At 74.3% G+C, this 50,621-nt stretch carries 42 protein-coding genes; 26 read left to right on the top strand and 16 right to left on the bottom strand.

The window, feature by feature from the left end; translation table 11 throughout:
* Positions 1-3,031 (top strand): S8 family serine peptidase (locus BMW99_RS33750; protein WP_075018135.1); only part of this gene is annotated, 3,031 nt, incomplete at its 5' end.
* A gap of 94 nt (positions 3,032-3,125) precedes the next feature.
* Here the strand turns inward: BMW99_RS33750 and BMW99_RS33745 are convergent.
* Entirely contained in the window at positions 3,126-3,983 is an 858-nt protein-coding gene (locus tag BMW99_RS33745; protein WP_069467475.1) for an NmrA family NAD(P)-binding protein, read from the bottom strand.
* A gap of 103 nt (positions 3,984-4,086) precedes the next feature.
* Between BMW99_RS33745 and BMW99_RS33740 the strand changes: the two genes are divergently transcribed.
* Positions 4,087-4,494: a winged helix-turn-helix transcriptional regulator gene (locus BMW99_RS33740; protein WP_075018134.1), complete on the top strand. Its 408-nt coding sequence runs from the start codon at positions 4,087-4,089 to the stop codon at positions 4,492-4,494.
* Between the two features lie 2 nt (positions 4,495-4,496).
* On the opposite strand, the gene BMW99_RS33735 is transcribed toward BMW99_RS33740, so the two are convergent.
* Positions 4,497-5,303, bottom strand: a complete 807-nt coding sequence (locus tag BMW99_RS33735; RefSeq protein ID WP_079176276.1) for an N-acetylmuramoyl-L-alanine amidase — start codon at positions 5,301-5,303, stop codon at positions 4,497-4,499.
* 194 nt (positions 5,304-5,497) lie between these two features.
* Between BMW99_RS33735 and BMW99_RS33730 the strand changes: the two genes are divergently transcribed.
* The gene (locus tag BMW99_RS33730; protein ID WP_075018132.1) at positions 5,498-5,971 is read left to right on the top strand and encodes a carboxymuconolactone decarboxylase family protein; all 474 of its coding nucleotides are present in this window, start codon (positions 5,498-5,500) and stop codon (positions 5,969-5,971) included.
* Between the two features lie 93 nt (positions 5,972-6,064).
* Here the strand turns inward: BMW99_RS33730 and BMW99_RS33725 are convergent, their stop codons facing one another.
* Both BMW99_RS33725 and BMW99_RS33720 read right to left on the bottom strand, forming a co-directional pair.
* A complete protein-coding gene (locus BMW99_RS33725) occupies positions 6,065-6,730 on the bottom strand; it encodes a hypothetical protein (protein WP_069464695.1) in 666 nt (221 codons plus the stop codon).
* Positions 6,731-6,787: 57 nt separating this feature from the next.
* Positions 6,788-8,212 carry a lipase maturation factor family protein gene (locus BMW99_RS33720; RefSeq protein WP_069464694.1) on the bottom strand — a complete coding sequence of 475 codons (1,425 nt, stop codon included), beginning with the start codon at positions 8,210-8,212 and terminating at the stop codon, positions 6,788-6,790.
* A gap of 290 nt (positions 8,213-8,502) precedes the next feature.
* On the opposite strand from BMW99_RS33720, the gene BMW99_RS33715 reads away from it, so the two are divergent.
* Positions 8,503-9,024: a hypothetical protein gene (locus BMW99_RS33715; protein WP_107451621.1), complete on the top strand. Its 522-nt coding sequence runs from the start codon at positions 8,503-8,505 to the stop codon at positions 9,022-9,024.
* A gap of 104 nt (positions 9,025-9,128) precedes the next feature.
* On the opposite strand, the gene BMW99_RS33710 is transcribed toward BMW99_RS33715, so the two are convergent.
* On the bottom strand, positions 9,129-9,878 hold the full coding sequence (locus BMW99_RS33710; protein ID WP_069464704.1) for an SDR family oxidoreductase: 750 nt from the start codon (positions 9,876-9,878) through the stop codon (positions 9,129-9,131).
* Positions 9,879-10,003: 125 nt separating this feature from the next.
* On the opposite strand from BMW99_RS33710, the gene BMW99_RS33705 reads away from it, so the two are divergent.
* Complete coding sequence (locus BMW99_RS33705) at positions 10,004-10,645, top strand: TetR/AcrR family transcriptional regulator (protein ID WP_079138604.1); 642 nt, start codon at positions 10,004-10,006, stop codon at positions 10,643-10,645.
* A 52-nt stretch (positions 10,646-10,697) separates the two neighbouring features.
* Here the strand turns inward: BMW99_RS33705 and BMW99_RS33700 are convergent, their stop codons facing one another.
* The 3 genes from BMW99_RS33700 to BMW99_RS33690 form a co-directional block, all read right to left on the bottom strand.
* Entirely contained in the window at positions 10,698-11,576 is an 879-nt protein-coding gene (locus BMW99_RS33700; RefSeq protein ID WP_069464693.1) for a TIGR03619 family F420-dependent LLM class oxidoreductase, read from the bottom strand.
* The gene (locus BMW99_RS33695) at positions 11,573-11,977 is read right to left on the bottom strand and encodes a MerR family transcriptional regulator (protein WP_069464692.1); all 405 of its coding nucleotides are present in this window, start codon (positions 11,975-11,977) and stop codon (positions 11,573-11,575) included. The genes BMW99_RS33700 and BMW99_RS33695 overlap by 4 nt, the downstream gene beginning before the upstream one ends.
* Before the next feature lie 200 nt (positions 11,978-12,177).
* The gene (locus tag BMW99_RS33690) at positions 12,178-14,976 is read right to left on the bottom strand and encodes a glycoside hydrolase family 3 C-terminal domain-containing protein (RefSeq protein WP_218159325.1); all 2,799 of its coding nucleotides are present in this window, start codon (positions 14,974-14,976) and stop codon (positions 12,178-12,180) included.
* A 448-nt stretch (positions 14,977-15,424) separates the two neighbouring features.
* Between BMW99_RS33690 and BMW99_RS33685 the strand changes: the two genes are divergently transcribed.
* From BMW99_RS33685 to BMW99_RS33635, 11 genes are all read left to right on the top strand, one after another.
* Positions 15,425-17,056, top strand: a complete 1,632-nt coding sequence (locus tag BMW99_RS33685; RefSeq protein ID WP_079176275.1) for an SDR family oxidoreductase — start codon at positions 15,425-15,427, stop codon at positions 17,054-17,056.
* A gap of 148 nt (positions 17,057-17,204) precedes the next feature.
* The gene (locus tag BMW99_RS33680) at positions 17,205-18,578 is read left to right on the top strand and encodes a cryptochrome/photolyase family protein (RefSeq protein ID WP_069466041.1); all 1,374 of its coding nucleotides are present in this window, start codon (positions 17,205-17,207) and stop codon (positions 18,576-18,578) included.
* A 155-nt stretch (positions 18,579-18,733) separates the two neighbouring features.
* Positions 18,734-20,074, top strand: a complete 1,341-nt coding sequence (locus BMW99_RS33675) for an aminopeptidase P family protein (protein ID WP_245791734.1) — start codon at positions 18,734-18,736, stop codon at positions 20,072-20,074.
* A 23-nt stretch (positions 20,075-20,097) separates the two neighbouring features.
* On the top strand, positions 20,098-21,015 hold the full coding sequence (locus BMW99_RS33670) for a dihydrodipicolinate synthase family protein (RefSeq protein ID WP_075018130.1): 918 nt from the start codon (positions 20,098-20,100) through the stop codon (positions 21,013-21,015).
* Positions 21,012-22,013 (top strand): proline racemase family protein, encoded by a 1,002-nt coding sequence (locus tag BMW99_RS33665; RefSeq protein ID WP_069466047.1) that lies wholly within the window; start codon positions 21,012-21,014, stop codon positions 22,011-22,013. The genes BMW99_RS33670 and BMW99_RS33665 overlap by 4 nt, the downstream gene beginning before the upstream one ends.
* Entirely contained in the window at positions 22,010-22,690 is a 681-nt protein-coding gene (locus BMW99_RS33660) for a GntR family transcriptional regulator (RefSeq protein ID WP_245791733.1), read from the top strand. The genes BMW99_RS33665 and BMW99_RS33660 overlap by 4 nt, the downstream gene beginning before the upstream one ends.
* Positions 22,687-23,871, top strand: coding sequence for an NAD(P)/FAD-dependent oxidoreductase (locus BMW99_RS33655; RefSeq protein WP_069466048.1), 1,185 nt, complete (start codon positions 22,687-22,689; stop codon positions 23,869-23,871). The genes BMW99_RS33660 and BMW99_RS33655 overlap by 4 nt, the downstream gene beginning before the upstream one ends.
* Positions 23,868-24,353: a (2Fe-2S)-binding protein gene (locus tag BMW99_RS42980; protein ID WP_079176274.1), complete on the top strand. Its 486-nt coding sequence runs from the start codon at positions 23,868-23,870 to the stop codon at positions 24,351-24,353. The genes BMW99_RS33655 and BMW99_RS42980 overlap by 4 nt, the downstream gene beginning before the upstream one ends.
* A complete protein-coding gene (locus BMW99_RS33645) occupies positions 24,337-25,818 on the top strand; it encodes an FAD/NAD(P)-dependent oxidoreductase (RefSeq protein WP_075018129.1) in 1,482 nt (493 codons plus the stop codon). Before BMW99_RS42980 ends, BMW99_RS33645 begins: the two co-directional genes overlap by 17 nt.
* A 508-nt stretch (positions 25,819-26,326) precedes the next feature.
* Entirely contained in the window at positions 26,327-27,928 is a 1,602-nt protein-coding gene (locus BMW99_RS33640) for a S53 family peptidase (protein ID WP_069467249.1), read from the top strand.
* Positions 27,929-28,113: 185 nt separating this feature from the next.
* Positions 28,114-29,331, top strand: a complete 1,218-nt coding sequence (locus tag BMW99_RS33635; RefSeq protein ID WP_069467250.1) for a cytochrome P450 — start codon at positions 28,114-28,116, stop codon at positions 29,329-29,331.
* Positions 29,332-29,374: 43 nt separating this feature from the next.
* On the opposite strand, the gene BMW99_RS33630 is transcribed toward BMW99_RS33635, so the two are convergent.
* Positions 29,375-30,388 (bottom strand): sigma-70 family RNA polymerase sigma factor, encoded by a 1,014-nt coding sequence (locus tag BMW99_RS33630; RefSeq protein WP_075018136.1) that lies wholly within the window; start codon positions 30,386-30,388, stop codon positions 29,375-29,377.
* A 241-nt stretch (positions 30,389-30,629) separates the two neighbouring features.
* On the opposite strand from BMW99_RS33630, the gene BMW99_RS42785 reads away from it, so the two are divergent.
* The gene (locus BMW99_RS42785; RefSeq protein ID WP_265737214.1) at positions 30,630-30,758 is read left to right on the top strand and encodes a hypothetical protein; all 129 of its coding nucleotides are present in this window, start codon (positions 30,630-30,632) and stop codon (positions 30,756-30,758) included.
* Between the two features lie 99 nt (positions 30,759-30,857).
* Here BMW99_RS42785 and BMW99_RS33625 read toward each other — a convergent pair whose 3' ends face one another.
* Complete coding sequence (locus BMW99_RS33625) at positions 30,858-31,424, bottom strand: DinB family protein (RefSeq protein WP_075018128.1); 567 nt, start codon at positions 31,422-31,424, stop codon at positions 30,858-30,860.
* Positions 31,425-31,494: 70 nt separating this feature from the next.
* Here BMW99_RS33625 and BMW99_RS33620 point away from each other — a divergent pair, with 70 nt between their 5' ends.
* Complete coding sequence (locus BMW99_RS33620; RefSeq protein ID WP_069467380.1) at positions 31,495-32,475, top strand: helix-turn-helix transcriptional regulator; 981 nt, start codon at positions 31,495-31,497, stop codon at positions 32,473-32,475.
* Between the two features lie 659 nt (positions 32,476-33,134).
* On the opposite strand, the gene BMW99_RS33615 is transcribed toward BMW99_RS33620, so the two are convergent.
* Positions 33,135-33,671: a helix-turn-helix domain-containing protein gene (locus BMW99_RS33615; RefSeq protein WP_075018127.1), complete on the bottom strand. Its 537-nt coding sequence runs from the start codon at positions 33,669-33,671 to the stop codon at positions 33,135-33,137.
* Between the two features lie 65 nt (positions 33,672-33,736).
* Here BMW99_RS33615 and BMW99_RS33610 point away from each other — a divergent pair, with 65 nt between their 5' ends.
* The 3 genes from BMW99_RS33610 (at position 33,737) to BMW99_RS33600 (ending at position 38,243) form a co-directional block, all read left to right on the top strand.
* Positions 33,737-35,056, top strand: coding sequence for an alpha/beta hydrolase (locus tag BMW99_RS33610; protein ID WP_075018126.1), 1,320 nt, complete (start codon positions 33,737-33,739; stop codon positions 35,054-35,056).
* Positions 35,057-35,154: 98 nt separating this feature from the next.
* Positions 35,155-36,138: a class 1 isoprenoid biosynthesis enzyme gene (locus BMW99_RS33605; protein WP_069465855.1), complete on the top strand. Its 984-nt coding sequence runs from the start codon at positions 35,155-35,157 to the stop codon at positions 36,136-36,138.
* The gene (locus BMW99_RS33600) at positions 36,135-38,243 is read left to right on the top strand and encodes an NACHT domain-containing protein (RefSeq protein WP_075018125.1); all 2,109 of its coding nucleotides are present in this window, start codon (positions 36,135-36,137) and stop codon (positions 38,241-38,243) included. Before BMW99_RS33605 ends, BMW99_RS33600 begins: the two co-directional genes overlap by 4 nt.
* A 49-nt stretch (positions 38,244-38,292) precedes the next feature.
* On the opposite strand, the gene BMW99_RS33595 is transcribed toward BMW99_RS33600, so the two are convergent.
* Positions 38,293-38,769 carry a GreA/GreB family elongation factor gene (locus tag BMW99_RS33595; protein WP_075018124.1) on the bottom strand — a complete coding sequence of 159 codons (477 nt, stop codon included), beginning with the start codon at positions 38,767-38,769 and terminating at the stop codon, positions 38,293-38,295.
* A gap of 208 nt (positions 38,770-38,977) precedes the next feature.
* Between BMW99_RS33595 and BMW99_RS33590 the strand changes: the two genes are divergently transcribed.
* Positions 38,978-39,520: a DoxX family protein gene (locus BMW99_RS33590; protein ID WP_069465854.1), complete on the top strand. Its 543-nt coding sequence runs from the start codon at positions 38,978-38,980 to the stop codon at positions 39,518-39,520.
* A 62-nt stretch (positions 39,521-39,582) separates the two neighbouring features.
* On the opposite strand, the gene BMW99_RS33585 is transcribed toward BMW99_RS33590, so the two are convergent.
* On the bottom strand, positions 39,583-39,768 hold the full coding sequence (locus tag BMW99_RS33585; RefSeq protein WP_069465853.1) for a hypothetical protein: 186 nt from the start codon (positions 39,766-39,768) through the stop codon (positions 39,583-39,585).
* A gap of 676 nt (positions 39,769-40,444) precedes the next feature.
* Between BMW99_RS33585 and BMW99_RS33580 the strand changes: the two genes are divergently transcribed.
* A complete protein-coding gene (locus BMW99_RS33580; RefSeq protein ID WP_245791735.1) occupies positions 40,445-42,736 on the top strand; it encodes an FdhF/YdeP family oxidoreductase in 2,292 nt (763 codons plus the stop codon).
* A gap of 329 nt (positions 42,737-43,065) precedes the next feature.
* Here BMW99_RS33580 and BMW99_RS33575 read toward each other — a convergent pair whose 3' ends face one another.
* Both BMW99_RS33575 and BMW99_RS33570 read right to left on the bottom strand, forming a co-directional pair.
* The gene (locus BMW99_RS33575) at positions 43,066-43,767 is read right to left on the bottom strand and encodes a response regulator (RefSeq protein WP_075018123.1); all 702 of its coding nucleotides are present in this window, start codon (positions 43,765-43,767) and stop codon (positions 43,066-43,068) included.
* Positions 43,764-44,963: a sensor histidine kinase gene (locus tag BMW99_RS33570; protein ID WP_177226130.1), complete on the bottom strand. Its 1,200-nt coding sequence runs from the start codon at positions 44,961-44,963 to the stop codon at positions 43,764-43,766. Before BMW99_RS33570 ends, BMW99_RS33575 begins: the two co-directional genes overlap by 4 nt.
* Positions 44,964-45,105: 142 nt before the next feature.
* Between BMW99_RS33570 and BMW99_RS33565 the strand changes: the two genes are divergently transcribed.
* Entirely contained in the window at positions 45,106-45,852 is a 747-nt protein-coding gene (locus BMW99_RS33565) for an ABC transporter ATP-binding protein (RefSeq protein ID WP_069463193.1), read from the top strand.
* Positions 45,853-45,997: 145 nt separating this feature from the next.
* Positions 45,998-48,352, top strand: a complete 2,355-nt coding sequence (locus tag BMW99_RS33560; protein WP_245791732.1) for an ABC transporter permease — start codon at positions 45,998-46,000, stop codon at positions 48,350-48,352.
* Positions 48,353-48,498: 146 nt separating this feature from the next.
* Here BMW99_RS33560 and BMW99_RS33555 read toward each other — a convergent pair whose 3' ends face one another.
* Positions 48,499-49,107, bottom strand: a complete 609-nt coding sequence (locus tag BMW99_RS33555; RefSeq protein ID WP_069463194.1) for a dihydrofolate reductase family protein — start codon at positions 49,105-49,107, stop codon at positions 48,499-48,501.
* Positions 49,108-49,380: 273 nt separating this feature from the next.
* Between BMW99_RS33555 and BMW99_RS33550 the strand changes: the two genes are divergently transcribed.
* Positions 49,381-50,436 carry a LacI family DNA-binding transcriptional regulator gene (locus BMW99_RS33550; protein ID WP_069463191.1) on the top strand — a complete coding sequence of 352 codons (1,056 nt, stop codon included), beginning with the start codon at positions 49,381-49,383 and terminating at the stop codon, positions 50,434-50,436.
* Positions 50,437-50,621: the final 185 nt, after the last annotated feature.

Raw genomic sequence — 50,621 nt, 5'->3', positions numbered from 1 at the left:
CCGGCAGCGCCCCGACGCGACCGGCAGCGGCTACACCGACCTGCTGGGCATCGCGCCCGGCGCCGACTACCGCCTGGTGGTGCCCGAGCAGCCGACGACCGACCGGATCGCCGGCGCGCTGCTGGCCGCCGCCCACCAGTCGCCGCGCCCCGACGTGATCACCGCGAGCCTCGGCTTCGGCACCGACGCGCAGGGCTTCCCCGGCCGGTACCTGGAGGACGACCCGGTCATCCGGGCGACCGTCGCCGCGATCGTGCGCGAGGGGATCGTCGTGTCGATCTCCTCCAACGACGGCACGCGCCTCTACACCCCCGCCGCCGTCGGACCCGACGGCGGCAGCACCCCGACCGACCTCGCGCCGAACGCCCGTGCCGCCACGGTGATCGACGACGACGCCGAGTCGACCACGCCGTCCCAGGTGCCCGACAGCGGGGCGATAGCCGCCGGCGGCACCACGCTGGACGACACCCTCGCCTCGGGCACGCGCGGCCCGGCGACGACCGCGGAGACGCGGATCAGCGGCTTCGGCTCCTTCTCCTCCGGCTTCGGCAGCCGGGTCGACCTGTCGGCGCCGAGCGACAACATCCTCGCGTTCTCCCACGCCGCGGGCGGCAGCCCCAGCGACGTGAACGTCTCCCTCAACGGCGGCACGTCCGCCTCGGCGCCGGAGATCGCCGCGGCGGCCGCGGTCGTGCTGCAGGCAGGACGGCTCGGCGGTCACCACCTGACGCCCGGCCAGGTGCGGCAGGTGCTGGAGCAGACCGGCCGCGCGGTGCCCACGCCTCCGCAGATCGACCGGCACCTGCAGGTGGGTCCGCAGATCGACGTCACCGCCGCGGCCGAGAAGGCCCTCGGGGCGGGCGGCGCCCCGGCCCTGATCCGGCTGTCCGTCGCGCACCGCACCACCATCGGCGACCTGGGCGGCGCGTTCCTCGAGGGCACCGACCAGAACCGCATCGACCTCGGCGACCGCGCGTCCGGCGGCACCGGCGAGGGCCTGGTCGGCCCGGTCACGTTCGCCGGCGACGTCACCAACGCGCCCGCCGACGCCTCGTACAGCCTCACCGTCGGCTCGACGGTGTTCCGCTCCGCGAACCCCGCGATCCGTGTGACCCCGGCCCAGCTGCTCACCGCGGCGGGTCTGCCGGTCACCGCGACCGCCGACCGGTCCCTCACGGTCACCTACCGCGTCCTGGCCGGCGGCCGCACCGTCGCCGCCACCGCCAGGACCCTCGCCGTCGGCCCGAGCGACGGCACCTACGCCGAGGGGGCCGCGCCCACCGCTCCCGCCACGGTCGCCGCCGGCGCGTCCGTCACCGTCGGCTACGACCTGACGGGCGTCGCCGGGACGTCCGAGCCGGAGCTCGTGCTGTCCACCGTCGGGCACTGGAACCCGTCGCTGGCACCGCTGTTCACCGCCGCCTGGCACCAGCCGCTCACCGCGGAGAAGGGCACCGTCACCATCCCCGCCGGCGCGTTCCACGGCGGCGGCCTCTACGGCATCGGCATCGCCCAGTCCGGCTTCGGCGGCAACCCGCTGCGCGTCGCCTACGGCGAGTTCGCACCCGTCCGGGTCGCGGGCGGCACCGCCGGCGACCGCCCGGACGCACCGCAGCTGCGGGGCGCCGGCGGCGCCACCAGCCACACCGCCGAAGTCACCCGCGGCGCACCGGAGTTCACTCTCGACTACGACGTGCGGGCGGTCCAGGGGGCCCGCGGCGCCGAAGTGGAGTTCTCGGCGCCCGCGCCCACGCTGCACGGCTCGCTCAACACCTTCACCAACGCCAACGGCACCGCCCTCGACAACGACGGCGTGGACACCCCGTCGGTGCTGCACCGGGTCCTGCCCGGCACCTCCGGGCACGTCCGGCTGGACGCGGCGGCGCTGGGCCTGACCGGCTCCGACAGCTACGGCGTCCGGGTGCTGGCCCTCGACCGGAACGGCAAGGTCGCCGGTCAGGCGTCCCCGCTGTCCACGCTGGTCTTCGACGACGGCCTGCCGCCCGGTGGCGCCACGGTGGAGGGCTTCGCCGCGGCCGGCGACCACTCGGTGGCCGCACTCGCCCGCCCCGACGGCGGCAGCGAGGTCCGGCACTACGCGACCGCGACCGGTCGCTACGGCGCGGTCATCACCTCCGACGCGGCCGACGGCTCCGCGTACCAGGTCGTCGGCGCCACCGCGGACCGGGTGCTGCTCGCCCACCGCACCGCGTCCGGCGGCACGCGGGTCGAGACGTGGGACACCTCCAGCGACACGCTGGTCGGTGCTGGCGACCTCCCGTCCGGGGCGACCTACGTCACCGGCCGGGTGGACTCGGCCCACGCCCGCGGCGCGCTGCTGCTGCACGGCGACGGGAACGCCGACGAGGTGCTGCCCGTGGACCTGGCCGCGGGGAAGGCAGCCGATCCGATCCCGGCCGACCCCGGCGGAGTGCCCGCCGGCACGTACGGCCTGATGGCGCTCGACGGCTCCAGCGGCGCCGTGTTCCTGGGCAAGGCGGCGGGGCCGTTCAACTGCCTCGGTGGCGTCACCGTCGCCCGCGTCGACCTGGCGGCCCGCACCACCACCGCCGACGGCACCGCCTCCGGGTGCGGCCACGGCCTGGGCTCCGACGGCGCCGGCACCCTGTACGACCTGTCGGCGACCGTGATCAGCGTGAACATCGTCCCGTCCGGGGTGATCAGCCCGATCGACGAGGCGGCGGGCACGGCGGCCGGCGGCGCGACGGCGCTGCGGGTCGGCAAGCCCGCGGGTCTCGCGGTGGACGGCGTCCACAAGATCGCCGTCGTCTCCTACGCGGCGCCCGGCGGCACTCCGTACTTCGGTGCCGGGCTGTGGATCCCCGACAACAACGCCACCGGTCAGCTGTCGGTCGTCGACCTGACCACGGGCACCGTGCTCAAGACGCTGGCCGGCTTCGCCATCGGCGGCCATGGCGGCGCCGAGGACGCCGTCCAGCTCGACCCGGCCACCCGCACCGGATGGACCTACGGGCCGAACGACGCGCAGATCCAGCAGTTCTCCTACTGACGGCCCGCGAGGCCGCACGACGGAACGGGCCGGCCGGGCAGCTCTCACCGCTGCCCGGCCGGCCCGGTCGTGCTGCTGTGCCGGCCGCCCCGCGTCAGGCGGCCAGCGCGGCCGCGATGGCGTCGGCCAGCGAGGTGGTGGGCCGGCCGATGAGGCGGGACAGGTCGCCCGAGCCGCCCTCCAGGAGCCCGCGGCCGATGGCGGCGACGTCCACGTCGACCAGGATGTCGGCGAACGGGGCGGGGACGCCGGCACCGGTCAGGATGTCCCGCAGCACCTCGGCGGGGACGTCCTGGTGGGCGACCTCGCGGCCGGACTGCCGGGACAGCTCGGCCGCGTACTCGGCCAGCGTCCAGGCGTGGTCGCCGCTCAACTCGTAGGCGCGGTTCTCGTGACCGTCCGTGGTGAGGACGGCGACCGCCGCGGCCGCGTAGTCGGCACGCGAGGCGGCCCCGATGCGCCCGTCGCCGGCGCTGCCCACGACGCCGTGCTCCAACTGGACGGGGATCTGCGCGGTGTAGTTCTCGTGGTACCAGCCGTTGCGCAGGAAGGTGTGGGGGAGGCCGGAGTCGAGGATCATCTGCTCGGTCGCCTTGTGCTCGTCGGCGAGCACGAAGTCGGCGTCGGGCCCGCCGAGGACGCCGGTGTAGACCAGGCGCGCCGCACCGGCGGCCTTCGCCGCCTCGACGACCGCCGTGTGCTGGGGCAGGCGGCGGCCGACCTCCGGAGCGGAGATCAGCAGCACCACGTCCCCCTTGCCGAAAACGCCGTCCAGCGTCTCGGGCCGGTCGTAGTCGGCGAGCCGCAGCTCCACGCCGCGGGCGGCGAGGTCGGCGGCCTTCTCCTTGTCGCGGACGGCGGCCACGATCCGGTCGGCGGGCAGCACGGCCAGCAGACCGTCGATGACGAGGCGGCCCAGGTGGCCGGTGGCACCGGTGACGACGACGCTCATGGGTGTTCTCTCCAGAGAGGGGCTGGACATCGGGGGGTGTGGTACCTACCGTAAGTGGGGTACTAACTCAGGGGAAGTACCCACTTTGAAGTAAGGTACTGCTATGAGCGTGAGTGACGAGGTCGGCGACGTGCGGCGGGCGGCGGACGTGAACGCCGCGGACTGCCCCTCCCGCCTGGTGCTGGAGCACGTGACGAGCCGCTGGGGCGTGCTGGTCCTGGCCGAGCTGCTCGACGGCATGCGCCGGTTCAGCGAACTGCGCCGGGCCATCGGCGGCGTCAGCGAGAAGATGCTCGCGCAGACGCTCCAGACCCTGGAGCGCGACGGCTTCGTGCACCGCGAGGCGCATCCGGTGATCCCGCCGCGCGTCGAGTACACCCTCACCCCGCTCGGCGAGGAGGCGGCCCGCCAGGTGTGGGGCCTGGCGCGCTGGGCCGAGGACCGCGTCCCCTCGGTGCTCGCGGCCCGCGAGGACTACGACCGGGCGAAGGCCGGACGGGTGCACGCCTGACCTCAGCGCGGGGGAGCGGGGGCCGGGGGAGCGGGGTGCGGAGTGCGCACGGGCACCGGAGGCGGCCGGTTGCCGGCCCAGGTGGCTGACCGGCGCAGTTCCTCGGCGGTGCGGCGGATCCACGGCAGCGCGGCGTAGAGCGCGGCGCCCGGGCAGTCGGTCTGGAACACGTCCCGGTGCCCGGATATCGCGTTGACCTTCACGGCGGTGCCCCGCCTGAAGCGGCTCAGGTCGTTGCTCGACACCAGCCGCACCTTGCCGGCGGCGTCCACGTCGGGCGCCAGCTTCCACGCCGCGATCTCGGCGATGGACTGCAGCATCGGCTGCGGCAGCGGCTGGCCCGCGTCGAAGTGGCCGAGCGCCGCTATGCCGACGGTGCCGATGTTGAACCCCTCGGTGTGCGCGCCCTGCACGGCCCGGTCGACACCGCCCGCCCGGCCCTCGTAGATGCCGCCGCAGCGGTCGACGACGAAGTTGTAGCCGATGTCGTCCCAGCCCTGCGCGATGTGCTCCTGCTCCATCGCCCGCAGCATGGCGGGCACGTCCCGCTTGCAGTCGTAGTCGTTGGGGTTGTCGGTGTGGTGGATGAACACCGCCCGCACTCCGCTGTCGTAGACCGGCTTCTCCCGGACGGCGCCCTCGTCGGCGCGCCAGACGGCCCGGCTGACGATCACGGGTCGCAGCACCGCCGGATGGAGCACCGCGCGGTACTGGCGGGTGGCCCGCGGATGGCGCTCCGGCGCCGAGCAGGTCACGAGGAACGCCAGTGACAGCGCCCCCGCCGCCAGCCTGGCCCTGTGCGGCCTCATGCGCTCAAGGCTGCGGGCGGTCCGGCCGCCGCACACCCGTACGGCGGCCATCCGGGTGACACCGGCGCGGGCCGCCCGGGCCCCGGACGGGTCCTGCCCGGCCGGAGGAGACGCAGGTCACAGGCGCCGCCGTCACATCGCCTCCGGGCGGCCCGTCAGTGAGGTGAGGACACCATCACGGCAAGGAGAACACCATGGACGCGCGCTTCAACTACTACGGTTCGGCGGCCGGAGCCCTGTTCGGCAAGTACATCAACTCGGCCGCGAAGGTCGTCTCCGACTCCTCGCTGCCGGCCGCCACGCAGGAACTGGTGAAGATCCGGGCCAGCCAGATCAACGGCTGCGGCTTCTGCACCGACATGCACACCAAGGACGCGGTGGCCGCGGGGGAGAGCGCGCAGCGCCTCCACCTGGTCGCCGTGTGGCGCGAGGCGAGCGTCTTCACCGACGCCGAGCGCGCCGCCCTGGAGCTGACCGAGCAGGGCACGCGGATCGCCGACGCGTCCCGGGGCGTCACCGACGAGGCGTGGGCCGACGCGGCCAAGCACTACGACGACGAGCAGCTGACCGCCCTGGTGTCGCTGATCGCCGTCATCAACACCTACAACCGGATGAACGTCATCACCCGGCAGCCGGCCGGCGACTACCGCCCGGGCCAGTTCGCCTGAGGGCCCCACCGCCGCCTGACGGACCGCCGGACCGGACCCGCCGTGGGGCCGGTCCGGCGGTGCGGCGGTCCGGCCGCCGAGCGGCCGGGCGGGTCAGGCCAGGTCCAGCTCCCTGCGGCACTCCGCCGCCCAGCGCAGAACGCCGTGGGACTCGGTGCGCGCGGCCAGTTCCTCCGCCTCCGCGAGCAGCCCGGCCGCCTGCTCGCGGCGTTCCTGCTGTCCGGCGAGGTAGGCCAGGGCGATCAGGTTCGCCGCGACACCGGGCAGGAAGTCCAGCTCACGGCGCAGCCGTGTCGACTCCTCGAAGCGCTCCCGGGCCTCCTCGAGCCGCCCCTCCATGTGGTCGGCGAACGCGAGGTGCCGCAGCGCGTACGACAGGGTGAGACGGTCGCCGCTGCGCGCGGCCAGGTCGTGGGCCAGGCCGAACAGCGGCAGCGCCGCCTCCGAGTCGTCGCGGACGACCTGGTGGTAGGTGCCCGCCCAGAACACCGCCTCGCCCTCGCCGCGGATGTCGCCGAGGCGGCGGAACAGCCCGGCGGCGCGCTCGAAGAGCTCCAGTTCCAGATCGTCCTCGACGGGCCGGCCCCGGTCGCGGGACTCGAGGAAGCGGGCGTGCACCACCCGGCCGCGGGCCAGGCACAGATCCGCCTCCACCGCGTCCAGGAGGCCGTCGGCGCTGTCCAGCGCTTCAGCCTCACCGCCGAACACGCCCCGCTCGTAAAGGAGTTCCGCCCGCGCTATCCGCTCGTCCCCGTTCATGCGGTGAGCGTACCCGGCGCCGCCGCGCGCGGGCGGACCATCGGTGCCGTCCCGGCGTCAGCCGGCCCGCACCACGGGACGGACGTAGTCGCCGACGAGCGTGCGGTGCCACCACGCGCCGGTCGACCGCAGCTCGCGCCAGGTCGTGTACCGGTAGCGGTAGAGCCGGGCGCGGACCGCGGTCGGCGGCGCGTCGGGGAACGGGTTGCCCCGCAACAGGCGCAGGACCGCCGGGTCGTTGTCGAGCAGCCGCTCCATCAGCGCGGGAAGCCACCCCGCGGCGTAGGAGGGGGACAGCGCGGCGAACCACATCAGCCAGTCCAGGCGCAGGTGGTAGGGGGCGAACTGGCGCGGCATCCGGCGCACGTCCCCGGGCTTGCCCTTGAAGGCGTACTCCTCCCACCGTGACGACCCGGAGATGACGGCGTCCGTGGTGCCCTCCACGACCACCTCGTGCCGGATCCGGCCGACACTGCCGAAAGCGCCGTAGGTGTTCACCAGGTGCAGCGGCTCGAAGGAGGCGTTCATCAGCTGGCGGCGCGACAGCAGGTTCCGCGCGGGCCGGTAGCTGAGCGCCACGACCAGCGCCGTGGCGGCGAGCACCAGCGCCTCGAACCACGCGGGGGCGGGCGCCTGATGGGGTGCGGTCACGCCGAACAGGCGGGTGGCGGCCGGGCCCGCGGCCACGGGCAGCGCCAGCACGATCGTCACCCAGTTCAGCCAGGCGAAGTTGCCGGACGCCACCAGCCACAACTGGGTGACCACCATGAAGGCGGCGGCCGCGCCCGACACCGGCTGGGGCGTGAACAGCAGCACCGGTGCGACGAGCTGCGCCACGTAGTTCGCCGCCGCCTCCGCCCGGTGCAGCGGCCGCGGCAGGTGGTGGAAGAACCAGCTGAGCGGGCCGGGCATCGGCTGCGTCTCGTGGTGGTAGTACAGGCACGTCAGATCGCGCCAGCAGCGGTCGCCCCGCAGCTTGATCAGCCCGGCGCCGAACTCCACCCGGAACAGCAGCCAGCGCAGCAGCCACAGCACCAGGACGGGCGGCGCGGTCCGCGCGTTGCCGAGGAACACCGCCAGGAAGCCCGCCTCCAGCAGCAGGGTCTCCCAGCCGAACCCGTACCAGACCTGGCCCACGTTGACGATCGACAGGTAGAGCGCCCACACCACCGCCCACAGGGCCATTCCCGCGCCCAGCGGCACCCGGTCGCCGACGCCCGCCGCCAGGGAGGCCGACAGCAGCGCGCCGGCCCACGCGACCGCGGCGAAGAACCGGTCCGAGTAGTGGGCGTGGAACACGGTCGGCGCCTCGCGGAAGCGGGTACGGGCCAGCAGCCGCGGAATCGGCAGCAGACCGCGCTCGCCCAGCAGCGGGCGGAACTGTGCGACGGCGACCAGGAACGCCACCAGGTACAGCGCGGCGAGCCCCCGCTGGAACAGCAGCCGCCCCAGCCAGTAGCCGGAGTCCGAGAACCAGCCCACGAGGCTCTCCTCCACGAGGACGGCACGCCCCGGCGGACCTCGGCGCCCTGTCCGCGGGCGCGGACGGCTCCGCCGTGTGCGTGACACGCCTGCCCTCCGGCCGGGCCCGGCAAACCCCGCCGGGCCGCGGCCCCGGTGGGGGACACGGCCGCGCCGGGGCCGCCAAGGCGGGCCACCGACCCGCCCGCAGGGCACCCTTGATCACGAGCCCGAACGCGTCGTACCCCCGTCACGGTGTCCGTGCGGCCGCGGGCTCCCGGGTCCGCGCAGACAAGAAAGCAGGCGCCACCGTGCCGGACAGCCCCGCCGCCGCGTCATCGAGGACCGCCCTGCGCACCGCGCGTTTCCAGCGCCTGCTGTTCGGCGGCGTCTACGGCACCGTGCTCGCCAGCTCACTGGCGTCCGCGCTCGACCACGACCACGGCCAGCCCGACCCCGCGTACGACGCGCTGTGGATCCTGGTGGCAGCCATGACGGCGGCCGCCGCCCACGGTTACGCGCACGCGATCGCCCACTGGACCGCGACCAGCGGGACGGTCACCGGGATGACGGCGCGCTCCGTCGTGACCGAGTGGCCGCTGGTCGCCGCCGCCGTGCCGACGCTCTTCGCGCTGCTCGGCGCCTCAGCCGGGTGGTGGGGGGAGAACGGCGGGGTCGAGGTGGTGCTGATCGTCAACACCGTGGCCCTCTTCGCCTGGGGCCTGGCCGCCGCCCGGGTGGCCGGGCAGGGCTGGGGCGCGGCCACCCGGGTCGGTGGCGTGGACGTGCTCATCGGCCTGCTCATCATCGCGGTGAACGCGGCCAGCCACTGACGTGGGGGCGGCAGGCGGGTGCGGTGACGGGCGCCGGGAGCGACGGACCGCCGGGGCCACCGCCCCGCCGGGGCCGCCGGCGCCGCCGAGGACCGCGCCGCCGCTCAGGCGATGCCGCCGTTGGCGTACAGCACCTGGCCGTTGACCCAGCGACCGCCGGGACCGGCCAGGAAGGCGACGGACTCGGCGATGTCCTCGGGTGTGCCCAGCCGCTCCAGCGGCGCGGCGGAGGCGAGCCGTCCGATCAGCTCCTCGCTCTTGCCGTCGAGGAACAGCGGGGTCGCGGTGGGGCCGGGAGCGACGACGTTGACGGTGACGTCGCGCCCGCGCAGCTCGCGGGCCAGGATCAGGGTCATCGACTCGACGGCGCCCTTGGTCGCGGCGTACGCGGCGTAGCCGGGCGTCTGGAGCCGGGTGACGGAGGTGGAGAAGTTCACCAGCGCCCCGCCGGCCCGCAGGCGGCGCGCGGCGAGCTGGGACACCACGAAGGTCCCGCGGACGTTCACCCGGTGCATCCGGTCGAAGTCGTCCAGGCTCATCTCCGCCAGCGGGGACAGCAGCATGATCCCGGCGGTGTTCACCACCACGTCCACGCCGCCGAAGCGCTGCTCGACCGCGTCGAACAGGGCGGTCATCCGGTCCGGCTCGGCGACGTCGCCGGGCAGCGCCACGGCCGTGCCGCCGGCCGCGGTGATCCCGTCGACGACCTTCTCGGCCTGCTCGGCGCGGCCCGCGTAGTGGACCGCCACCGCCATCCCCTGCGCCGCCAGCCGCCTCGCGACGGCGCTGCCGATCCCGCCGGAACCGCCGATGACGACGGCGACCCGCGCGGAGCCGTCCTCGGTGCGCTGCATGGTGCTCATGGCCTGCTCCTTCGATGATGTGGACGACTCATACACTAACATCGTTGTGGACGAGTCGTCCATATGCTTGGGCCGAGGGCTACAGTGGACGCGTCGTACACATACGGAGCCGCCAGATGAAGCCGACCGATCTCTCCGACAGCACCGACCTCTCCGACAGCACCGACACCCCCGTCGCCCCCGCGCTCAAGCCGGGGCGCGGACGCCGCCGGGCCGAGGACGTGCGCCGGGCGACGCTGGCGGCCGCGGCGGAGCTGCTGTTCGCCGAGGGCATCAGGGCGGTGACCTTCGAAAAGGTCGCCGCCCGCGCGGGCGTCAGCAAGATGACCCTCTACAAGTGGTGGCCCTCGCCCGGCAGCCTGGCCTTCGAGGCGTACTTCGGCGAGCTGGAGGAGACCCTCGCCTTCCCGGACACGGGCGACGTCAGGGCCGACCTCACCGCTCAGCTGCACGCGTTCGTCGCGCTGCTGGAGCGGAGCGGCGCCACCGTCGCCGAGGTCATCGGCGCGGCGCAGAGCGACCCCGAACTGGCCGCCGCCCTCGCCGAGCAGTACGTGCGCCCGCGCCGGCGGCTCGCCGTCGAGCGGCTGGCCGTGGCCCGGCAGGCGGGGCAGATCCGGCGCGACGTCGACCTGGAGACGCTCGTCGACCAGCTGTGGGGGGCCTGCTACCACCGCCTGCTGATGCCGGCGGAACCACTGTCGGCGGAGTTCGCCGACCGGCTCGTCGCCAACCTGTTCGCCGGGATCACCCCGTAGCGCACCCTCGGCACGACGCACGAGGACCGCGTGTCACCGTGTCCCCGGCGGACTACCCCGCCAAGGTGCCGACGCCGTCGCGCAGCCCGAACCGCCGCGCGAACGACGCCAGTTCGGCACGCTGCTCCGCCGGCTCCGCCGTGGTGGCCGCCACCACGACGCGCGTGACGCCCTGCGCGGCGAACGCGGCGACCCGCTCCGCCGGCATGTCGATCGAACCCCAACGCGTGTACTCCAGCGCCTCGGGGTCGCGTCCGGCAGCGCGGGCCCCGGCCCTCACGGTGTCCCACTGGGCCGCACGCTCCTCCGGCGCCAGTGCGCCGCCCGGGAAGTAGCCGTCGCCGTGCCGGCCCGCGCGGCGGGCGGCCGCCCGGCTCGAACCGCCGACGTGCAGCGGCAGGCCGCCGGCCGCGAGCGGCTTGGGGAAGCTGCACACGTCCGAGAAGGAGAAGAACTCCCCGTCGTAGCCGACGCCTTCAGGGCCGCCGCCCCACAGTAGGCGCAGCACCTCGATGGCCTCGTCGGCACGGCGGCCGCGCGAGGCGAAGTCGACGCCCATCGCGCTCGCCTCGCCCGGCAGCGCGCCGACCCCCACCGTCAGCAGCCGCATCCGGCCTGCGGAGAGCACGTCCAGGGTCGCCAGGTGCTTGGCCAGGATGACGGGGTGATGGTACGGCAGCAGCAGGACGCCGGTACCGAGCAGGATCCGCTCCGTCCGCGCGGCGACGAACGCCAGACAGCCGAGGGGGTCGGCGAACGGCAGCGACGGATCGAGTTCCATCGCCCCCACCCTCGCGCCCGGGTGGAGCGCGACGTGCTCCGGCAGGTACAGGGCCTCGAAGCCGCACTCCTCGGCGTGCCGGGCGTAGCCGGTCAGCCGGTCCGGGTCGACGCCGTAGAAGGGCGTGCTGTAGCTGACGGCGAACTTCACCGGGTGATCCCTTCGTCGAACGGCCGGCGCCCGGCCGGGCCGGGGGCGCAGCCGCCGCAGGCTCGTGCGAGCTGGGCGCTGATCTCGGCGCGCCGGGTCAGCAGGGTGCGGATCTCGCCGTCGATCTCGGCGAGCCGGCGCCGGGCCACGGTCACCGAGTCCGGGCACACGGCGCCGCTGTCGTGCCCCGCGCGCAGGCAGGCCACGAACGGCCGGGTGTCCTCCAGCGTGAAACCCGCCGCCAGCAGGTCGCGGATCTCCGCGACCAGGCGCAGGTCCGACTCCTCGTACGCGCGGTAGCCGTTGGCCTCCCGCCGGGCGGCCAGCAGTCCCTGCTGCTCGTAGTAGCGCAGGGCGCGCGGGCTCACCCCCGCGCGCACCGCGAACTCCCCGATCCGCATCCGCCCCTCCAGGTCCGTGGAGTGGCCACGCTAAGCCCTGACACCGGCGTCAAGGTCAAGCCGCCCGGTCCGGCACGGGGCCGGAGCGCGGCCCGCCCCCGGACGGCGCCGACCCGTGCCCGCCGCCCCTGAACGCGTCGGGCCGTGCCCACCGTCCCCGGGGACGGTGCGCACGGCCCGAGCGCCGGCCTGACCGGATGTCAGGACGCCTGCGGGTTCCAGACCTGGTTGGCTCCGCCGGTGCAGTCCCAGATCTGCACCTGGGTGCCCGGCGTCGTCGACCAGCCCGTGTCGTCCAGGCAGCGGCCCGAGTTGGGGTTGCGCAGCGAGCCGTTCGCCTGCCGCTGCCAGACCTGCGCGCCGGTGCCGTTGCAGGTGTACAGCTGCACCGGGGTGCCGTTGGCCGTGCCCGCGGACTGCACGTCGAGGCACTTGCCGGCCGCCCGGACGGTGCCGTCGGACATCTCCGCCCACTCCTGTCCGTTGGTGCCGTTGCAGGTGTACACCTCGACCTTGGTGCTGTCGGTGTTGTTGTCCGCGGAGAGGTCCAGGCAGAGGCCCTGGTAGCCGACCAGCGGCAGCGCGGGCACCGCCGTGGCGGGCACCACCGTCCACAGGAACGTGGCGGTGTCCTGCGCCCCGGCCGCGTCGCGCGCGGTCACGTCCACCGTGTAGGTGCCCGGCTGCGTCGGGGTGCCGCTGATCAGGCCGCCCGCCGCGATCGACGTGCCCGGGGGCAGGCCGGCGGCCGTGAACGACGGGGACTGACCGGCGGTGGTGTCGTGGGCGGCGACCTGCACCGACACCGCGGTGCCCGCCAGGCCCTCCTGCGCGCCGGGGCCGGTGACCGTCACCGGATGCCCGAGCTGGGCCGCGGTCACGTTCAGCGTCCCGGTCAGCGGCAGGTTCGCGTCCGAGTCGCCCACCGAGACCGTGTACGCCCCGGTGCTCGTCGCCCAGGCACTCGTGGACGCGTCGTAGTACGACAGGCCGCGCTGGGTCAGCGGGAAGCTCACCGTGGTGCTGGCACCGGGCTGCAGGTCGACGCGCGCGAAGCCCTGGAGCTGGCGCGGCGGTTCGCCGGAGGCGGCGGGCTGCGTCACGTACAGCTGCGCCACGTCCGCGCCCGCCCGCGATCCGGTGTTGGTGACGGTCGCGGTCACGGTCGCCGCGCCGCCGGCCGGCAGCGCCGACACGCGCAGGTCGCTGAACCCGAACGTGGTGTACGACAGTCCGTGCCCGAACGGGAACAGCGGCGTGAGGTGGTTGGCGTCGTAGTAGCGGTAGCCCACGTCCACGCCCTCGCTGTACTGCACGGTCCCGCCGGAGCCGGGCCACTGCTGCGCCGTGTGCGCGGGGACCTGGGACAGCGACGCCGGGAACGTCACGGGCAGGTGGCCCGACGGGTCGGTGTCGCCGAACAGCAGCGAGGCGATCGCGGTGCCGTCGCCCTGCCCCGGGTACCAGGCCTCCAGCACGCCCTTGACCGAGCCGAGCCACGGCATGGTCACCGCGGAGCCGGTGTTGAGCACCACCACGGTGTTGGGGTTGGCCGCCGCGACCGCCGAGACCAGGTTGTTCTGCGCGCTCGACAGGTCGATGCCGCCCAGGTCGCCGCCCTCGGACTCGAAGTCGCTGACGAAGACCACCGCGACCTTCGCGGCGGCGGCCGCGCTCGCCGCGGAGCCGCTGTCGGAACCGTCGTTGTAGGTGACGCTCACACCGCTGCCGGCCCGCGCCTGGATGCCCTGGAGCGGCGTGACCGTGCCGCTGGAGTTCACCGCCGCACTGCCGCCGCCCGCGCTCTGCACGCTGGTGGACGCGTCCGCGCCGATCACCGCGATCGAGCCGGCCGCGGAGGAGAACGGCAGCACACCGCCGCCGTTCTTCAGCAGCACCGTGCCCTCGGCCGCCAGCTTGGTCGCGGTGGACTGGTGCGCCGCGGAGGTGGCCGGCTGGGCCGGCGACCCGGTCGGCGCCTGGTCGAACTCGCCGAACGCGAACATCTCGGTGAGGACCCGCGACGTCATCGCGTTCAGCGTCGCCTGGCTGACCTGGCCGGAGTTGACCGCGCTGGTCAGCGCGCTGCCGTAGTAGCCGTCGTTGCCGGGCATGTCCTGGTCGAGGCCCGCGTTCGCCGACGGCGCGGTGGAGTGCGTCGCGCCCCAGTCGGACGTGACGAAGCCCTGGAAGCCGAACTGCTGCCGCAGGGCGCTGTTCATGATCGTCGGGTTCTGGCACGCGTACGTGCCGTTGATCGTGCTGTAGGAGCACATCATTGACGAGGCGGCGCCCTGCTGCACGGAGTCCTGGAACGCCGGCAGGTAGATCTCCTGCAGCGCCTTGCCGCTGACCACCGCGTTGTCCGACGGGGTGTTGCGGTTGGTCTCCTGGTTGTACACGGCCAGGTGCTTGACCTGCGCCATCACACCGGTGGACTGGACGCCGCGGATGTCCGCCGCGCCCATCCTCCCGTTGAGGTAGGGGTCCTCGCCGACGGACTCGAAGGCGCGGCCCCAGCGCGGGTCGCGGTCGATGTTGATGGTCGGGCCCAGGTCGACGGTGGTGCCCTTCGCACCCTCCTCCGAGCCGATGAGGGCGCCGTACTGCTGCTCGGCGGCGGTGTCCCAGGTGGAGGCCAGGGCGACCGGCGCGGGCAGCTGCGTCACGCCGCCCATGCCGTCGGCGACACCGGCCGGGCCGTCCTCCAGGTTCATCGCGGGGATGCACAGCGAGCCGATCGCGGGGGTGAAGCCCACGTAACTGGAACCGCCGGAGCCGGTGGCCAGCTGGACCTTCTGCGCGGTCGTCATCTTCGCCAGCACCTGCCCGACCCGCGTCGGGACGGGGGCGGTCGAGTGCACCCAGGGACAGGCGGCGGGGGTGGCGGCGGCGGCGGGGGAGCCGCCGGCGGCGAACAGCCCCGAGCCGCCCGCGACGAGGACCAGAGCGGCCAGGGTCGCGGTGCGGCGTCGTAAGGGCACGCGGATCGAGAGCACGATGCCTCCAAGCATCTGCCGGGGTGGGGGGTTTCCGGCTCGCGATCGCGACTGCGGTGCCGGACGCGCGGTGGAGACTGGGCTCGGCCCACCGTGGATTCAAGACCTGACGTCTCGGCGGCGTCAAGACAGCGGGACGGACGACCGGGTCAGCCCGCTGAACCCCCAGCTCCTGCAGGGAAGTTGCCGGTGCCTCTGGCTCGCCGCGGCAGGGAGCGGGCGGAGAGCCGGCGACAACTCCTGACGGCATCGCGCCTGCCGCGCGACCCGCCGTGCGCACTCCTTCGCGGCAGCGTGCCGAGCACGGCGCCCGCGGACCGGCTCCGCCACGGGAGGGGCGGATCGGCCATGCGAGGGTCATCAAAGCGCGCCGGCGCGGTAAGGCTCTGGAAAAGGAGTCGGTGCGCGGCGCGGGCGGAGCCCCGCACCCAGCGATGCGGAGGCGGTCATGGACGGCGGCAGGGCACAGGGCGGCGCGGCGGCGGACGGGCACGCACGCGGCGGCGCGCCCGCGGACGGTCCGGCGGGCGGCACCGCGGCGAACGGCACGGGGCAGGACGGTGCCGCCAGGACCCGCGAGGTGTGCCTCGTCACAGGCGCCAGCGGGTACATCGGCGGGCGCCTGGTGCCCGCCCTGCTCGCGGAGGGCTACCGCGTGCGCTGCCTGGTCCGCTCGCCGGAGAAGCTCCGCGACCAGCCGTGGGCGCCGGCCGTCGAGGTGGTGCGCGGCGACGTCACCGACGCCGCCTCCGTCGGCCGCGCGATGGAGGGTGCCGACGTCGCGTACTACCTGGTGCACGCCCTCGGCACGGGCCCCTCGTTCGAGGACACCGACCGGCGGGCCGCCCGTACCTTCGGCGAGGAGGCACGGCGCCAGGGGGTGGGGCGCATCGTCTACCTCGGCGGGCTGCGGCCCGCCGGCGTCCCCGAACGCGAGCTCTCGCCCCACCTGCGGTCCCGCGCGGAGGTCGGCCGCATCCTGCTGGACAGCGGGGTGCCGACCGCCGTGCTGCAGGCCGCGGTGATCATCGGCTCCGGCTCGGCGTCCTTCGAGATGCTGCGGTACCTCACCGAGCGCCTCCCGGTGATGGTCACCCCCAGCTGGGTGCGCACCCGCATCCAGCCCATCGCCGTGCGGGACGTGCTCCGGCTGCTGGTGGGCAGTGCGCGGATGCCCGCCGACGTCAGCCGGGCCTTCGACATCGGCGGCCCCGACGTGCTGACCTACGTCGAGATGATGCGCCGCTACGCCGCCGTCGCCGGGCTGCCCCGGCGGCTCATCGTGCCCGTGCCGGTGCTGACGCCGCGGCTTTCCAGCCTCTGGGTGGGCCTGGTGACGCCGGTGCCCGCGTCGATCGCCCGCCCGCTGACGGAGTCGCTGCGGCACGAGGTGGTGTGCGACGAGGACGACATCGCCGCCTATGTGGCCGACCCGCCGGGCGGTCGCCTCGGCGTGGAGGCGGCGCTGTCGCTCGCCCTGCAGCGGGTGCGGGACGCGAAGGTCGCCACCCGGTGGTCGTCGGCGGGGGTGCCCGGCGCGCCCAGCGACCCGCTGCCCACCGACCCGGCGTGGGCGGGCGGCACCCTCTACACCGACGTGCGGGAACGCGCCGCGGACGCCTCGCCGGAGGAGCTGTGGCGGGTCGTGGAGGGCATCGGCGGCGACAACGGCTGGTACTCCTTCCCCCTGGCCTGGGCGGTCCGCGGCGGACTCGACCGGCTGGCCGGCGGGGTCGGACTGCGCCGCGGCCGGCGCGACGCGGCGCGCCTGCGGGTCGGCGACTCCGTCGACTTCTGGCGGGTGGAGGAGATCGAGCCGGGGCGGCTGCTGCGGCTGCGCGCCGAGATGCGGCTGCCGGGCCTGGCCTGGCTGGAGCTGCGCGTCGTCACCGACGGGCACGGCCGCACCCGCTACCGGCAGCGCGCCGTGTTCCACCCGCACGGCCTGCTCGGCCACGCCTACTGGTGGAGCGTGTCGCCGTTCCACGCCCTGGTGTTCGGCGGCATGGCCCGCAACATCACCCGGACGGCTGCCGCACACCAGTCCCCGGCCGCGCGCCGGGCGCCCGGAACCGGCTGAGCGGGGCGGCGGCGGGTGCGGTCGCGGCCGGGCGGGGCGCGCCGGCGGCCGCCGGTGTGCGACGGTGTCGGTCGACCGCCGAACCCGTCCGCGCGCAGCCGCCCCGGCCGCTCGCCGGGCCCTCCCGATGCTCCAGGAGCCGCCGCCCGTGACCGTCCACGTCGTCCTGTTCACGTCCGATCTGCGCGTGCACGACCATCCGCCGCTGGCCGCGGCCCAGGCGGCGGCGGACGAGGTGGTGCCGCTCTTCGTCCGTGACGACGCGATCGCGGGCGCCGGCTTCGCCGTCCCCAACCGGGCGGCGTTCCTCGCCGACTGCCTGGCCGGCCTCGACGCCGCGCTGCGGGACCGGGGCGGCCGCCTGGTGGTGCGCGGGGGCGACGTCGTGACCGAGGTGGCCAAGGTGGCCGCCGAGACCGGCGCGGCGCAGGTGCACCTGGCGGGGGCGTCGAGCGGGTACGCGCAGGCCCGGGAGCGCCGGCTGCGCGAGGAACTCCACCGCCAGGGCTGCCGGCTGACCGTGCACCACGAGGTCGCGCACGCGGTGGCCCCGGGCGCCGTCACCCCCGCCGGGTCGGACCACTTCGCGGTGTTCACGCCGTACTACCGCCGCTGGTCGGACCACCCGCTGCGGGCCGTCCTGCGCGCACCGCGGGCGATCTCCGTGCCGGACGGCGTCGGGTCGGAGGCGCTGCCGCGGCGGGCGGACGTGGCGGGCACGTCGCCGGGGCTGGCGCCGGGCGGCGAGGCGGAGGGCCGGGAGCGGCTGGCCTCCTGGCTGCGCGGCGCCATCGAGGCGTACGAGGACCTGCACGACGACCTGGCGGGCGACGGCACCTCGCGGCTCTCCTCGCACCTGCACTTCGGGACGCTCTCGCCCGTGGAGTGCGTGCAGCGGGCTCTGGAGCACGGCGGCCCCGGTGCCGACGCGTTCGTGCGCCAGCTGGCGTGGCGCGACTTCCACCACCAGGTGCTGGCCGCCCGCCCGGCCGCCGCGAGGTCCGACTACCGCACCCGGCACGACCGCTGGCGCCAGGAGGACTCGGCGGGCGACGACGTCGCCGCCTGGAAGGAGGGCAGGACCGGCTACCCGATCATCGACGCCGCGATGCGCCAGCTCGCCCACGAGGGCTGGATGCACAACCGCGGGCGCCTGCTGACCGCGAGCTTCCTCGCGAAGACGCTCTACGCCGACTGGCGGATCGGCGCCCGCCACTTCCTGGACCTGCTGGTCGACGGCGACGTGGCGAACAACCAGCTCAACTGGCAGTGGGTGGCCGGCACCGGCACCGACACCCGGCCCAACCGGGTGCTCAACCCGCTGCTGCAGGCCCGCAGGTACGACCCGGACGGGGCCTACGTGCGCCGCTGGGTGCCCGAACTGGCCGGCGTCGCCGGCCACGCCGTGCACCAGCCGTGGAAGCTGCCCGCAGCGGAGCGCGCCGGGCTGGACTACCCCGAGCCGATCGTCGACCTGTCCGACGCCCTCGACCACTTCCGGCAGGCCCGCGGCCTGCACTGAGCCCCGCGCCCGACGCCCTCCGGGCCCGATGCCCGCGGACCATTGCGGTGCCGCGGGTGCAGGCCCTAGGGTCAGTGCCATGTGCAATGCCACATACCACTGACCGGCGCATATGAGCCGCCGGCGGGATCGGCAGACGACGAGGAGGAGCATCGGTGAGTGACGGCAGGCGGCCACCCAAACTGTCCGAAGTCCCGGCGTTCGGCGCCTACATGAGCACCGGATGGGCCACCCCGGACCGCACCCCGCGGATCGTGCCCGGCGCCCCCGAGGCCGCCGCCGCGCACCGCGCACGGCTCGCCGAGGCACTGCCCGGGCGCGCCGTCGTGGTCGGCGCGGGCGAGGCCCCGACCCGCAGCAACGACACCGCCTACGACTTCCGCGCCGACAGCGACTTCTTCTGGCTCACCGGCTGCTCGATCGAGAACGCCGTCGCCGTCGTCGAGTCCGGCGACGCCGTGCTCTACATACCGCCGCCCGCCTACCCGGGGGAGCAGGCCTTCTGGTCCGACGCCCGCTACGGCGAGCTGTGGGTGGGCGCCGCGCCCGGACCCCAGGACTGGTCGCGCGCGCTGGGCATCACCGTGCGCCCGCTGTCGGAGCTGACGGACGACGTGCCGGCCGGCCTCGGCGGCACCCGGGACCAGGAGGCCGCCCGCGTCCTGTCGACCCTGCGCATGTACAAGGACGCCTGGGAGACCGGGCAGCTCCGCGACGCCGTCGACCGGACCGTCGAGGGCTTCGCCGAGGTCGTCCGGGAGATCCCGGCGGCCGTCGCCGGACGCGGCGAGCGCTGGCTGCAGGGCACCTTCGACCGCTACGCCCGCGCCCACGGCAACGGCCCCGGCTACGCGTCCATCGTCGGCAGCGGCCCGCACGCGCCGACCCTGCACTGGGTGCGCTGCGACGGGCCCGTCCTCCCCGACGAACTCCTCCTGCTGGACATGGGCGTCGAGGTCGACAGCCTCTACACCGCGGACGTCACCCGGACGTTCCCCGCCTCCGGCCGCTTCTCCCCGGCGCAGCGCCAGGTGCACGACCTCGTCGAGCGGGCCCACCGGGCCGGGCTCGCCGCCGTCGCCCCCGGCCGGCACTTCACCGACTTCCACCACGCGGCCATGGAGGTCGTCGCGCACGGCCTCCACGACTGGGGGCTGCTGCCCGTCTCCGTGGACGAGGCGCTGTCGGACGCCGGGCAGCAGCACCGCCGCTACCTGGTCTGCGGCATCGGCCACCACCTGGGACTGGACGTCCACGACTGCGCCCGCGCCGCGGACGACGACTACCGGGGCGCCGCGATGGCCCCCGGCATGGCCCTGACCGTCGAGCCGGGCCTGTACTTCCACGCCCACGACCTGACCGTGCCGCCGGAGCTGCGCGGCATCGGCGTGCGCATCGAGGACGACCTGGTCGTCACCGCGGACGGCTCCGAAGTCCTGTCCGCCGCACTCCCGTTGGACGCCGACGGCCTGGAGAAGTGGATGGCCGCCGCGTGACCGCCCCCGCAAGGAGCAGCAGCATGACCACCGGTACGCACCGTTCCGCCAGGCCGTGGCGCGGAGTCCACGTCGCCACCGCCCTGCCCTTCCACGCCGACCGGTCGGTCGACGTCGACGCGTACGCCGAACACGTGCGCTTCCTGGCCGACGGCGGCTGCGACGGCGTGGTGCCCAACGGATCCCTCGGCGAGTACCAGACGCTGACCGCCGAGGAACGGACCCGCGTCGTGGAGACCGCGGTGCGGGCCGCGCCCGAGGGCTTCGGCGTCATGCCGGGCGTCGCCGCCTACGGGGCGCTCGAAGCGCGCCGCTGGGCCGAGCAGGCCGCGGCCGCCGGCGCGAGCAGCGTCCTGCTGCTGCCGCCCAACGCCTACCGGGCCGAGCGGACCGCGGTCGTGGAGCACTACCGCGAGGTCGCCAAGGCCGGCCTGCCCGTCGTCGCGTACAACAACCCCATCGACACCAAGGTCGACCTGGTGCCCGAACTCCTCGCGGAGCTCTACCACGAGGGACTGATCGTCGCCGTCAAGGAGTTCACCGGCGACGTCCGCCGCGCCTACCGCATCGCCGAACTGGCGCCCGGCCTCGACCTGCTGGTGGGCGCCGACGATGTGCTGCTCGAACTGGGCGTGGCCGGCGCCGTCGGCTGGATCGCCGGCTACCCCAACATGATCCCGCGGAGCACCGTCGAGCTGTACCGCCTCGTCACCTCCGGCGACCCCGCCGACCTCGGCAGGGCCGTGCCGCTCTACCGCGACCTGCACCCGCTGCTGCGCTGGGACTCGCGGACCGAGTTCGTGCAGGCGATCAAGCTGTCCATGGACATCGCCGGCCGCAAGGGCGGGGCCTGCCGTCCGCCGCGGCTGCCGCTCACCCCCGAACAGGCCGCACAGGTCACCGCGGAGACCGAGGCCGTCCTCGCGAAGGGGTACGTGTGAGGTCCGTCCGTACGTTCCACGCCGTCGACTCGCACACCGAGGGCATGCCGACCCGCGTCGTCGTCGGCGGCGTCGGCACCATGCCGGGCGCCACCATGGCCGAGCGCCGGCGCTGGTTCATGGAGCACAGCGACGACGTCCGCACGCTGCTGATGTACGAGCCGCGCGGCCACAGCGCGATGAGCGGCGCGATCCTGCAGCCGCCGACCCGCCCCGACGCGGACTACGGCGTGCTGTTCATCGAAGTGTCGGGCGTCCTGCCGATGTGCGGGCACGGCACCATCGGGGTCGCCACCGTGCTGGTCGAGACGGGGATGGTGCCGGTCACCGAGCCGGTGACCACGATCCGCCTGGACACCCCCGCCGGCCTCGTCGTCGCGTCCGTCGCCGTCGAGGACGGTGCCGCCACCTCCGTCACCCTGGAGAACGTCCCGTCCTTCGCGTACGCCCTGGACGCCACGGTCGAGGTGCCCGGCTTCGGGGAGGTCCGCTACGACCTGGCGTTCGGCGGCAACTTCTACGCGATCGTGGACCTGGCCGGCCTCGGGCTGCCGTTCGACCGGGAACGCGGCGACGACCTGCTCGCCGCCGGGCTGGCGATCATGGACGCGGTGAACGCGGCCGGGGCGCCCGTCCACCCCGAGCGCGACGACATCTCCGGCTGCCACCACGTCCACCTCACGGCCCCCGGGTCGACCGCCGAGCTGTCCCGGCACGCGATGGCCATCCACCCCGGGTGGTTCGACCGCTCGCCGTGCGGCACCGGCACCAGCGCGCGCATGGCGCAACTGCACGCGCGCGGTGAGCTGGACCTCGGCCGGGAGTTCGTCAACGAGTCGTTCATCGGCACCCGCTTCACCGGACGCCTGCTGGGCGAGACCACGGTCGGGCCGTACCCCGCGGTGCTGCCGTCGATCACCGGGCGCGCGTGGGTGACGGGCACGTCGCAGTTCCACCTCGACCCCACCGACCCCTTCCCCGCGGGATTCCTGCTGTGACCGTGCCGACCACCCCCAACCTGCAGAGCCTGGGCCACCGGCAGACACTGCGCGAACGGGTCAGGGACGCGCTGCGGGCCGCGATCATCTCCGGCGAACTGGAGCCGGGCGTCGTCTACTCGGCGCCCGCCCTCGGCGCGCGCTTCGGCGTGTCGTCCACTCCCGTGCGGGAGGCCATGCTCGACCTGGCCAAGGAGGGCCTCGTCGCCGCCCAGCCCAACAAGGGCTTCCGCATCACACAGGTCTCCGAGCAGGACCTCGACGACATCGCCGCGGTGCGCCTGCTCATCGAACCGCCGACCGTAAGGGCGGCGGTGCGGGTGATCCCGGAGGCGGACCTTCCCGCGCTGCGCGAGCTGGCCCAGGCCATCGTCGACGCCGTGGAACGCGGCGACCTCGTCGGCTACGTCAGAGCCGACCACGTCTTCCACCTCGCGCTGCTCGGCTACAGCGGCAACCGCCACCTGGTGGACACGGTCTCCGGCCTGCGCGCCCAGACCCGCCTGCTCGGCCTGGCCCCGCTGCTCCACAGCGGACGGCTGGGCCGCTCCGCCGCCGAGCACCACGACCTGATGGACCTCGTCGAGGCCCGGGACGCGGCCGGCGCCGAGGAACTGATGCGCCGCCACATCGGCCACGTCCGCGGACTGTGGGCGAGCGGCACGGAGGAGGAGTGAGCCCCCGGCCCGCGGCAGCCGACCTCGTGGTCGTCGGGGCCGGGGTGGTGGGCGCGGCCACCGCGTACTTCGCCGCCCGGGCCGGACTGCGGGTGACCGTCGTCGAGCGCGGCGCGATCGGGGGCGGCACCAGCAGCGCGGGGGAGGGGAACCTGCTCGTCTCGGACAAGGAGCCCGGCCCCGAACTCGACCTCGCCCTCTACGCGCAGCGGGCCTGGCGGCAGGACCTCGGGGAGCACGCGGACCACTGGGAGTTCGAGGCCAAGGGCGGCGTCGTCGTCGCCGCCACCGAGCAGGGCCTGGCGTCGCTGCGCGACCTCAGCGTCCAGCAACGGGCCGCGGGCGTCGAGGTCCGCGACGTGCCCCACGCCGAGATCCACGCCTACGAACCGCACGTGTCGCCCGACCTGCGCGGCGCCGCGTTCTACCCGCAGGACGCCCAGCTGCAGCCGATGCTGGCCGTGGCCCATCTGCTGCGTCTGGCACGGGAGTCGGGCGCGCTGGTGCGTGCCGGCACGGAGGTGACCGGATTCCTGCGCGACGGCGACCGCGTCACGGGGGTGCGCACGACCGGCGGTGACATCCCCGCGGGCGCCGTGCTCAACGCCGCCGGCACCTGGGCGGGCGAGGTCGCCGCGCTGGCCCGCGTGCACGTCCCGGTCCGACCCCGGCGCGGCTTCGTCCTCGTCACCGAGCCGCTGCCGCCACGGACCGTCCGGCACAAGGTCTACGCCGCCGAGTACGTCGGCGACGTCGCGAGCTCCGACGCGGCCCTGCAGACCTCGCCGGTCGTGGAGGGCACGGCCGCCGGCACCATCCTCATCGGGGCCTCGCGCGAACGCGTCGGCTTCGACCGCAGCGTGTCCCTGCCCGCCGTCAGTGCCCTGGCCGCCAAGGCCGTGGCCCTGTTCCCGATGCTGCGCCAGGCCCGGCTGATGCGCACCTACCTGGGCTTCCGCCCCTACTGCCCCGACCATCTGCCGGTCATCGGCGCCGACCCGCGCGCGCCGGGCCTGTGGCACGCCTGCGGCCACGAGGGCGCCGGCATCGGCCTGTCCGCCGGGACCGGCAAGCTCATCTCCCAGGCCCTGGCCGGACGGCGGCCGGACCTCGACCTGACCCCGTTCGCCCCGGACCGCTTCTCCGGCGGACCGGCGGACACCGAAGGGGACCGCACATGACGCACCGCACCGAGCAGGACCCGACCGGTCCGGCACAGCCGCCGCCCGCCGCCTACCGGATGACGTTCCGCGGGACGACCGTCACCGCCGACCCCGGGCAGAGCGTCGCCGCCGCTCTCGTCGCCGTCGGCATCCTCGACTGGCGCACCACCCGCAAGGAGGGCCGCCCCCGCGGCCTGTTCTGCGGTATCGGCGTCTGCTTCGACTGCCTGATCAGCGTGGACGGCGCGCCCGCGGAACGCGCCTGCGTCGTGCCCGCCGCCGACGGGATGCGGCTCGGCGAGGACCCGCGGCTGGAACGGCCGCGAGCGGCCGGGCCCCGCCCGGAGGACGCCGGGACGGCGCCCTCCGAGGACGCGGGCGCCGGACCCGAGGGCGCCGAGGACGCGGGCTCCGAACCGGCAGCGCCCGGGCCGGGGGACGCCGGCACGACCCACCACCGCACGCAGAAGGGTGAGGACGGCGATGGCGCCGACGCATGACGTGGCCGTGGTCGGGGCCGGCCCGGCCGGGCTCGCCGCCGCCGTCGAGGCCGCGGAGGCTGGGCTGGACGTCGCCCTCGTCGACGCGGCCGGACAGCCCGGCGGACAGTACTGGCGGCACTACGACGAGCGGCACGCCCGCCCCGACGACCGCCGGGGCCACCACGGCTGGAGGCGGTTCGCCGGCCTGCGCGACCGCCTCCACGCCCTGCGGGACGCCGGCCGGGTCCGCTACCTGCCCGGCCACCAGGTGTGGTTGGCGGCGCGCGAGGACGACGGGACGTTCACGCTGCGGCTGACCGCCGCGGTCGCGTCCACTCCCGCCCTGGTGTCCGTCCTCGCCGCCCGCACACTGATCCTTTGCGCCGGCGGCTACGACCGCCAACTGCCGCTGCCCGGCTGGGACCTGCCCGGTGTCATGGCGGCCGGCGGCGTGCAGGCGCTGCTCAAGGGCCACCGCACGCTCGCCGGCCGGCGGGCCGTCGTGGCCGGGACGGGACCGTTCCTGCTGCCCGTCGCGACGGGGCTCGCCCGCGCCGGGGCGCGCGTCGTCGCCCTCGCCGAGGCCAACGCCACGAGCGGGTGGGCGCGCGACCCGCTCGGCGCCGTCTCCGCGCCCGGCAAGGGAGTCGAGGCCGTGCAGTACGCCGCGCTGCTCGCCCGCCACCGCATTCCGTACCGCACCAGGACCGCCGTCCGCGCCGTCCTGGGCGACGGCCGCGTCGAAGCGGTGCGCCTCGGACGGGTCGACCGCGACGGGCGCCCGACCGGCCCCGAACGGGAGGTCGCCGCGGACCTGGTGGCCCTCGGCTGGGGGTTCACGCCCTCGCTCGAACTGCCGCTCATGCTCGGCGCCGAGACCCGGCAGGACACCGACGGCTCGCTCGTCGTCGCGGTCGACGACTTCCAACGCACGAGCGCCGGGGGCGTGTACGCGGCCGGCGAGGCGACCGGAGTGGGCGGCGCCGCGCTCGCCGTCAGCGAGGGCCGGCTCAGCGCCTTCGCCGTGGCCGGCGCCCAGGGCCGCCCGGTCGCGGCCGCCGCGGTCCGCCGTGAGCAGTCCCGCATCAGGCGCCAGCGCCGGTTCGCGACCGCGATGCACCGTGCCTGTCCCGTCCCGGCCGCCTGGCCGGGGTGGCTCGACGACGCGACGCTCGTCTGCCGCTGCGAGGAGGTCACCTACGCCGACCTGCGCGACGCGCACACCGCGCTCGGCGCGACCGACGCCCGCACTCTCAAGATGCTCGCCCGGCCCGGCATGGGCTGGTGCCAGGGCCGTGTCTGCGGCTTCGCGACCGCGGGCATCGCGGCCTGCCTCGGCGGCCGCCCCGCCACGGCCGGCGACCTCCGCCCGCTCGCCGGCCGGACTCCCGCGTTCCCGCTGCCGCTCGGCGAACTCTCCGCGCCGGCGGAGGAACCCGGCACGGACCGGACGCCCACCACCGACGCGGGCCACGGGGGATGACGGGCTGCCGCGGCGGCCCGATCCCGCGCGTCAACGGCGGATACCGCGTCGCCCGTCGCCTTCGGCGCCCGCGAGACCGGACGGCATGCAGCGGTTCCCCGCCAACCCGGTACGGGCGCGGCATGGCGGTACCTGCCCACGAGTTCCGTGCGGAGCCCGACCGCCGCCTGCTGTACGTCGAGGAGCACTGCTGAGGTCCCCCTGGTCAGGCGGGTGCACGGCGCGGCGCCCGCGACGGGGGTTTGTCCAGACCATTGACGTGCTCATGATGCTGGGATTACGTTCACTGGGCGTTCTCCCCGAGGCTTCACCCCACCTCGCAAGCCGGCCCGGGAGTCCCCGAGGGGCAAGGGTTGCGCCTGCCCTCCCGGGGCGAACTGGCAACGTTGTCAGCTGTCGAAGGGGCGGTCCGCCCACGCCGTCCTCCGGGGAAGCGCGCCCCGTGCGCCGTCCGCGGCGGAGCCCTGCCGCGTCACCGGTGCTCACCACCCCCACACGAACAGGTGACATGGTGAAACGAATCCTCCAATGGACCCTGGCGTTAACGGCCGCGGCGGGCATCGCCGCCGTCTCCCCGGCCGCCGCCCAGGCGTCGTCCGCGGCCCCCGCCGGCGGTTCGAAAGGCTCGGTGACGACCGCGCACGCGTGCGCCAAGCCTCTCCACCCGGGCTCGCCCGTCTGCTACGCCCTGGTGCGCACCGACGTCAGCGCCGTGCACGCCAACGCCCTCGCCCCCGACGCGACACCGTCGGGGTACGGCCCCTCCGACCTCCAGCGCGCGTACAACCTCGCCTCGGCCGCCGCCTCCAACGGCGGGAGTGCGACGGTGGCGGTGGCCGAACTGGCCGACGACCCGAACCTGGAGTCCGACCTGGGCACCTACCGCGCCCAGTACGGGCTTCCGGCGTGCACCACGGCCAACGGGTGCTTCCGGAAGGTCAACCAGAGCGGCCAGCAGGGCAACTACCCGCCGGGAGACACCGGATGGGGCACCGAGGCGTCGCTCGACGTCGACATGGTCTCGGCCGTCTGTCCGCAGTGCCACATCCTCGTCGTCGAGGCCGGCGACCTCAACGCCGCGCAGAACACCGCGGTCTCGCTCGGCGCCCACTTCATCTCCAACAGCTGGGGCACCGGCGACGGTTCCTTCGACGCGGGCGCCGACGCGGACTTCAACCACGCCGGCGTCGTGGACGTCGCCAGCTCCGGCGACAGCGGCTACGGCGTGAGCTTCCCCGCCACCTCGCAGTACGTCGTGGCGGCCGGCGGCACGTCGCTGCGCTCGGACTCGGGCACCGCCCGCGGCTGGTCGGAGACCGTGTGGTCGGGTGCGGGAGCGGGTTGCTCGTCGTGGGAGGCCAAGCCGTCGTGGCAGCACGACAGCGGCTGCGGCAACCGGACCGTCGCGGACGTCTCCGCCGTCGCCGACCCCGGCACCGGCGTCGCGGTCTACGACACCTACGGCCAGGGCGGCTGGTTCGTCGTCGGCGGGACGAGCGTGTCGTCGCCCATCATCGCCTCGGTGTTCGCCCTCGCCGGCGCGCCCTCCGGTGCCGCGGCCTCGACGCTGTACGCGCACTCCTCGTCGCTCAACGACGTGACCTCCGGCTCCGACGGCTCGTGCAGCCCGTCATACCTGTGCACCGGGACGGCCGGCTACGACGGCCCGACCGGACTCGGCACGCCCAACGGCCTCGGTGCCTTCAACGGCTCCGGCAGCGCCACGCACACCGGCCAGGTCACCTCGGGCGTGGACTCCTCGCTGTGCCTGGACGACAGTTCCTCGAGCACCGCCAACTTCAACCCGATCCAGATCTGGGGCTGCAACGGCACGGGCGCTCAGGCGTGGACCGTCTCCGGCAACACCCTTCAGGTGCTCGGCAAGTGCCTGGACGTGAACGCCGCGGGCACCGCTGACGGCACGACCGTGGACCTGTACGACTGCAACGGCACCGTCGCGCAGGTCTGGCAGCCGCAGGCCAACGGCTCGCTCCTCAACCCCAACTCCGGCAAGTGCCTCGACGACCCCAACAGTTCGACCACGTGGGGCACGCAGCTGCAGATCTGGGACTGCAACAACACCGGTGCCCAGCACTGGGCCCTGCCCTGACCCCGGGCCGGCCGGCCACGGCAGCCAAGGCCGCGGCCGGCCGGCCCGACACCGGCGTCCCACCGCCGGAGCGGGCGCGCGCGCCCCGCGCCCTGGTGTATCCCGGCGGCCCCTCTTCCCCCTGTGCTGACGACACGTCAGAATCATGGGCGCCCGCAGCCGTTGCCAGGGAAGCGAGGACGACCGTGACCAGTACCCCGCCGCCGCCCGACATCCTCTCGGCCGAGTTCGCCGCCGATCCGTATCCCAGCTATGCCGTGCTGCGCGAGCACTACCCCGTGCACTACCACGAGGGGACCGGGAGCTGGCTGCTGTCCCGCTACGAGGACGTGGCCCGCGCGTTCCGCGACCCCGCCTTCACCACCGACAACTACGACTGGCAGCTGGAACCGGTGCACGGCGGCCGCACCATCGTCCAGATGAGTGGGCACGAACACGCCGTCCGCCGTGCCCTGGTGGCACCCGCCTTCCGCGGGCGCGAGTTACGCGACCGCTTCCTGCCGGTGATCGAGCGCAACGCGGCGGAGCTGATCGACGGCTTCCGCGACGCCAAGGAGGCCGACCTCGTCGGCCAGTTCGCCACCCACTTCCCGGTGAACGTCATCGTCGACATGCTCGGCCTCGACCGGGCCGACCACGACCGGTTCCACGCCTGGTACAGCGCGGTCGTCGACTACTTCGCCAACCTCGGCCAGGATCCGGACATCGCGGAGGCGGGGCTGCGGGCCGGGCGCGAACTGCGGGCGTATCTGCTGCCGGTGATCCATGAGCGCCGCGCCGCACCCGGCGACGACCTGCTGTCGTCGCTGTGCACCGCCGAGGTCGACGGCACCCGGATGACCGACCAGGACATCACCTCGTTCGTCAGCCTGCTGCTCGCCGCGGGTGGCGAGACCACCGACAAGGCGATCACCGGCATGTTCCGCAACCTGCTCGACCACCCCGAGCAGCTGGCCGCGGTGCGCGCCGACCGTGAGCTCATCGCCGGGGCTTTCGCCGAGTCGCTGCGCTACACCCCGCCGTTGCAGATGATCATGCGGCAGCCCGCCGAGGACGTGGCCCTGAGCGGCGGAACGGTACCGGCCGGATCGACCGTGACCTGCCTGATCGGCTCGGCGCACCGCGACCCCGCGCGCTACGAGCACCCGGACCGCTACGACGTGTTCCGCACCGACCTCACCCCGACCACGGCGTTCACCGCGGCGGCCGACCACCTGGCGTTCGCGCTCGGCCGCCACTTCTGCGTGGGCGCGCTGCTCGCCCGCGCCGAAGTGCTGGCCGGCGCCAACCAACTCCTGGACGCCTTTCCGCACATGGACTTCGCCGACGGCCGGGCCCCGGCCGACAGCGGGGTGTTCGTGCGGGGGCTGCAGCGCCTCCAGTTGCGCTTCACCCCCGAGTAGCGTGCGGTTCGCCCGGGCCAAGTCCGCCTCGACACCGGGCGGTTCACCTGTCCGGCAGTGAGCGCGGCAGCCCGAACCACGGCAGCACGCTGCTCTCGAACCGCGACACCGCGCTGATCCGGTCGCCTGCGAGCGTGATCACGATCAGGCCGGTGCCGTGACGGATGCCGCTGGGGGTGTGCAGGTACGCGCCGAACGCCGGCTGCCCGTTGGCCCGCGTCGGCACCAGGTCGAACCGGCGGTGCGTGCCGAGGATGCCGCGGCAGAACCGCGCCACCACGTCCCGGCCCTCGTACTCCAGCGGCATCGGCGGCATCGACATGAAGACGTCGTCGGTGAGCATCTCCACCACGGCGTCCACGTCGGCTGCCTCGTACGCGGTCACGAACCGGCTGACCAGCTCGTCCTCGGCCGGCGAGCCGGGCGCCGGGGGTGCCTGGCCCTCGGGGAGCTCGGGCCTGCGGCGCTCCAGGCCGGACCGGGCCCGCTTCAGCGCGCTGGTCACCGACGCGACGGTGGCGTCCATCATCTCGGCGACCTCGGCCGCGTGGAAGCCGAGGACGTCACGCAGGATGAGCACCGCGGTCTGCCGCGGCGGCAGCACCTGCAGCGCCGTGACGAACGCCAGCGAGACCGACTCGCTCTGCTCGTAGCGCGCCTCCGGGCCCAGCGGCGTCGCGAGCGCGCCCTCGACCACGGCCTCGGGGCACGGTTCGAGCCAGACGACCTCACCGAGCCGGGTCGGCTCGGGCGGTTCCACCCCGGGGACGTTCCACTCCTTGGCCGCCCGCCGGCTGGCTGAACGCCGCGCGTTGAGGCACCTGTTGGTGGCGATCCGGTACAGCCAGGTGCGGACCGAGGCGCGGCCCTCGTACCCGCCGAGGCCCTGCCAGGCGGCGAGCAGCGTGTCCTGGAGGGTGTCCTCGGCGTCTTGCACCGACCCCAGCATCCGGTAGCAGTGCACCTGCAGCTCCCTGCGGTGCGGCTCCGTCAGCGCCCGGAACGCCTCCTCGTCACCCGAGCGCGCCCGGGCCACCAGGTCCGCGGTCGCCGTCACCGCCGTCCTGGTGTCCCCGCCCACTCCCGCCTGCCCGGCGTCCCCTCCCGCCCCGCCAGCCCGTGCCGTGCCCGCGGGATCCGGACCCCCGTGCCCGCCCGCCGCCTGTTCCTCTCGCACCTGGACGCCTTCCTCTCCTCCACCGCGATGGCCCTTCATCCTCGTACCGACACCGGCCGCCGTGCGGACTGGGCGCTCCGGCGCGCCGGATTTCCCGGGGCTTGCCGGGCCGCCTCACACGGTGAGCGTGCTGCCGGCCTCCGCGGGCATGGTCCGGCGGGCACCCGGCGACACCCTGCGGGTCGCCACGGACGGGCGGACGGTCGCGGACATCGCCCACGAGATCGTGCGGGCCACCGGCTGGGCCTGAGAGCGGGCACCGCCCCGCACCCGTCACCGCACAGGAGCGAAGCCACCGATGTCGGTGCCGAACACCCTGCCGCAAGCCCCCTGTTCGACCACCCGGCCCTCAAGCCGCCTCCGGTCGGCGCGGCGGGTCCTCGCCCACCAGGCCGTCCACGGACTCGCGGATGAGATCGGCGTGGCCCACGTGCCGGGCGTACTCCTCGACCATGTCCGCCAGCAGGCGCCGCAGACTCGGCGACTCGCCCCGCGCGTTGGTGTAGTGCGCGATCTGCTCGACGCCCCCCGACGCGAGCGCCTCCCGCACGGCGGCGCGCGAGCGGGCCACCGCGCCCCGCCACAACGCCAGCAGCGCCTCCGGCGAGTCGTCCGCCGCGGTCCGCCACTCCCACTGCGGGTCGGCGTCCCAGTCCACCCCGGACCACGGTCCGGCCGCCGGCCGGCCGAGGAGCTTCCGCCCGAACATGTCGTCCTCCACGACCGCGAGGTGCTTGAGGAGGCCGCCGAGGGTCACGGCCGACACGCCGACGGTGGCCCGCATCCCCGCCGCGTCCAGCCCGGAGCACTTCCACTCCAGCGTCCGGCGCTGGCGCTCCAGCGATCCGATGAGCGTGTCCGCCTCGGAACCGGCGACGGGCGGTTCCAGCAGGACGGGTACGTCGTTCGTCGTCATGACCGGCACGCTAGCGGGGGTTCAGGACGTTTCCCTTCCGGAAAGCGGCACGGTGTCCGAGGATGCGGGGATGAGCCACGACGAGAGCCCCGCGGCACGGGCGCTGCTGCTCCTCGAGGCCGTCCAGGCCAGCCCCGGCATCACCGGGCAGCGGCTCGCCGCACGGCTCGGCGTCACCGAGCGCGCCGTGCGCCGCTACGTCGGGACGCTGCGTGACGCGGGAGTGCCGATCGCGTCGGCCCGCGGACCCTACGGCGGGTACCGCATCGGGCGCGGCTACCGCGTCCCGCCGCTGATGTTCACCACCGCCGAGGCACTCGGCCTGGTGATGGCGGTCATGGAGGGCCGCCAGGAGGCGGCCGACCCCGCCGACCCCGTGGGCAGTGCGCTCGGCAAGATCCTGCGGGTGCTGCCCGAACCGGTCGCCGCACCGGCCGAGGCGCTCCGCGGGATCAGCGCGGCCGACCCCGGGCCGGCCGCGGCCCGCCCCGACGCCGGAACGGCGGCGGTCCTCGTCCAGGCCGCCGCGCTGCGCCGGCGCGTGCGGGTCACCTACCGGCGCGGGCCGGACGGCGCGCGCGACATGGATGTGGACCCGTGGGCCGTCGTCGTGCGCGAGGGCCGCTGGTACCTCCTGTGCTGGTCCCACGCCCGGGACGCCAGGCGCCTGTTGCGGATCGACCGCGTCACCCGCGCCTGCGTCCTCGCCGACGCGTTCAGCCCACCGGACGACCTCGACCCGCCGGCCGCCGTCGACGAGCAGCTCGCGCACGGGTGGCGGCACCGCGTCGAGGTCGTCGTCGACGCGCCCGTGGACGAGGTCGTCCGCTGGATCCCGCGCAGCCTCGCCCGCTGCGAGGCGATCGCCCCCGACCGCACCCGCCTGCTGGCCAGCACCGACACCCCGGGCTGGTACGCCCACCAACTCACCGCGCTCCGGGCCCCTTTCCACGTCATCGCCTCCGAAGAACTCCGAACGGCGGTGGCGGAGACGGGACGCCGCCTGCTGGCGTCGCTGGGCGACGTGCGGGACGCTCGCGCTCGGCGGTGACGGGTCCGGGTTCCCCGGGGGTTCGCCGCCAACGGGGTGCCCCCGGGGCTGTTCCGGCGTGTGCCGCGCCGTCGTGGCTTGTCGCGCCGTTCCCCGCGCCCCCTTCGGCATCCGGGGTGCCCCCGGGGCGCCGTGCCCGTCTGCTGCGCCGTCGTGGCTGGTCGCGCAGTTCCTCGCGCCCCTGGCGGTGCAGGTTCGTGGGTGGGGTCAGGGGCCACTCCGGGTGTGTCTCCTCGAACTGTGCGTGCACCGTTCTCCCGTTCGGTGGGGCGGGTGGATGCACAGTTCTGCGGGGACACACCCGGATCGTCCCCCTCCGGCCGGTCCCCGTCTGCGGGAGGGCGTTGGCCGTGTCCCATGTCCCCCGCCGCACGGTGGGTGAGTGGGAGGGGGTGGGGAGGAAGTGCTTCCCGCAGCGAAATGTGCGCGGCCCCCGGGTGCGGATGCGTACGTACCCGTATGCACATTTCCGAGGAGACGCTTCCGGAGCGCCCCCGACCCCACGGACAAAGGGCACGCACATCAGGGGCGCGAGGTCCCCCAGCCTTCGGCCGGGAGGTGCCCCCAACGCGACAAGCCGAGACGGCGCGGCACACGGCAGCGCGCAGCGCGTGGCACCCCGGAGGCCGAACCCGGCAAGCCGCGGGGGGACCCCGTTGTCAGGGGGGCGCGGGGTGTTCCAGGGGGAAGAGGACGGGGCTGAGGAGGTAGCGGGAGCGGTCCGTCGGGGGGTGGGCGAGGTGGGGGAGGATCGCGTCGCGCAGACCGGTGATCAGGGCGTCCCGTTCCGCGGGGGAGAGCCAGAGCGCGTGCTGGCGGTAGCCGACGGCGTCGCGGGCCGGGTCGGCGTCGTCCCGGTCGAGGTACGCGTGGAACTCGGCCACGAGCACGGCCATCGCGGTCGCGAAGACGGCGCGATGGTCGGCGGGGGTCGCGGCCGCCGCCACGTCCGCGCCGATCGCCGCGCGGTCCGTCCGCAGGCGGTAGTGCCGCTCGACCGCACCTCGCACGCGCCGCTCCTCGGCCACGTGGAGGACGCCGGCGGCGGCGAGCACGTCGACGTGCCGGTACACCGTCGCCTTCGACACGTCGGGAAGCAGTGCGCACAGTCCCGTGGTGGTGAGGGTGCGGTCGCCGCGCATCGCATGGATGATGCGCAACCGCACGGGATGCGCGAGGAGTTCGAAGGGATCCACCCGGTCACGTTCTCATGAGATGCTAACGTTCGCAAAGACTGAGAACGGTGGAGGGCGGGGGAACCATGGAAGCGGATCCGGTCGCCGTCGCGACGTCCGTCGTCGAGGACCTGCGGGCCGGGCGCTTCGCGGAGGCCGAAGCACGGTTCGCCCCGCGGCTGCGGAACGCCGTGTCCGCGGAGACGCTGGCGCTGGCCTGGTCGGGCGAGCTGTCGCGGCTCGGCGCGGTGCGTGCCGTGGGCGAGCCGTGGAGCGAGCCCGGCGCCCAGGGCCTGGTGCGCGTGCACGTACCCGTGGACGGCGAACGCGGCGGCCTCACCGCCGTCATGTCAGTCGACGGCGCAGGCCTGCTGCACGGGTTCCGGCTGGCGCCGCCGGCCGGCCAGGAGTGGACGCCGCCGCCGTACGCCGCCCGCGGGCGCTTCACCGAGCGGGACGTCACGGTCGGCACCGGCCCCCTCGCCGTGCCCGGCACCCTCACGCTGCCCCGCCGCCGCAGGCCTCGCGGCGGGCGTCCGGGGGTGGTGCTGCTCGCCTCAGGCCCGTCCGACCGGGACCTGACGACCGGCCCCAACAAGCCGTTCAAGGACCTGGCGTGGGGCCTGGCCGAGCGGGGGATCGCGGTCCTGCGGTTCGACAAGGTCACCTACGTGCACGGCGAGGTGGCGGCCGAGCCGGGCTTCACCCTGGCCGACGAGTACCTGCCGCACGCCCGTGCCGCGGTCCGCCTCCTCCAGGAGCAGCCGGGAGTGGATCCGGCCCGGGTGTTCCTCGCCGGGCACAGCGGTGGCGGAAAGGCCGCACCGCGCGCCGCCGCCGCGGACCCGGCCGTCGCCGGTGTGGTGATCATGGCCGGGGACGCGCACCCGCTCCCGGACGCCGCGGTCCGCGTCGCACGCCGTCTCGCCGCGCTCGACGGCGCGGGCGACGCAGCCTCGGTCGTGGCGTCCGTCGCCCGTCAGGCGGCCCGGGCCGCCGCAGCGGACCTGGCACCCGGCACGCCCACCCAGGACCTGCTGTTCGGCTGGCCGGCGTCATACTGGCTGGACCTGCGGGACTACGACCAGGTCGCGACGGCCGCCGCGCTGGACAGGCCGCTGCTGGTCCTGCAGGGCGGGCGCGACTACCAGGTGACCGTGGAGCAGGACCTCGCCCGCTGGCGGGCCGGCCTGGCCCGTCGCCCGGACGTCACCGTGCGCGTGCACGAGGCCGACGACCACATGTTCTTCCCCGGCTCCGGGCCCTCCACCCCCGCGGGCTATCAGGTGCCCCAGCACCTCGATCCGGCCGTCGTCGCCGGCATGGCGGAGTGGGTGACGGATCCTCAGGGAGCGTGCGGCGGCCCGGGAACGGCTGTGCGGCGGTGGCGGCGCGGCGGCCGCTGAACCCCGCGGCGGGTCCCCGGAGCCGGCCTCCCGGGAACCGCTTTACCGGCTGTCGGGGGTGTGGGACGCTCTGATCCAGCAGGGCGTCGGGAGCGTGGATGGGGCAGAGGATCGCGGAGCTGGGCGCTCTGCTGCGCTGTCTGGGGATGTCCCGCGGGCTGCCGGCGGCCGCGGCGATCGCGTACCGGTCGATGCCGGAACTCGGCGCCGCCTACGACCGGGTGGCCGCGCCGCTGGTCGACGAGTGCCTGGCCGGCTCCGGCGAACACGCCCACGTCGTCGCGTCGTTACGTCCCGCTGCCCTGAAGTTCGGTCTCGCCGTGCTGGGTTACGCGGCGCTGGTGGACCGGCGGCCACCGCTGGAGGCGGTGGTGCTGGCCGGCGCCGTCACCCGCCTCTACGACGACCTGATCGACGGCGGCAGCGACCCGTCCGCCGACGACCGCCTCGCCGACCTCCTGGGCAACCGGCGCTTCACGCCCGCCACGCCCGTCGAAACGCTCCTCGGCCGCCTCGTCCGCGGCATCGAGCGGCGGCTCCATCACCCGCCGGACGCCGCGCTGCTCGACGCGCTGGTCACGCTCCACGAGTTCCAGGTGCTCTCCCGCCGGCAGCGCGAACCCGACGTACCCACCGACGTCCTGGAGAAGATCATCCGCGGGAAGGGCGCCGCCGCCAACCTGGTCCTGTGCGGCGTCGTCAAGTCCCCGCTGGCGCCCGCGGAACGCGAGCTGGCCATGGACCTCGGCGAGGCGCTGCAGTCCCTCGACGACTGCATGGACGTCGAGTGCGACCGGGCGAACGGCGTGACGACCCTGGCGTCGAGGGGCGTGGTGACCCTGGACGGCGTCGCGCGCCGGCTGCTCGAACTGCGCGCGGACATGGTGCGCTGCCACGGCCGCCGCGCCAGCGCCCCCTACTGCGGGATGCTCTTCTTCCTGCTCCTCAAGACGTGGGCGGCCCGCCGGCTGCCCGCCCTCGGACGCCTGGCCAGGGGGCCCGCCCGGCGGTCCGCCGCGCTGGCCTTCCTGTCACGCGCCGACGACGCCCTGCCGCCCGCTCCGCCGGAGACCGCCCGATGAGGACCCGACGCACCCTGACGAGGATCATCTACGCGTTCCTCGGCCTCGTCCTGCTCGCCACCCTCGCGGTCGCCGGGCACGGGCTGGCCGTCGGCGACCTCAAGGCGACGGACCTGTGGGCGTCCATGGTCCCGGTCGTGCTGACCGTCGTCACCCTCGTGCTCACCGCTCTGCAGTCCGGCGGGCGCCGCGCGGGAGGCCTGGGCGCCGCCGCCACCGAGCACGCGTCCGCGCTCGCCCGCAAGGTCGGCGAGGACTGGCTGGAAGAGAGCCGCCACCGCGGGTTGTACGCCGAGCGCCGGATAGCGGTGCGCTGGCGCCGTGAGCCCGGTTCGGAACGGTCCACCCGGCTGTCGGCCGACCTGCCGGACGAGGGCGTCCTCGACCAGCTGACCGGCGCGTTCGCCCGCAGCGCCCGTGCCGGGCACCTCGCGCGGCTGGTCGTCACCGGCGAGCCCGGCGCCGGCAAGACCGCCCTGTGCGTGCTGCTGACCCTGGAACTGGCCGAGCGCGAGCCCGTCGTGCCCGTGCTGTTCCAGCTCTCCTCCTGGGACCCCGCCCGCTCGCTCGCCGAGTGGATGACCGAGGAACTCGCCCGCAACTACCCGCCGTTGGCCGACGAGGCCAGGGGCCGGGACATCGCGGAACTGCTCGTCAGGCACCGGGTGCTGCCGGTGCTCGACGGTCTCGACGAGGTGTCGGACCCGGCCGCCGCGGTGCTGCGGGTCCAGGACGAGCTGGAAGGCCGCTCCTTCGTCCTGACCTGCCGGGCCGAGGACTTCGACGCGCTGGGGCCCGGGCCTCGGCTCACGGAGACGCTGCTCGTCCGCCTGCAGCCACTGCGCGCCGACGAGGCCGGCGGGGCACTGGAATCGGCACTCGGCGACGGCCCGCAGCCACTGGTCGCGGCCCTCGCCGCCCAGCCCGACGGGCCTCTCGCCCGCGTGCTGGCCACCCCGTTCATGCTGTCCCTGGCCGTGGCCCTGCGCGGCGTGCTCCCGGCCCACCTGACGTCCGTCACCGGCCCCGACGCCGAGGACCTGATCCGACGCCATCTGCTCGGTTCCTTCGTGGAGCGCGCCTACCCCCGCAGACCCGACCGGCTGCGCCGCGGCATGCCGGCCGCCAGGGCCCGCGCCTATCTCGCGTTCCTGGCCCGGCACGTGGACCGCGGCACCAGCCGGCTCGCCTGGTGGCACGTGTACCGGGCGGTGCCCGGCGCCGGGTTCGCGCTGATCGCCACGGTGAACGCGGCGGTCGGCTGCTCGGCCGTGTCCGTCGCGCTGTTCGCACTGTTCTCCCGGCCCTGGACCGGTCTGTGGATCGGGCTCGGGGCCGCCCTGGCCGGCGCCATGGCCGTGGAGCTGGTCTCGCCCGACGACCCCCGCCGCGCCAAACCCCGCCTGCGGTCCGTCCGCCCGCCGACCGCGCACGCCCTCCAACGGGTCCTGGGCTTCGGGGCGGTGGGCGGTCTGGCCTGCGCGGTGATCGTGCTCGTGCTGTACGGCGAGCCGCACTACGCCGTCATCGGCGGGCTGCTCAGCGGCAGCACCTTCGCGGCCGCGCGCCACTTCAGCGAGCCCAGCGACCCGATGGAGGCCGTCACCCCGGTCAGCCTGCTGCGCTCGGACCGCGCCACCGTGCTCTACGCGCTGCTGCTCGGCGCGGTACCGGGGGCCTTCACCGGCGCCTACCTCGGCGCCTCGATCAAGGACGGCCGCCGCCGCCCGCAACTGGACGACGTGACGCTGATCGACCATCTGCCGCGCGGCGTCGAGGCGCTGCTCGGGGCGGCGAGCGGCGCGCTCCTCAGTGCCACCGGGCTCGGGCTGATGGCCGCCGGTTCCAGTTCGTGGGGACGGTTCCTGACCGCCCGGATCTGGCTGGCCTTGCGCGGCCACACGCCGTGGCGCCTCGTGGCCTTCCTGGAGGACGCGCGGGACCGCGGGGTGCTGCGCGAGGTCAACGGCTACTACGAGTTCCGGCACCGGCTGCTGCAGCGTCACCTGGCCGAGCCGGTACCCGCGGCCGTCCCGCCCGCGCGGGCGGTCCCCCGTCCCGGGGCCGCCGTGCCGACGGGCACCAGCACCGGCAGCCCTCCGTAGGCCGGGGCGCCCGTTCGCCACGGCGGCCCCGGGACGGGGGAGCGGCGGGTCAACGGGAGTGGGTGTCGCCCACCGAGGTGACCGTCGCCGTGGACGGGCCGGCCGGCGCGTCGTAGGCGACCGCGTCGCCGCTGCGGCGGCCCATCAGGGCCCGGCCGAGCGGGCTGTCCGCGGTGACGACGGACGGGTCCTCGTCGTCGGCGATCTCGCCGATGTGCAGGGTCTGCGTGGTGCCGTCCGCGAACCGCACGGTCACCCTGCTGCCGACCCCCGCCACGCCCTTCGCGGGCGGGCCGGCGACGGCCGCCTGCTTGAGGCGGTCGGTGAGTTCGTCGATGCGGTCGTCCAGGCGGGTGAGGTCGTCGGCGCGCTGGAGTTCGTCGGCCTGGTCGGCACGGTCGCCCTCGTAGTCGTTGCCGCCGCGCAACGTCGCGGCGACCGCGTCCCGTTCGGCGCGCAGGTCCGCCAGGTCCTTCTCCAGGGCCCGGCGCGCGTCAGGACTGATCGGTGCGGGTTCGCCGGCCATGCGTGCTCCCGGGAAGTCGGGGACGGGCAATTCGTGACATCACGGACGTCGCACAGCATAACAGCGCCGCCCGGGCCGCGACCCGGGCCGCGGACCTCGGCGGCGGACTCGGGTGGCGGACCTGGGTGGCCCAGCCCGAGGGGCGCTCCGCAGGGGGGTGCCCAAGACTGGGACGACCCGTTCCGTGCACGGAAGGAAGCCGACCGACATGTGCCTCGACCGCAAGGACCTGGGCCTGCTGGCCCTGCGCGTGGGCACCGGTGGCGTGCTCTTCGCCCACGGCGCGCAGAAGCTGTTCGGCTGGTTCGGCGGCGGCGGGCTCGACGGCACGGAGAAGGCGATGGAGGCCATGGGGTTCCGCCCCGGCAGGCAGAGCGCCATGGCCGCCGGTGCCGGTGAGGCCGGCGGCGGGCTGCTGCTCGCGCTCGGCGTCGCCACTCCGGCCGCCGGCGCGGCCGCGGCCGGCGCGATGGCCGGGGCCACCGCCGTCCACCGCCCCGGCGGCTTCTTCGCCCAGTCCGGGGGTTTCGAGTACCCGGCCTTCCTCGGCTTCGTGGCCGCCGCCCTCGGCGTCGCCGGTCCCGGCCGCTACTCGCTCGACCACGTCACCGGCCACCGGCTGAACAGCGCGGCCATGGTCATGACGGCCTTCGCCGCGAGCACGGTCGCCACCGCCATGGTCGTCGGCCGCCGCGAGGCCGTGGTGGCCGCCCGCGCGGAAGCCGCGGCCCACGGCGAGCACGAGGACTGAACTCCCCGGTCGCGCAGGGGGATTTCACCGGCCGCGGGACCGGTCCGGTGCGGCTGTTCCGGCTACTCGTCCTCCGCGCTCCGTTCGGTGCCCGACCTCCCGGGCTCCGGGTTCAGGCCGATCTCCTCGCGCTCCTCCATGGTGCGCTCCTCGAGCTCCGCGTCGTCCGGACGCCGGGGCATGCCGCCCCTGTGCCCGGTGTCCGGGTCGCCCTCGACCGCCTTGTTCGACTTGTGGTGGTGCGCCATGGCTCATCCTTCCTCGGCGTCCCGACCCGCGGCCGTCCCGCCGTCCGGCGGACCGCCCGCGTCCTCGCGGAGACGGCTTGGTCCGCCGTCTCCACGGAGTCCGTTGCGTCTGCTGATGTGCCGCCCGGGCCGTCGTCGCCCGCGTCCCCGCGCGCCCACTCGTGACGGACCACGCAGGTCAGGACACCGTCCTGGGCGTCCGCGACGATGGTGCCGCCCGGCTCGGCCTCCCCACGCAACCCGCTGCACCAGAGGCGTCGACTCCGGGGGCATCCCGAAGGAGCGGTGGAGAAGGCCGCCGAACGGGTCGGACCGGCCGGTGGCCGAACCAAACGGGGTCGTCATGTCAGCTCCTGCTGCGGTCGGCACGGGAGAGTCGTGCCCCCTTCCACTCAAACGCCGCAGCACCGGCCCCGCAAGCCGGGACCGTACCGCCACCCGGGGCGGCGTCACGGCCCTGAGCTGCGACGTTCCCCAGCGGCGGGCATCGCACCCGTGGTCGGGGGCCCCTCCGGGCCATGACGTGTCCGACATGCAGGCCGCAACCGGCGACCGTAGCCTGTCGCGCGTACCCCGGGCCCGCCGGCCGGGCGCGCGCGAGAACGTCGGAAGGACCCCCGTGAACGCCTCTGATGTGAGCACCTCCGACAGCAGCCGTCCCCCCGAGGAGCCGTCGGTGGGGGCGGAGCCCACCGAGCCCCCGCACTTCCGGCCGTACCACCACCCCGCCGCCGGCTGGGGCGCCGCACGCAGCGTGACCAAGGTCCTGTTCGGCGAGCACACCGTCGTCGAGGGCTCGCGCGCCATCATGCGGATGAACCACGAGAACGGCGGCTTCGACTGCCCCGGCTGCGCGTGGCCCGACGACACCAAGGGCCTGCACCTCGACATCTGCGAGAACGGCATCAAGCACGTCACGTGGGAGATGACCGCGAAGCGGGTCCGTCGCGACTTCTTCGCCACGCACACCGTGACCGAGCTGGAGGAGTGGACCGACTTCGCGCTGGAGGACCAGGGCCGCCTCACCGAGCCGATGGTCTACGACGCGGCGACCGACCACTACGTCCCGATCAGCTGGAAGGACGCGTTCGACCTGGTCGGGCGGACACTGCGGGAGCTGGAGAGCCCCCACCAGGCCGCCTTCTACACCTCGGGGAGGCTCGGCAACGAGGCGACGTTCCTCTACCAGCTGATGGCCCGCGAGCTGGGCACCAACAACCTGCCCGACTGCTCCAACATGTGCCACGAGGCCAGCGGCCGCGCCCTGCAGGCCGCGCTGGGCACCGGCAAGGGCACCGCGGACCTCAAGGACTGGGAGTGCACGGACGCCCTCTTCATCATGGGCGTCAACGCGGCCTCCAACGCGCCGCGCATGCTCACCGCGCTGGCCGACGCCTATCGCCGCGGCGCGGCGATCGTGCACATCAACCCGCTGGTCGAGGCTGCCGCCACCCGCACGATCGTGCCGCACGAGTTCGTCGACATGGCCCTGTTCAAGTCGACCAGGACCAGCACCCTCAACGTCCAGCCGCGCATCGGCGGCGACATGGCGCTGGTGCGCGGCATGGCCAAGGCCATCCTGGAGCAGGCGTCGACCGACCCCAAGTCCGTGGACCGGGAGTTCGTGGAGCGCTACACCAGCGGCTTCGAGGAGTACGAGGAGGTGTGCCGGTCCACCTCCTGGGAGGAGATCGAGCGTCAGTCGGGGGTCGGCCGGGCCGACATCCTCCGTGTCGCGGGCGTCTACCGCGAGGCCGACCGCAGCATCTTCAGCTGGTGCCTGGGCCTCACCCAGCACGAGCACGGTGTGGACACGGTGCGCGAGATCGTCAACCTGCTCCTGCTGCGCGGGAACCTGGGCCGCGAAGGCGCCGGCCCCTCACCGGTGCGCGGGCACAGCAACGTGCAGGGCAACCGCACCTGCGGCATCGACCACCGTCCGACCCCGGAGTTCCTGGACCGGCTGGCGAGCGTGTGCGGCATCGACCCGCCCCGTGAGCACGGCCTGGACACCGTCCGCACCATCGCCGCCATGCACCGCGGTGACATGAAGGTCTTCATCGGCATGGGGGGCAACTTCGCGCTCGCGGCACCCGACACCCCGTACACCTACGAGGGACTGCGCAAGCTCGCCCTGACGGTGCAGGTGAGCACCAAGCTCAACCGCAGCCACCTCGTGCACGGCAGGCAGGCGCTGATCCTGCCGTGCCTCGGGCGTACGGAGAAGGACAACCAGCGCAGCGGCCTGCAGAGCACCACCGTCGAGGACTCGATGAGCATGGTGCACCGGTCCGTCGGCATGAAGCGCCCCGCCTCGCCGAACCTGCTGTCCGAGCCCGCCATCGTCGCGGGCATGGCCAGGGCCGCGCTGCCGGACAGCGACACCCCGTGGGCCTGGTACGTCGAGGACTACGACCGGATCCGCGACACCATGGCGCAGGTCCTCGACGGCTTCGAGGACTTCAACCGCCGGGTGCGGCTGCCGCTGGGCTTCCGGATCCGGCAGCCCGCCCGCGAACTGGTCTTCCTCACCCCGTCCGGGCGCGCCGAGTTCTCCAGCGCCCCGCTGCCCGACGTCGTCCCCGCGCCGGGCACCCTGGCCCTGGGCACGATGCGCTCCCACGACCAGTGGAACACCACCATCTACTCCGACAACGACCGCTACCGGGGGGTCAACAACCTGCGGACACTCATCTTCATGAACCGCGCCGACATGAGGGAGCGCGGCATCGGCGAGTTCGACCCGGTGGACATCACCAGCACCGCCCGGGACGGCAGCACCCGCTCGCTGGAGGGCTATCTCGCCGTGCCCTACGACATCCCCCGCGGCTGCGCGGCCGGCTACATGCCGGAGATGAACGTGCTGTGCTCGCTGGCCGACACCAGCACCCAGAGCGACCAGCCGATCATGAAGCACCTCAAGATCACCGTCACACTCGGCGCCGGGGCCGGCCCGGGTGCACGCTGACGGCGCGTGTGGAACGGTGGAAGCGGTGGGAGGGCCGAACGGGGGGGCCGTGAGAGGAGAGGCCATGTCGTCGAGGCGTCGCCGCAAGAAGAAGTCGCACCGCACCAAAGGCGCCAACCACGGGAAGCGTCCCGCGTCCTGAGTGCCCGGCCCGGGCGTCCGGCGTGAGCGGACGGCCCGGGCCCCGGAAGCGGAGGGCGGCGCGGCCGGAACGGCGCGCCGCCCGGTTCCGCGGCCCGCCCGCGTGCGGCCAGTGAGCTCGCGTTGGTGGGCGGGTGTCCCGCGGCGGGATCGTCGGTCAGCGGCTCGTTTCGGCCCACCGTCTGCCCCTACCGTCTCCGCGGCACGAGTCCGGTTTCGAAGGCGGTGATCGCCAGGTGGACGCGGTCCCGAGCCTCGAGCTTGGCGAACAGACGCGCGACATGGGTCTTCGCGGTCGCCGCGCTGATCACCAGCCGCTCGGCGATCTCAGTGTTCGACAGTCCCTGTCCGACCAGTGCCAGCACCTCGCGCTCCCGGTCGGTGATCCCCGCGATGGGACTCGAGTCCGCGGCGGGCCCGGCGTCCGGTCCGGGTCCGGCGTCCGGTTCGGGGGCCGCGGGGCCGGACGTTCCGGCGAAGTCCGCGATCAGCCGCCGGGTCACGCTCGGCGCGATCAGCGCGTCGCCCGCGGCCACCACCCGGATCGCTTCCAGGATCGCGTCCAGGGCCATGCTCTTGAGCAGGAATCCGCTGGCCCCGGCGCGCAGTGCGCCGTAGACGTACTCGTCGTGGTCGAAGGTCGTCAGCACCAGGACCCTGGGCGGGTCCGGCTCGGCGGTCGCCTGTCGGGTCGCCTCGATCCCGTCCACGCCCGGCATCCGGATGTCCATCACCACGACGTCCGGCCGCAGTTCACGCACCAGGCGCACCGCCTCGCGGCCGTCGCCGGCCTGGCCGACCACCTCCAGGTCGTCGGTGTCGCCGATCAGGATCCCGAGCCCGACCAGCATCAGCGGCTGGTCGTCGACCAGCAGCACCCGCACGCTCATGCCGGGAGGCTCGCCGTCACGCGGAATCCGCCCTCCGGACGCCGGCCGGCGCTGAACTGTCCGGACAGCAACGTCACCCGCTCGCGCATGCCGAGCAGGCCGAAGCCGCTCCCACCGGCCCCCGCCGCGAACCTCGGACGGCCCGGCCCGCCGCGACCGTCCTCCCCGTCGTCCACCACCTCGATCGTCACCCCTTCCGGCTCGTAACCGACCGCGACCCGGCACGTCCGCGCCCTGGAATGCCGCACCACGTTCGTCACCGACTCCTGGATGATCCGGAACGCCGACAGTTCGATCTCCTGCGGCAGTGGACGCCGCTCGCCCCGCCAGGTCACATGAACCCGCACCCCGGCGCCGGCCGTGCGTTCGGCGAGCTGCGGGACGTCGGCCAGGCTGCCGGCCGGCGCCAGCGGAGCGGCCTGCGGCATGGCGTCGTCCGGCTTGGCGCGGCGGAGCGCCCCGAGCATGCGCTGCAGCTCCAGCAGCGTCTCCCGGCTGGTGGTCTCGATGCCGGTCAGCGCCTGCCGCGTCTGCTCGGGCCTGGTCTCCACGACCCGCGCCGCCGCTCCCGACAGCACCGTGATGATCCCGATGCTGTGCGCGACGCTGTCGTGCAGTTCGCGGGCGATCCGCAGCCGCTCGGACATGACGATGCGGGCCGCGGTCTGTTCCTGCAGGGCTTCGAGGTACTCACGGCGTTTGCGGTACACCCCGCCGAAGACCCACGCGACCGCGAACCACAACGCGAGCCCACCGACCCACTGGGTCACGTCGCCGACGGACTGCCCGGGGATGTGGATGTCGTTGAGGAACCCGGCCGCGACGCCCGCGACGGAGCCGACGGCGGCAGCCTTCGGCCGCCGGACGGCGAGGTACCCGCCCAAGCCGATGAGCAGGATGAACATGATCAAGGGCCGCGCGCCGAAGGCGTCGCCGAGGACCGATTCGCCCAGGATCGCCGCGAAGACGGTCGCGGGCAGACGGCGCACCAGCAGAACCGGAAGGGCGACCGCGACCCACAGACCCAGCATCTGGACGGGCTCGAGGTCGGGGAACCGGAACAGACCGTACTCAGGGGTCGGCATCGTCAAGGGGAGCATCAGCGCGTACAGGCAGGCGGTGGCCAGCACCACGGCCTGTGACGTCAGCCGGGTCACGCGCTTCGATCTCGAGAGACGCTGGAGAAGCTGTTCCATTCAGAGATCGTATTCAGTGGGGTCGGCTCCGCGCGTCGCCCCGGGGATGTACGCCGGATACGCCCCCGGGCCGATGGCCGGGGAAGGGGTGACATCCGCCGGCCGACGCGGTGGATCGTGGTCCGTTCCTAGGTTCACGGTCATGACGAATGCACCGATGATCGATCTTCGCGACACGACGAAGAAGTACGACGACGGCCCGCCCGCACTGGCCGGTGTCACCTTGTCCGTGGCGGCTGGTGAGTGCGTGGCGATCCTCGGCCATTCCGGCAGTGGCAAGTCCACGCTGCTGAACCTGATCGCGGGTCTGGACAAACCTTCCAGCGGCACCGTGACCGTCGACGGCATCCGCGTCGACCGGCTCGGCGAGGCCGGTTCGGCGAAGTACCGCCGGGCCTCCGTCGGCCTGATCTTCCAGTTCTTCAACCTGCTGGACGACCTGTCCGTGTGGGACAACGTCATGGTTCCGGCGCAGCTGGCCGGGATGGGCAAGGCCGAAGCGAAGCGGCGGGCCGTCGAGTTGCTCGGCTCGCTGGGCATCGACCGGCATGCCAAGGCCCATCCGCAGCGGCTGTCCGGCGGGCAACGGCAGCGGGTGGCGGTGGCCAGGGCCCTGATGAACAAGCCGGCGCTGCTGCTGGCCGATGAGCCGACCGGCGCTCTGGACTCGAGCTCGGCCGAGGACGTGCGCCGGCTGCTGCTAGACCTGAACGGCGAGGGCCAGACCCTCCTGCTGGTCACCCACGACGTGCGGCTGGCCGCGAGCACCGCGCGCCGCACGATCGAGTTGGTGGACGGCGCGGTCGAGCGGGACGTCATCAACGACGGCAGCGGTGCCGGCCTGGCCGCCCGCACACCGCTGACCCGTCCGGCGGGAGAGGTCCGATGACCCTGCGCCAACCGCCGATGCCCCGGCGCGTCTTCGAGGTCGGTTTCCGGGCCATGGCCCGCCTGGTGCCGGTCGTGAGCCGGTGAGCGCCCTGGGCAAGGTCGTACGTTCCGGCGTGGGCCGCCGTCGGGTCCAGTCCCTCGTCATGGCCCTGACCACGTTCGCCGCGGTGACATCCTCAGTACTCTCCCTCGGTCTGCTGACTGTCGTGCAGGCCCCGTTCGAGCACGCTTTCCGCGCGAGGAACGGGGCGCACCTGGCGGTCCAGTTCGATGGTTCGAAGGTCACGGCCGCGCAGGCCGCCGCCACCGCTCACGCCGCCGGCGTCACCGGGGCGGCCGGGCCCTACCCGGTCGCCGCCGCCCTGGACGCGACGATCGGCATGGACTGCTCCGAGAAGGATGGGGCCGGTCACGACAACGGTCCGATCACCGTCACCACCCGGCCCGACCTGGGCAGCACCTCCGGGATGGACCAGCTGGCGCTGACCCAGGGGCGCTGGCCGACGAGCCCGGGCGAGATCGCCCTGCCGCGGCAGCACTATGCCGCCGACTGCTTCGGCGATTCGGTGGTGTTCTCCTCCCTGCCGGGCAAGCCGTCGTTCAAGGTCGTCGGTTTCGCCGACTCGGTGACCAGCAGCGCGACCGCCTTCGCCACCGCCGGCGGTTTCGCGCGGCTCACCGCTGCCGGTGCCAAGTCCGACGAGCAGATGCTCTACCGGTTCGCCGAAGCCGGGACCGCGGCCGACATCGCCGCCGACAAGCAGGCGGTCGCCACCGCCGCGCCGGCCGGCGCGGTCGAGGGAGGACAGTCGTACCTGACCGCGGAGCAGCAGGCGACCGGCAACGCCAAGGCCTACGTGCCGTTCCTGATCGGCTTCGGCATCCTCGGGCTGTTCATGTCGGTGCTGATCATCTCGATCGTGGTCAGCGGGGCTGTGGCCTCGGGAATCCGGCGCATCGGGATTCTGAAATCGTTGGGCTTCACCCCTTCGCAGGTGGCCCGCGCCTACACCGCGCAGGCCATGATCCCGGCGACCATCGGTTTGGTGCTCGGCACGGTTTTCGGCAACCTCCTGGCCGTGCCGATCCTGGGCGGGGCCACCCAGCAGCTCGGCGCGGCCAGTGCGGCCGGTGCCACGATCCCGTTGTGGGTCAGCGCCGTGGTGCCGCTGGGCATCCTGCTGATCGTCGGCGTCACGGCGTTGGTCCCGGCGCTGCGGGCCGGCCGGATGCCGACGGTGCGGGCCCTGGTGGTCGGCCGCGCCCCCAGAGCCGGGGGCGGTCAGGCGGCGCAGCGTCTGGCCTCCCGGCTGCCGCTGCCCCGGGCCATGTCGTTGGGGCTGGCCCAGCCGTTCGCCCGGCCGGCCCGGGCCGTACTGGTCGGTGCGGCGGTGCTGTTCGGCGTCGTGACTGTCACGTTCGCGGTGGGGCTGGAGACCGGGTTCAACAGGTACCTGGACGCCAGCACCTCGGGCTTCGACGTCGCGTCGGAGTTCGTGGAACCCACCGCCGACGTGGGCGTGCCCTGGGGTCTCTACGGCCCCGACGACCCGCGCGACCCGCACCTGGACGCCGCCGAGGTGGCCGCCGCGCTCGCCGGGATCCCGGGCACGAAGGCCGCGTTCGGCTGGGGCGACAGCGGCGCGACCATGGTCGCCGCCCCGCCCGGCGGCGAACCGGCGAAGGTGTTCACGGTCACCGGCGACTTCTCCTGGACGCACCTGGAGCTGCTGTCCGGCCGCTGGTACTCGGCGCCCGGCGAGGCCGTGGTCGGCGACAAGCTGGCCACGGCGGCGGGGATCCACGTCGGTGACGACGTCACCGTGGTGCAGCAGAACAGGCAACTGCCGCTGAAAGTCGTCGGCATCAACTTCGACACCAACCAGGGCGACTACACGCTCATGACGGATGCTGCCACCTTCACCGCCGCCGGTCTGACCCCGCACATCGACCAGTTCAACGTCGAGCTGGCCTCGAACGTCAACGGAACGGACTGGTCCACCGCGGCCGCCGCCGCGCTGACCCCGCTGGACGCCTCGGTCCAGCCGAACAACGATGAGGGCAAGAACATCGTGGTGATCACCATGGGCGCCCTGGTGGCCACGCTCACGCTGATGATGGTCGCGGTCGCCGCGCTCGGGGTGCTGAGCACGGTGGTGCAGGACACCCGGGAGCGGGTCCATGATCTGGGGATCCTCAAGGCCCTCGGGATGACACCCCGGCAGACCATCGCGATGGTCCTGACCTCGGTGACCCTCACCGGCCTGATCGCCGGGCTGATCGGGGTCCCGCTCGGGGTCGCGGTGGAGAAGGCGACGCTGACCCCGATGGGGAACGCGATCGGCCGGCACCTGCCGCCGAGCGTGACCCACACCTACACCGCCGGGCTGCTCATCCCCCTGCTGGCCGGCGGGATCGTGATCGCCCTGCTCGGGGCACTGCTGCCGGCCGGCTGGGCGGCCCGGTCGCGGACCGCCACCGCGCTGCGGACCGAGTAGGACCGAGCGGAGCCAAGCAGGACCAACCAGAGCCGCTGGTCGCCGCGGCAGAAGCGGTGTTGGGCGGTGCACGGCCGGCAGGAACGCCCATGCCGACCTCCCCCGGTTGATCCCCTCGGGAGGTCGGCATTCCGGGCTCAGTGCGGTCAGTCCTGGGCCAGGTGGGACTTGACGTCGTCGTAGCCGGCCGTGCCGCCGGTCCCGGCGGGGCCGTAGACCAGGTGCATCACTCCGGTGGTGAAGGCCTGCGAGGACAGCAGCGCCAGCGGGATCGGCGGCGTGCCCTCGTCGAAGAGCCGCAGGCCCTTGCGCACCGCGATCGGGTGCACGAACAGGTTGAGCTCGTCGAGCAGGCCCGCCGCGAGGAGTTGCCGGACGAGCGAGACCGAGCCGCTGAGCCCGATGTCCCCGCCCGGCTCGTTCTTCAGCGCGGTCACCGCCTCGGTGAAGTCGCCCCGCAGCTGCTCGGAGTTGCGCCAGGTGAACTCCAGCGGGCTGCGTGACACCACGATCTTGCGGACATCGCCGAGGCTCTTGGCGAAGGCGGCGTCCTCGCCCCCCGCGGCCTCCCGCTCGGGCCACGCGCCGGCGAAGCCGTTGTAGGTGACGCGCCCGAACAGCATGGTGTCGGCGGAGCCGAGGCTCGCCGAGACCGCGGCGCCCATCTGGTCGTTGTAGTAGGGGAAGTGCCACTGGTCGGGCGCCTCGACCACGCCGTCGAGTGCCATGAACAGGCCCGCGCTGATCTTGCGCATGTCGTCCTCCTCGGTCACCGGGCCGCGTGGCCCGGAAGACGTCCACCGGTGTGTCTCCTGTCCGTGCAGACCGGGGCCCGCCGGCAAACTCATCGGTACCGGCCCCTGCGGCCACATTCTGGAAGCCGGGCCCGCCGGTGCCGGTGAGCGCGGCCGCGGTGGTGGCGACAACCCGCCGTCCGGGCGCGTCCGCACGGGTGCGACGGTGGGACGGAGTGCCTTGACGGTGACCTCTGTGAACGCTAACAATGGGGCATCACGGATCGGAGAGCCATGTCCCAGACCGCGGAGAGCACCGGCCCTCGCCGGGCCCCCACCATGGCGGACGTCGCGAAGGTCGCCGGAGTCTCACACCAGACCGTGTCCCGGGTGCTGAGCGACCACCCCAACGTCCGCGACACCACGCGCGCAGAGGTGCAGCGGGCGATCGAGCAGCTCGGCTACCGCCGCAACTCCTCGGCGCGCGCCCTGGTGACGCGCCGCACGCTCACCCTCGGCGTGGTGGCCTGCAACCCGACGCTGTTCGGCCCGGCCAGCACGCTGTTCGGTCTGGAGGAGGCCGCCCGCGGCGAGGGGTACATGGTCTCCGCGGTGACCCTCCGCGCCTACACCGCGAAGGCGCTGGAGGACGCCATCGACCACCTCAGCGACTGGGGTGTCGAGGGCATCGTCGTCATCGTCCCGCACCGCGCGGCCGTCGACGCCCTGGCCGAACTGCGGCTGCCCTTCCCGGTGGTGACCGTCGAGGGCGGGCACTCCCTGCCGATATCCGGCGTCTCGGTCGACCAGGACCTCGGTGCCCGGCTGGCCACCGGCCACCTGCTGGCCGCCGGCCACAGCACGGTGTGGCACGTCTCCGGCCCCTCGGACTGGCTTGAGGCCGAGGCCCGCGTCCAGGGCTGGCGCGCCACGCTGGAGGAGGCCGGCGCCGAAGTGCCGCCGCCTCTCGTCGGCGACTGGACCCCGCTGTCCGGCTACCGGGCCGGGCAGGAGCTGGCCGGACGCGTCGCCTCGGGCCGGGCCCGCCGCAACTCACCCGACGTCTCGGCGGTGTTCGTGGCCAACGACCAGATGGCGCTGGGCGTCATGCGCGCGTTCCGCGAGGCCGGGCTCTCGGTGCCCGGGCAGGTCGCGATCGCCGGGTTCGACGACATCCCCGAGGCCGAGTTCTTCGCACCACCGCTCACCACCGTCCGCCAGGACTTCGCCGCCGTAGGCAAGGCCAGCATCTCCCTGCTGACCAGCCGGCTCGACTCCGCGGCCCGCACCGAGCCGGAGCGGGTGGTGATCGAGCCTCGGCTCATCGTCCGCAGCAGCACCGTGTCCTGAGCGTCCCGCACGTCCTGGTCACCCCTGCCCGGCCCGCAGCACACCGCACGTCACCGGCGTTCCGCACGCCTGAACGCCCCGGCTTTCCGCACGTCCTGAACTCCCGCAGGTCCCAAGGCCCGGGTCCACCGGTGCCCGCTCCCACTGGAGACAGCCATGACGACCGCCGCACCCACCGTCACCGT

Source organism: Actinacidiphila rubida, from assembly GCF_900110255.1.
GTDB classification, from domain to species: Bacteria; Actinomycetota; Actinomycetes; order Streptomycetales; family Streptomycetaceae; genus Actinacidiphila; species Actinacidiphila rubida.
This window is presented reverse-complemented; position numbering and strand designations above follow the sequence as displayed.

Bases quoted from the DNA above. Each gene is read 5' to 3' on its own strand.
- BMW99_RS33560 (WP_245791732.1), top strand. From the start codon at position 45,998: ATGGCCCTGACCACGTTCGCCGCGGTGACATCCTCAGTACTCTCCCTC.
- BMW99_RS33705 (WP_079138604.1), top strand. From the start codon at position 10,004: ATGAAGCCGACCGATCTCTCCGACAGCACCGACCTCTCCGACAGCACC.
- BMW99_RS33565 (WP_069463193.1), top strand. From the start codon at position 45,106: ATGACGAATGCACCGATGATCGATCTTCGCGACACGACGAAGAAGTAC.
- BMW99_RS33585 (WP_069465853.1), bottom strand. From the start codon at position 39,768: ATGGCGCACCACCACAAGTCGAACAAGGCGGTCGAGGGCGACCCGGAC.
- BMW99_RS33710 (WP_069464704.1), bottom strand. From the start codon at position 9,878: ATGCAGCGCACCGAGGACGGCTCCGCGCGGGTCGCCGTCGTCATCGGC.
- BMW99_RS33640 (WP_069467249.1), top strand. From the start codon at position 26,327: ATGGTGAAACGAATCCTCCAATGGACCCTGGCGTTAACGGCCGCGGCG.
- BMW99_RS33730 (WP_075018132.1), top strand. From the start codon at position 5,498: ATGGACGCGCGCTTCAACTACTACGGTTCGGCGGCCGGAGCCCTGTTC.
- BMW99_RS33620 (WP_069467380.1), top strand. From the start codon at position 31,495: ATGAGCCACGACGAGAGCCCCGCGGCACGGGCGCTGCTGCTCCTCGAG.
- BMW99_RS33670 (WP_075018130.1), top strand. From the start codon at position 20,098: ATGACCACCGGTACGCACCGTTCCGCCAGGCCGTGGCGCGGAGTCCAC.
- BMW99_RS33570 (WP_177226130.1), bottom strand. From the start codon at position 44,963: ATGGAACAGCTTCTCCAGCGTCTCTCGAGATCGAAGCGCGTGACCCGG.
- BMW99_RS33575 (WP_075018123.1), bottom strand. From the start codon at position 43,767: ATGAGCGTGCGGGTGCTGCTGGTCGACGACCAGCCGCTGATGCTGGTC.
- BMW99_RS33555 (WP_069463194.1), bottom strand. From the start codon at position 49,107: ATGCGCAAGATCAGCGCGGGCCTGTTCATGGCACTCGACGGCGTGGTC.
- BMW99_RS33740 (WP_075018134.1), top strand. From the start codon at position 4,087: ATGAGCGTGAGTGACGAGGTCGGCGACGTGCGGCGGGCGGCGGACGTG.
- BMW99_RS33725 (WP_069464695.1), bottom strand. From the start codon at position 6,730: ATGAACGGGGACGAGCGGATAGCGCGGGCGGAACTCCTTTACGAGCGG.
- BMW99_RS33685 (WP_079176275.1), top strand. From the start codon at position 15,425: ATGGACGGCGGCAGGGCACAGGGCGGCGCGGCGGCGGACGGGCACGCA.
- BMW99_RS33605 (WP_069465855.1), top strand. From the start codon at position 35,155: ATGGGGCAGAGGATCGCGGAGCTGGGCGCTCTGCTGCGCTGTCTGGGG.
- BMW99_RS33550 (WP_069463191.1), top strand. From the start codon at position 49,381: ATGTCCCAGACCGCGGAGAGCACCGGCCCTCGCCGGGCCCCCACCATG.
- BMW99_RS33590 (WP_069465854.1), top strand. From the start codon at position 38,978: ATGTGCCTCGACCGCAAGGACCTGGGCCTGCTGGCCCTGCGCGTGGGC.
- BMW99_RS42980 (WP_079176274.1), top strand. From the start codon at position 23,868: ATGACGCACCGCACCGAGCAGGACCCGACCGGTCCGGCACAGCCGCCG.
- BMW99_RS33695 (WP_069464692.1), bottom strand. From the start codon at position 11,977: ATGCGGATCGGGGAGTTCGCGGTGCGCGCGGGGGTGAGCCCGCGCGCC.
- BMW99_RS33600 (WP_075018125.1), top strand. From the start codon at position 36,135: ATGAGGACCCGACGCACCCTGACGAGGATCATCTACGCGTTCCTCGGC.
- BMW99_RS33625 (WP_075018128.1), bottom strand. From the start codon at position 31,424: ATGACGACGAACGACGTACCCGTCCTGCTGGAACCGCCCGTCGCCGGT.
- BMW99_RS33595 (WP_075018124.1), bottom strand. From the start codon at position 38,769: ATGGCCGGCGAACCCGCACCGATCAGTCCTGACGCGCGCCGGGCCCTG.
- BMW99_RS33735 (WP_079176276.1), bottom strand. From the start codon at position 5,303: ATGAGGCCGCACAGGGCCAGGCTGGCGGCGGGGGCGCTGTCACTGGCG.
- BMW99_RS33745 (WP_069467475.1), bottom strand. From the start codon at position 3,983: ATGAGCGTCGTCGTCACCGGTGCCACCGGCCACCTGGGCCGCCTCGTC.
- BMW99_RS33645 (WP_075018129.1), top strand. From the start codon at position 24,337: ATGGCGCCGACGCATGACGTGGCCGTGGTCGGGGCCGGCCCGGCCGGG.
- BMW99_RS33610 (WP_075018126.1), top strand. From the start codon at position 33,737: ATGGAAGCGGATCCGGTCGCCGTCGCGACGTCCGTCGTCGAGGACCTG.